Source organism: Mesorhizobium sp. WSM4808 (assembly GCF_055811675.1).
This window is the reverse complement of record NZ_JBVVQX010000007.1, coordinates 133,392-191,062: the sequence shown is the minus strand read 5'-3', so window position 1 is coordinate 191,062 and position 57,671 is coordinate 133,392. Positions and strand designations below refer to the sequence as shown.

Sequence of the window (57,671 nt, the reverse complement as noted above, 5' to 3'; positions counted from 1 at the left end):
AGCACCTGAGCGGTGCTAGGCAAGGCGCGGCCGGACGCATGTCGTGGATAAGATAATTTTCGTCGCGTCTCAAGGGGTGACGCGATTCAAGGATTTACGCGTTGCAAATCGGCTTAGGCTGGCCAAAGTGCATCAACGTTCGCCGAAGGACTCGAAAAAATCCTTCATGCGGGCAAAAAAGCCGCTCGATTGGGGCGAATTGTCCTGCGAGGAGAGCTGTTCGAACTCCTCCAGCAGCTCACGCTGGCGGCGGGTCAGGTTCTGCGGCGTCTCGACCGCGGTCTGGATGTAGAGGTCGCCGACATTGGGCTGACGCAGCACAGGCATGCCCTTGCCCTTGAGACGGAACTGGCGCCCGTTCTGCGTGCCCTCGGTCACCTTGACCTTTGTCTGCGTGCCGTCCAGCGTCGTCACCTCGAAGGAGCCGCCAAGGGCTGCCGTCGTCATCGAGATCGGCACCTTGCAATACAGGTCGGCGCCGTCGCGTTGGAAGAACTCGTGCGGTTTGACCGCCAGGAAAATATAGAGGTCGCCCGATGGCCCGCCGCGCAGGCCGGCTTCGCCCTCATTGGCAAGGCGGATGCGGGTGCCGTCCTCGATGCCGGCCGGGATGTTGACCGACAGCGAACGCTCCTCGGTGACGCGGCCCTGGCCGGCGCATTTCGGGCACGGATCCTTGATCGTCTGGCCGCGGCCCTGGCATTGCGGGCAGGTCCGTTCGATCGAGAAGAAACCTTGCGTGGCGCGCACCTTACCGTGGCCGTTGCACATCGAGCAGGTGACGGGCTGGGTGCCGGGCTTGGCGCCGCTGCCCGAACATTCAGAGCAGGAGATCGACGCCGGCACCCGGATCTGCGCGGTCTTGCCGGCAAAAGCCTCTTCCAGGGTGATTTCCATGTTGTAGCGCAGGTCGGCGCCGCGTTCGCGGCCGCCCGACGAACGGCGCTGGCGCCCGCCCATCATGTCGCCGAAAATGTCCTCGAAGATATCGGCGAAACCGCCGGCGCCAAAACCTTGCGCGCCGCCATTCATGCCGCCCTGTTCGAAGGCGGCGTGGCCAAAGCGGTCGTAGGCCGCGCGCTTCTGCGGGTCTTTCAGCGTCTCGTAGGCTTCGTTGATTTCCTTGAACTTGTGCTCGCAGGAATGATCGCCGGGGTTGCGATCGGGATGGAACTGCATGGCAAGCTTGCGGAAAGCGCTCTTGAGCTCCTTCTCGTCGGCGCCTTTTTGGACGCCCAGCGTCTCGTAGAAATCAGCTTTCATTTTTTCCCGCTGTCCGGATGCTCAACGTCTTGAAGCATTGTTGCGTCTCTTGCCGGCACTGACGTTTCGATTTAGGTGCGATGGAAGGGGGATGCCAGTGTCGACGCGGCTTTGCCTGCATTTTTTCAGCAAGGCCCGCTGTTTTTCTGCAAGGGGTTGCAAAAAAGCCCGGCCTTCGCCGGGCTTTTCGCTTATCTTGCCGTCAAACGGTTCAGGCCGACTTCTTCTTGTCGTCGTCCTCGTCGATTTCCTCGAAATCGGCGTCGACAACGTCACTGTCCTTGGCGGCGTCCGCCTTGGCGTCGGCTTCCGCCGCTTCCTTCTGCGAAGCCTCGTACATGGCCTGGCCAAGCTTCATCGAAGCCTCGGCAAGCGCCTGGCTCTTGGCTTCGATGTCGGCCGGGTGGTCGCCTTCGGTCGCGGTCTTAAGCGCCGCGATCGCGTCGGAGATCGCCGTGCGCTCGCCTTCCGAAACCTTGTCGCCATATTCCTTCAGTGACTTCTCCGAGGAATGCAGCAGCGCTTCGGCCTGGTTGCGGGCCTCGACCAGCGCCCGCCGCTTCTTGTCGGTCTCGGCATTGGCCTCGGCGTCCTTGACCATCTTCTCGATGTCGGCGTCCGAAAGACCGCCCGATGCCTGGATGCGGATCTGGTGCTCCTTGCCGGTGCCCTTGTCCTTGGCCGAAACGTTGACGATGCCGTTGGCGTCGATGTCGAAGGTGACCTCGATCTGCGGCACGCCGCGCGGCGCCGGCGGAATGCCGACCAGGTCGAACTGGCCAAGCGCCTTGTTGTCGGCGGCCATTTCGCGCTCACCCTGGAAGACCCGGATGGTCACGGCCGACTGTGAGTCCTCGGCCGTCGAGAACACCTGGCTCTTCTTGGTCGGGATCGTCGTGTTGCGCTCGATCAGGCGGGTGAACACGCCACCCAGCGTCTCGATGCCGAGCGACAGCGGCGTCACGTCGAGCAACAGCACGTCCTTGACGTCGCCCTGCAGCACGCCGGCCTGGATGGCGGCGCCGAGAGCAACGACTTCATCCGGATTGACGCCCTTGTGCGGCTCCTTGCCGAAGAACTGCTTCACGATCTCCTGGATCTTGGGCATGCGGGTCATGCCGCCGACCAGGACGACTTCGTCGATCTCGCCGGCCTTCAGGCCGGCATCCTTCAATGCAGCCTTGCAAGGGGCAATCGTGCGCTGGACCAGGTCGTCGACCAGCTGCTCGAACTTGGCGCGCGTCAGCTTCAGCGTCAGGTGCTTCGGCCCGGTCGCGTCGGCGGTGATAAAGGGCAGGTTGATTTCGGTCTGGGTGGTCGACGACAGCTCGATCTTGGCCTTTTCAGCCGCCTCCTTGAGGCGCTGCAGGGCAAGCTTGTCGTTCTTCAGGTCGATGCCCTGTTCCTTCTTGAACTCGGCCGCCAGGTATTCGACCAGGCGCATGTCGAAATCCTCGCCGCCGAGGAAAGTGTCGCCATTGGTCGACTTGACCTCGAACACGCCGTCGCCGATTTCGAGCACCGAAATGTCGAACGTGCCGCCGCCAAGGTCATAGACGGCAATGGTCTTGCCTTCCTTCTTGTCGAGGCCATAGGCAAGCGCTGCCGCGGTCGGCTCGTTGATGATGCGCAGCACTTCAAGGCCGGCGATCTTGCCGGCGTCCTTGGTCGCCTGGCGCTGGGCGTCGTTGAAATAGGCTGGAACGGTGATGACCGCCTTCTCGACCTTCTCGCCGAGATAGGCTTCCGCCGTCTCCTTCATCTTCTGCAGGATCATGGCCGAGATCTGCGAGGGCGACTGCTTCCTGCCGCCGGCTTCGACCCAGGCATCGCCATTGTCGCCCTTGACGATCTTGTAGGGGACAAGCTTCTTGTCCTTCTCCGTCACCGGATCGTCATAGCGGCGGCCGATCAGGCGCTTGACCGCGAAGATGGTGTTTTCAGGATTGGTGACCGCCTGGCGCTTGGCCGGCTGGCCGACCAGACGTTCGTCGTCGCCCGAAATGGCGACGATGGAAGGCGTCGTGCGCGCGCCTTCCGCATTCTCGATCACCTTGGGCTCCTTGCCATCCATGATGGCGATACACGAGTTGGTGGTGCCGAGGTCGATACCGATTACTTTTGCCATTTTTCTAGTCTCTCCGCTAAGCAGGCTATCAGGACCCGTACAGGCGTTCCGACGAAAGCCCCTGTTCACAAGAAATCCCGTTCCGGCAACCGGCATTCCGGCGCCGAACGGCTTGGCGCGTATATAAGAACAGGCGGCATCGCGCGCAAGCATTCTGCGCAAGGCTTCCATGAACCTTTCCACCTCCGCCCGCGACTGATCTCCAGGTGCCGCATGGTGCGGCCCGGAAAGGAAGCCCCCATGACCAATAACCCAGAGACTCCCAGGTCTCCGGGAACAACAGGAGCTCGGCGCGACCACCGCCTTCGGGACGAGGTCGATGCGCTGGGCTTTCTGTTGATTCCGTTGACCCTGCGTAAGAGCAGGCGTATCGTCATCTTGAGGAAAGCAGACAATTCGATCAGGGAAGAACGAGCCGGACCGCCGCGCCTTGCCCTGATTTGCGCGGCCAGACCCGACGTTCTCCCGTCGACTACGGGGGGTAGTGTCATGTCTCGCATCCGCGGCTCGTTTGTGTCGTCTCTTGCTGGCGGCTTGCGCCGCGCTGTGCATCCAGGCGGGTTGCTGGCACTCGGCCTGTGGCTGGGCGCCGCACAGGCGCAGGAAACCCGGATCATTTATCCCGGTTCGATGGCGGTGACCGGATTTTCCGGCACCATCATTCCCAATTTCGACCCCCCTGATTCCGAAAAAGAGGGACTGCCGCCCGGCGTCGATCCGGTCGACGAAACCTTCATCGACACCACGCGCGCCACCTTGCGCGTCTTCGACGTCTCGCAACTGGGCGGACCAGCCACCGGCCAGCTCGTCAACACGCCACCGCCCTTCGAGGTGACGGCGGAGCAGGTCGGCCAGGTGTTCGGCGTCACCTACGATGACGGCGTGCGCGACGGCGTTCCGACGGGCATTCCCAATCTCTATGCCGGCGCCACCTCGCTGCACGGCATCCGTATCGTCACCCCGGACGCCGACGATGACGGCCGCCCCGAGCGGCAGCGCCGCGGCGCTGCCGGCGCCATCTTCATGGATGGCCAGTTCGGCACCGAAAACGGCGGCGGGCCGGGCACCGTCTGGAAGATCGACGGCATCACCGGCCAGGTATCCAAATTCGCCGACATCGACACCAACAGCGGTCCCGGCATTGGCAATCTCACTTTCGACGCCACTCATCGCGAGTTCTTCGCGTCCGATCTCGATACCGGCCTGATCCATCGCATCGATGCCGAAGGCAGGCTGATCGACAGCTTCGATCACGGCGTTGCCGGCCGTCCCGCGCATGGGCTTGCTCCAGTCGCCGACGACGGTTCGGTGATGGACATAAAGGGAGCGACCTTCGACAGCGAAGACCCCGACAGCTGGGGCTACACGCAGGACGAGCGCCGCGTCTGGGGCGTCTCCTACCATGGCGGCCGGCTCTACTACTCGGTCGGCGAAAAGTCGGAAATCTGGTCGGTGGGCATCGCCCGCGACGGCAGTTTTGTCGGCGACCCGCGCTGGGAACTGACGGTCAAGGCCGACAAGGACTACGCCGTCACCGACATCGGCTTCGACAATAGCGGCTTCATGTACCTGGCCCAGCGCGGCCCAGTCGAGAACCGCTACGATTACAGCCAATTCGCCGATTCCGGCAAAGGCGAGGTCATCCGCTACTTCCGAGAGAACCCGGACGATCCGGAGACGGAATCGGTCTGGGTCGAAGTGCCGCAGGAATATGCGGTCGGTTTCCCGCAGGGCAACCGGCAGGCCGCCGGCGGTCTCGACCTGCAATATGGTTATGATTCCGACGGCAATCTCGACACATCGGTCTGCACGCAGACGCTGGTCAACACTGGCGACAAGCTGCGCGACAATCCTTCACTCGCCGAACGGCTCGCCGCCGGCGGGCCGCTGGCCGTGCATGGCGTCCAGATCACGCCGAAAGAGCTGGTCAAGCCGGCCAACGTGCCGCCCTTCGGCTCCTGGTTCGTCGACTTCGACGGTTATTTTGAAGATCCGGAGGTCGAGGGCCATGTCGGTGACGTTGCCGTCTGGCATCCTTGCGAGGGCCGCGCCGGCTATTACGAGGAAATCCCGGGCGGCTACCTGCCCCCCTTCTACCCGCCGGATTTCCCGCCACCCGGCAACCTGCCTCCGTGCATCGATGTCGAGGATATCAGGTATTACTGTACGCCTCGCGGCCTCCAGGCCGATCTCTATCTCCATGACCACGCCGGCTTCGGCGGCGATTCGATCAAGGCCCAACCTTCGAATGAGACAAAGTCCAGGACGCCAGGCGTCGGGGTGACATCATCCCAGTCGCATGCGCCCGGCAAGCCTTACACGGTCGACATCACCGGCCACTATCCGGGCGACAGAGTGGATGTTGGACTTTGCTTCTACAGGAAGTCCGACAAGGACAAGGGTGGCTACTACCCTTGCTGCAAGATGATCTTGCCGCTCCGAACCCCAGCCGTCAGCTGCGAACGTTGAGGAGGGGAAGATGAAAAATCTCGCACTCTCCCCGCTCACGACGAGCTCGCAATCCACAGTCATGGAGACGATCATGAAACCCCTGTCATACGCCAGGCGCGGCGCGCGCTGGCTGATGGCGGCCGGTATCGCGGTCGCCATGTTCACCCCTGTGGCAAGCCACGCGGAAGACGCCGCCCCGATCACCCCGGAACTGAGGCTCGATCTCGACAATTCGAAGATCGTCAATCCGAGGCCGGAGCGGGCGGTGCCCTTCTTCACCAAGAAAGGCACCCAGCGGAGCTGCGACTATGTCGTCTACTCCCTGAGCTTTGGCCTGCGCGGCGATGCGCAAGCCTTCGCCGACCTGACAGCCTTGCTGAAAACGCTCAAGATCGAGTTCAAGGACCAGCTTCCACACGGCCTTTCGATCGTCAGCGCGAATGTGTCGGGCGACGGCACGGACGCTTCGGGCGGACCATTGCCCGGCGTTTCGATCAGCACCTCGGCCGGTCCGAACGACACGGCAACGGTGTCCAATTTCCGGCTCTCCGCCGCTGATCTCGACGGCGCCGGTGCCGCCAATGAACGCGTCATCAACTTCCAGATCACGGCCAGGATCGACCATGCGGCGTTTCCTTCGCCGACCGTGATCGACAACCAGGGTGTGATCAAGGTCAGCAACGGAGCCGGCCCCGGGACCATTATCCCGTCGCAGGATCCGGGCAAGCCCGACGATGGCGACTACAAGACCGGGGCCAAGACCTCGATCAAGATCGACCTCACCAACTGTGATAAGCGGCCACCGCCTCCCGACCGGGAATGCTTCAAGGTGGAACGCGGCACGGTGGACTGCGTGCCCGGCGGCGGCGCCTTCATCTACCACATGCCGGTCGGCCCGGAGATGGGCGGCAAGTGGGTGCAGGTGTCGACGACCACATCAGGCGTCACCATCATCCCCGACACCCAGTTGGTGCCGGCGGGCGGCGGTGTGCTCAACTGGAAGATCGTCGGCGCATCGCCCGGCGACGTCATCCACCTCATCGTCACCGGCATCGAAACCTATGCCGGTTCGAAGGAAGGCTGGGGCCTTTGCTGCACGCAGACGATCGACATCGTCATCCCGCGTGACCAGAGGTGCCCGCCCAAGGACAAGGAGCCGGACCTCAAGGTCGAGAAACGCGCCGACGTGACGCGTTGCACGATGGGTGGCGGCTGCGACTTCACCATCAGGGTCACCAATGTCGGCACCGGTGCCTACCACGGCAAGATCGTGCTCGACGAGGTGACGCTGCCGGCCGGATCGACGCTCGATTCAGGACCCAATCCGCCCTGGGTCTGCGTACCCGGCGCCACCCCGATGATTTGCACCTACCCAGTAACCACGCTCAATCCGGGGGCCTCCGTCAACCTCAAGCTCGGCTTCAAGCCGGCCGGAGGCTGGCAAGGCAGCGTCTTGCGTAACTGCGCCACCTATAATTACGGCGCCAGCGGCAAGCCGCTGTTCGGCAGCCAGTCGAACGATCGCGGCTGCGCCTCGATCCCGATCTGCCGGCGTGGCGATCGTGACCGCGACTGCCGGCCGCCGGTCGAGAAGAAGGTCGACCTGATCCTGAAGAAGCGTGCCCGCGTCCCGGTCTGCACGGCCGACGGCATCTGCCACTTCGTGATCGACATCATCAACAACGGCACATCGACTTATAACGGGCCGCTGACGGTGATCGATAGCTACCCGGCCGGCGCGCCGGCCTCCTCGACCTTCGGCCCAAGCCCGCCATGGACCTGCGTACCGACAGGTCCCGGCCTGTTCCGCTGCGACCATGCGGGGATCTCGCTGCCTCCGGGCGGCTCGACGCCGATCGTCGTCAAGGCGGTCATGCCGGCCGGCTATCAGTCGGACATTGTCGAGAATTGCGCGACGGTGAAGCCCATCCCCGGCGAAAACGACCTCACCAACAACAAGGCCTGCGCCAAGGAACGCTTCCGCCATCCCAATGGCGGCAAGCCGACCCTGCGCATCACCAAGGTCTGCAACGGCTCGCTCGCCGGTGCCGCGCTGATCTCTTGCCGCATCACCGTCATCAGCCTTGGCACCGCTGCCCCCACCGGTCCGGTGCGGGTCAACGATGCCGCCACGCTGGTGGCCGGCGGCGCGCCTGTCCAGATCCAGACCGTCACCCCTGACGGCGCGGAATGGGCGTGCGGACCGGTTCCGGCCAACGCGCTGTCGTGCCAGATTCCCGGTGCCGTCATGACACCTGGAACCAGTCGCCACTTCGACGTGACGGTTTCGGCCAATGGCGCGTTCGAAAACTGCGCGCGGGGCTCCTATGGGCCGGCACCGGGCGACGACGTCGTCTATCCCTTTGGCCAGGCCTGCGCCAAGGGCGGCGGCGCCTCGACCATCCGTGTCGAAAAGACCGGCGACCGCGAATGCACGCTCGGCCAACCCTGCTCGTTCGAGATCACCGTCACCAATGACGGAGCGACCGCCTTCTCCGGGCCGGTCCGCATTGGCGATGCGATCGGCGTGGAGGGTCTCGGCAGGCTGGAAGGCGTTGAGATCACGTCGATCGATCCGCCCTTCGGCTGCTCGCCGGAACCGGCAACCTTGCCTGCGTCCTGCATTGCCAATTTGTCGCTCGGCGCCGGCGAAAGCCGGGTGCATCATGTCACCGTGGTCATTCCCGACGACGGTCGTCTGGCCAATCTGCAGGGCAATGTCAGCGGCCAGAACTGCGTCGGCGTGCTCTCTCCCGACACACGGGTGCAAGGCGGTGGCGACGTGCTTGGCGGCGATCAGGCCAATGTGCAGGGCGATCGCGGCAAGGCCTATGCCTGCCATCCCTTCACCATCAGCCAGGAGACGAAGAAGGAATGCTCGCAAGGCTTCGTCATGAACGGTGCCGGCCGCTGCGTCTGCCCGGAAGGCACCACCTACCGCAACGGCCAGTGCTCGCCGGGCGGCGGTATCGTGCCGAAGCCGGAACAGCCGAAGCGCTGTGTGCTGCTCGAAGGCCAGATCCGCACCGAGGACGGACGTTGCGTCTGCCCACGCGGAACCGGGCTTGAGAACGGCAGATGTGTCAGGACCGACAAGCCCGAGCAGTGCACCATCCGTGGCCAGGTCCACAATGCGGATGGCGATTGTGTCTGCCCGAGAGGGACCGAGGTGCGCAATGGCGCCTGCCGTCCGATGCGGCCAAAGCCCGAGCAGTGCACGATCCGTGGTCAGGTTCACGACGCCGACGGCGATTGTGTCTGCCCAAGGGGTACCGAGGTCAGAAACGGAGCCTGCCGCCCGATCCGGCCGAAGCCTGAGCAATGCACGATCCGTGGCCAGGTCCATGACGCAAAGGGCAATTGTGTCTGCCCGAGGGGTACCGAGGTGCGGGGCAATGCCTGCCGGCGCAAGCAGCCGACGCAGGAGCAATGCGACATACGCGGCCAGGTCCACAACAAGCGTGGCGAGTGTGTCTGTCCGCGTGGGACGCAGGTGATCAACGGCGCATGCCGCAAGCCCAGGCAAGAGGTGGAATGCGCACCGGGCTCGCAGATGATCAACGGCCAGTGCCAGCCGATCATCAGGCGGCGCTGCCCGGAAGGTACGATCGGACGCTATCCGAACTGCCGGCCGCTCCGCGGGCAACCGTCGCTGGAGCTCAACCCCGGCCTGCTGCTGCAGCAGGTACTGCCACGGCGCAGGCCGCAGGTCGAACAGCAGCAGGATCCGGTTCCAGACAGAATCCTGAAACTCCAGCAGCAATAACGATCTGCTCGACGCCAGACCAGAAACCCGCCGGAGCAATCCGGCGGGTTTTCTTATGGCTCCGAGGCAAGCGGAAATTGGCTGCAACAGGATCGCGGACGCCGCAACGCCACCTCCGCCCGTGCAGCCGCCGCGCCCGTGCCCTCGACAAGTCGGCTGGAGCGCATTAGGCAGTCGATAGAGCGGCCGAACGAGAAGGGCACTCGGAAAGGCCGCATCCATGAGCAGAAAGACCCTGATTGCACCGTCGGTGCTGGCGTCGGATTTTTCCAAACTCGGCGATGAGGTCGAAGCGGTGGCGGCGGCCGGCGCCGACTGGATCCATCTCGATGTGATGGACGGGCATTTCGTGCCCAACATCACCTTTGGCCCGCCGGTGATCAAGGCGATCCGCAATCGCACCGAGGCCTTCTTCGACTGCCATCTGATGATTGCCCCGGCCGACCCCTATCTGGCCGCTTTCGCCGAGGCCGGCTGCGATGGTTTGACCGTCCATGCCGAAGCCGGCCCGCATCTTGACCGCTCGCTGCAGACCATCAGGAATCTCGGCAAGAAGGCCGGTGTGTCGCTCAATCCGGCGACGCCGGAAAGCGTGGTCGAATATGTGCTCGACCGGCTCGACCTGATCCTGATCATGACCGTCAATCCGGGCTTCGGCGGCCAGGCCTTCATCCCGGCGATCGTCGACAAGGTGAAGCGGGTCAAGGCCCTCATCGGCGGCCGGCCGATCCGCATCGAGATCGACGGCGGTGTTTCAGCCGAAACCGCGCCGCTGGTCACCGCCGCCGGCGCCGACGTGCTGGTGGCGGGCGCCGCCATCTTCAAAGGCGGCAGCGTCGAGGCTTACCGTCAGAACATCCAGGCGATCAGGACGGCAGCCGACCACGCAGCCGGCTAACCAGCGCTTTTCCCGCGTTCAGCCCGGCATGCCGGCCAAGGTTCTGGTACCGGCCGAGGCTTGTGATGGTCTGATGCGCAACGGTATCGGATCTGGAGCGGCTGCCTGATTCGGCCTCAAGGGTCCTCACAGCAGACAGTTGATCCCGCGCGCATACAAAAGAACAGAAAGAACAGATTCTCCTGCGTGCATACAAAACATGTTAAGTTCCCGCAGGTTGTGAAAATGAGCGGAATTACAGCATTGAGCTCCAGATGCCGCATATTCCTTCGTGCTAAAGTACAATAACGTGATCTTGTGCTTGAGCAGGCGAATGCCCGCACTCTATGGTACAAGTACGAGAAGGCGAATGCTTTCGGACTCGAATCGCCCAAGACAAGTCTTGGGGACAAGGAGTCGCTATGACATACGGAGCTGCCAATCTGAACGACGACGCTGCGGGACCGAAGAGTACGCTTGCCAGTACGGTCTATCAGCAATTGCGGGACGATCTTCTCGGTGGTGTTCTTGAGGCCGAGAGCAAGCTGCGGGTCGAATGGGTGGTCTCCAAATATGGAGCCGGCGCCTCGCCTGTCCGCGAAGCTCTCAATCGCCTCGCCTCGGAAGGACTTCTCGGCCGGCACGATCAGCGCGGCTTCTTCATCATGCCGGTCAGTGCGTCGGAACTCGAGGAGCTGACGCGCACCCGCTGCTGGCTCGAGGAGCGGGCGCTTCGCGAATCCATCGCCCACCGCACCGCCGAATGGGAAGAACAGCTCGTGCTGGCGCTGCATCGCCTGGGACGCGCGTCACGCCTGTCTCCGCAGGATCTCTTTTCGCTCAATCCCGATTGGGAGAGGCTGCATCGTATCTTCCACAGGGTGCTGATTTCGGCCTGCCGGTCGCAATGGCTGGTGGGATTTTGCGACCAGCTCTCCGATCACGCGTATCGCTACCGGCAAATGGCCATTGATGGCGAAGGCGTCCAGCGCGACGATTTCGGCGAGCATCGCCTGATCGCCGAATGTGCCCTGGACGGCAATGCCGACGGTGCCGTCGAGGCACTGCTCAATCACTACCAGTTGACTGCCGCCATGTGCATGAAGCGCTTCGAGCAGGACGACGAAACGAAGGAACTCGCCCGCAAACGCGCTCGGCGATAGCAGTCGTGTCCTGGCGGGCTCTTGCGCTCGTTTCTTGCTCGCAATCCGCGCCGAGCGCGGCTGGCGTGAACCGCTGTCGGCGGGCTTGACGGCGTGGCCAAGAACCGCGAACTCTCGCCGCCGAGGCATGCCGCGACAGGCGCATGCTCGGCGCCGCCGCACCCAGGGAAGTCTTCATGAGCAATCATCTGTTCGATGCGTTCCGGTCCCGGATGCCGGCGCCAGCGCGCTTGCTGATGGAAACCGATGATGGCCGCTCGCTCACCTATGGCGATATGCTGGCCCGCTCGGCGCAGCTTGCGCATGCGCTCCTGCAACTCGATGTCGAACCCGGTGACCGCGTTGCCGTGCAGGTCGAGAAGAGCCCGGAAGCGGTCATGCTCTATCTCGCCTGCCTGCGAGCCGGCGCCGTCTTCCTGCCGCTCAACGCCGCCTACACGCTGGCCGAGCTGGAGTATTTCTTCGGCGACGCAGAACCACGCCTGGTCGTCTGCGATCCGGCAAGAGCGGCCGACATCGGCGCGCTGGCGGAAAAGTCGGGCGCCGTCACCGTCACGCTCGGCCGGGACGGCCAGGGATCGCTGCCCGATCAGGCCTCGCGGCTGCCGATGGATTTTCATGACGTAGCGCGTGGGCCGGATGACCTCGCGGCGATCCTCTACACGTCGGGAACCACGGGCCGTTCGAAAGGCGCCATGCTCAGCCACGAGAATCTTGCTTCGAACGCGCGCGTGCTGGTCGAGCACTGGCTTTTCACTGGAGACGACGTGCTGATCCACGCATTGCCGATCTTCCACACGCACGGCCTGTTCGTCGCCACCAATGTCGTCCTGATGGCCGGCGCCTCGATGCTGTTCGAGCAGAAGTTCGATCCGGCCCGCATCGTCTCGCTGCTGCCGCGTGCCACGGCCCTGATGGGCGTTCCGACCTTCTACGTGCGCCTGCTGCAGCAGGATGGGCTGGACCATGAGGCGGCAAAAAACATCCGTGTGTTCATTTCCGGGTCGGCGCCGCTGCTGGCCGAGACGCACAAGTCCTGGCGCGAGCGCACCGGCCACGCGATCCTCGAACGCTACGGCATGACCGAGACCAACATGAACACCTCGAACCCCTATGAGGGCGAGCGGCGCGCCGGTACCGTCGGTTTCCCTTTGCCCGGCGTCACGCTTCGCATCGCCGATCCAGACAGCGGCGCAGCGCTTGCGCAGGGCGAGTTCGGCATGATCGAGGTGAAGGGCCCAAACGTCTTCGGCGGCTATTGGCGCATGCCGGAGAAGACCAAGGCGGAATTCCGAGCCGACGGTTTTTTCATCACGGGCGATCTCGGTATGATCGACGCCGACGGCTACGTCCACATCGTCGGCCGCGGCAAGGACCTTATCATATCGGGCGGCTACAACATCTATCCGAAGGAACTCGAAAGCGAGATCGACGCGCTCGACGGGGTTAGCGAAAGCGCCGTCATCGGCGTTGCCCATCCGGATTTCGGCGAAGGTGTCACCGCTGTCGTCGTGCGTGCGCCGTCATCACGGATCACCGGTGCCGAAATTCTCGGCGCCATCGCCGGGCGGGTGGCGAAATACAAGCACCCGAAGCGGGTGATCTTCGTCGATGAACTGCCGCGAAACACCATGGGCAAAGTACAGAAAAACGTGCTGCGCGATACCTACAAGGACATATACGCACCATAGTTGGGCGGTGCCTGGGGCAGGGCGCCTTACTCCTTGCGCGGCCTTTCGGCCCGGCTGCCGGAACCCCACAAGGCACGCTTCAGCAGGTTGCGCTTGCGTGGGGCGAGGTTGATGTCGCTGACAAGCTTGGCGCCGCCCTCGCGCCGTTCCAGGGTGATCTTGCGGCTGTGGAAGGCTTCCAGCTCGGCCCGGTGCGCCACGCTGATGATGGTGACATCAGGCAATTCGCGGATCACCGTCGCCATCATGGTGTCCTGGCTCTTCTCGTCGAGCGCCGAGGTTGCTTCATCCAGCACGACGATATCGGGGCGGTGCAGCAGCAGGCGCGCGAAGGCGAGACGCTGCTTTTCGCCGCCCGACAGCGTCTGGTCCCATGGCGCTTCTTCCTTGATCCTTTCGGCAAGGTAGGCGAGGCCCACCTTGTCGAGGGCGGCCTTGATCTGTTTGATCGTCCACTTGTCCGCCGCCGCGGGATAGGCGACCGCGCGGCGAAGCGTGCCCGAGGGGATGTAGGGGCGTTGCGGCAGCATGAACAGTCGCCTGTCGGCGTGGAAATTGACGCTGCCGCCGCCCCACGGCCACAGGCCCGCGACGGCCCGCACCAGCGTCGACTTGCCCGAGCCGGATTCGCCGGCCACCAGCACCCGCTCACCGGGTTCGATCGCAACCTCGGTCTCCTTGACCACGGCGGTGCCGTCGTCGAGCGTCACGGAGAGATCGTCGAGGCTGAGCATGGCACCGTCGTCGGTTTCGCCGTGCTGGATGCGTCCAAGCGCATCGCTCTGCTCCGCACGCTCGAGCCCGTCGAGCGACATCATCAGCGAAGCTACGCGCCGCGCGGAGGCGTTCCAGTCGGCAAGACGCGGGTAGTTGTCGACCAGCCATCCGAACGCGCCTTGCACGATGCCAAAGGCGGACGCTGCCTGCATCACCTCGCCAAGCGTCATTGAGCCTTCGAGGAATTTTGGCGCGCACAGCAGGATCGGCACGACCGGCGCAAACAGGCTCGATCCCTGCGACACCGCCGCCGTGCGCATGTGCTGGCCCGTCAGCAGCGCCCATTGCCTCAGCACATGGCCGAAATTCCTGTCGATGCCGCTGCGCTCCTCTTCCTCGCCGCCCAGCAAGGCGATGCTCTCGCCGTTTTCGCGCACGCGCGTCAGCGTGTAGCGCAGTTCGGCCTCCGCCTGGTTCTTCCGCTCGGAGAGCTGGACGAAATTGCGGCCGATGACCACCATCGCGGTCGAGGTGATGGCGGCATAGATCATCGCGGTGATGACCAGGAAGCCGGGAATGGTGATGCTCTCGCCGCCGATCGGCAAAGTGAGCGCGCCGCCGATGGTCCACAGCACGACGATGAAGGTCGAGGCAGACAGGAACGCGTTGAGGACGCCGGCGATGAAATCGACCGGCGACTCGGTGGCGATGCGCAGATCCTCGGTCATGCGGGCCTCGGGGTTCTGGTGGTCGCCGCCGACGAGATTCAGTTGGTAGTAGCGGCCGCCTGCCAGCCAGCGCGCGATGACCGCGGTGGTCAGCCAGGAACGCCAGCGGCGCTGGATCGTCATGCGCAGGTAGACCTGCGCGACGACAAGGCTGCCGCTGCAGATTACCAGCGGCACGAAGACGGCGCTGAGGAAATAGACGCTGCGGGCGTTGCGCTGCTCGAGGGCATCGAACATCGAACGGTTCCAGACATTGATGCCATACTGGAAGCCGATATTGATGCAGATCAGCAGCAGCACCCCGATCGTCAATGGCCAGGCAAGCCGGTCGCCGCGCCGGCTCCAGTAACCGCGCGCGCTGATCCAGAAACGCCGCAGCAGATATTTCTTGCGCTCCTGCTCGGCCCCTTCGGGCGTCAGTTGCGGATCGGGCTCGACAGCATCCGGTGGTGGCCCCGGCTGGCCGTCGACCTCCGGGGCAGCTTCGGCACTCGACAGCTTTTTTTCGCGCAGCTCCTCGTGGCGTGGCCTTTGGTCACGCGGCGCTTTCTGTGGCGGCTTCAAGGCACCGCGCGGTTTGATGCCGTCGGCCTGTTTCAATTTGGGTTTCGCCTCGGACATACGCTCCGACAACGACCTCAAAATCAAAAGGTTTCATGACGTCAGCCGACTTGACCTGATATCAACGCACAGTGTCGGAGCCGGCCGCAAAAACCTTTTCGCCGCCGATCCAGACGCCCTTCGTGTCGAGATCGTCCGACAGAGCGACAATATCCGCAGCCGTGCCGTTGGCGAATCGGCCAAGCCGGTGCGACTGACCGATTGCTTGCGCCGGATAGAGTGAGGCCATGCGCAAAGCTTCGGAAAGCTCGACCCCGACGACGCGGTGGATGAAACGAACGGCCGAGATCATGTCGAGATCGGCGCCCGCCAGCGTTCCGTCGGCGAGCCTCAGGCTGCCGTCCCTTCGATAGATGGTGCGGCCGTTGAGCGTGAACGACGTCATCTCGGTGCCGATTGTCGCCATGGCGTCGGTGACCAGCACGATCCTGGCCGGCCCCTGCTTGGCGCGCAGCGCGATCTTGATGGTGGCCGGGTCGACATGGATGCCGTCGGCGATGAGACCGGCCGACAAGGTGCCGATGTCGATGGCCGCGCCCGCCAGGCCAGGCTCTCGGTTGCCGATCTGGCTCATCGCGTTGAACAGATGGGTGATCATCGAGGCGCCGGCCTCGGCAAAGGCGCTGGCGGCGGCATAGCCGGTATCGGAGTGGCCAAGGCTGACGATGATGCCCGCTTTGGCGAGCACCGCGACGCGCGCCGGCTCGACGGATTCAGGGGCAATGGTGGTGAGCAGCACCGGTAGTTTTTGCCGCGCGGCGATCAGCATCGCCTGATCGGCATCCGTCATCGGCCGGATCAGCACCGGATCATGCGCGCCCTTGCGGGCGACCGACAGATGCGGGCCTTCGAGATGCAGTCCGAGAAACCCAGGCACCTTCTGGCGCGCCGCTGCCTCGCCGGCGGCGACAGCGGCGGCCGTGATTGCAGGCGTGTCGGTGATCAGCGTCGGCAGCAGCGCCGTCGTGCCGAAGGGCGCGTGCGCGCGGCAGATGGTCTCGATTGAAGCGACATCGGGGTGGTCGTTGAGCATGACGCCGCCGCCGCCGTTGACCTGCAGGTCGACGAACCCCGGCGCCAGAAGGCCGCCACCGGTGTCGACGACGCGGATATCCGAGGGGATGGCACCAGTGGGCAGAATGGCCTCGACGAGACCGTCGCGCACGACAAGTGCGTGGCCTTCATGCCAGTCGTCGCCGTCGAAAATCCGGGCGCCAGTCAGGGCAAAGCGATCGCTCATACTGTCTCCGTCACCTTGCGAAGATTGCGCGGCGTGTCCGGATCGAGACCGCGATGGCGGGCAAAGGCCTCGACGAACATGTAGAAGGAGACGATCAGCGTCAGCGGATCGGTCAGCGGATGGCCGGTGGCAACATGCGGCAGGCGCACGGCGCGTTTGGCAAGCGCGGAGGTGACGAACACCGGCGCGCCCTTGGCCGCCAGGCTGTCGGCGGCCTCGGCAATGGACGGTTCGGAGGCGTCGCGCGCAGCCAGCGCCAGCACCGGAAAATCGGGGCCGATCAGCGCCAGCGGGCCGTGCATGACTTCGGCCGCGCTATAGGCCTCGGCATGCATGCCGCAGGTCTCCTTGAATTTCAGCGCCGCCTCATTGGCCATCGCCGCCGACGGTCCGCGGCCGAGGATGAACAGCGACTTCTGCTTCTCGATCGTCTCAGACAGCACGCTCATCCAGTCGCAGGCGATCGCCTTGCTGAAATGTTCCGGCAGGCGGGCAAGTGCGGCCAACAGCGCATCGTCGCCGGTGGCATGCGCCATCAAGGCAAGACCAGCCACAGTGGAATTGATGAAGGTCTTGGTGGCCGCCACGCTGCGCTCGGGGCCGGCCAGGATATCGATCGCATAGTCCGATGCGCGCGCCAGTGGCGAATCGGCGGTGTTGGTGATGGCGATGGTCAGCGCGCCCCCCGCCCGCGCGGTTTCGGCCATAGCGACGATATCGGGGCTCTTGCCCGACTGCGAGATCGCCAGGCAGGCCGAGCCGGCGAGCCTGAGCTTGCGGCCGTAGATCGAGGCGATCGATGGGCCGACCGATGCGACGGCCAGGCCGGCGGTCAGCTCGACGGCGTATTTCATGAAGGTGGCGGCATGGTCGGACGAGCCGCGCGCCACGGTGACGACGAACTGCGGGTCGCGTTCGCGGATGCCGCGCCCGGCCTCGGTCAGCACGGCGCCGGAGCCGTCGAGCAGGCGGGCGACCGCTTGCGGGACCTCCTCGATCTCGCGCCGCATATGGGTCATTTCTGCCGACATGGTCGGCTCTGTCGTGCTCATGGTCGGCCCTCTTCGCTCGGCCCTGTCAGCCGCAGTTCGGCGACGAAATCATAGGCGTCGCCCCGGTAGATGGAGCGGGTGAATTCGATCACCTTGCCGCTCGCCAGATAGGAGATGCGTTCGATGTGCAGGCCGGCGATGCCTGGCGGCACTTCGAGCAGGCGCGCGTCGCTGTCGCCGAGATTGGCGGCGGAAATGCGCTGCACCGCCCGCACCGGCCGGTTGCCGGTCAATTCCAGCGCCGCATAGAGCGAGGAGCCTATATCAGCCGGATCGGGCAACACGCTGGCCGACAGCGAGGCGCGCTCGATCGCCAGCGGCGTGTCGTTGGCGATGCGCAGGCGCGCCACGCGCGCCACCAGTTCGCTCGAGGACAGGCCGAGCACCATCATCTCGTCGGGCGAAGGTGCGTAAAGGCCGCGGTCGAGCCATGCCGAACGCACAGCCATGCCGCGCCGCGCCATGTCCTCGGTGAACGAGGTCAGCCGCGACAGCGACTGTTCGACACGCTCCATGCGCGGCGCCACGAAAGTGCCGGAGCCGTGGCGCTGCACCAGGATGCCGCCCTTGACCAGATCCTGCACCGCCTTGCGCACGGTGACCCGCGAAATATCGGCCTTGGTGGCGATGTCGCGCTCGGAAGGCAGCGCGTCGCCCGGCCCGATCAGGCCGCGATTGACCGCGTCCTCGATGCTCTTGCGAAGCTGCAGATAAAGCGGCGCGCCGCTTTGCGCCTGATGTTTGAGCGTGGCGAAGATCTGGTCGGCGGCCTCGCTCATCGAGTTGCCTCCGCGTGTCCGGCGAAAAGGCGAACCGCCATCTGCACCGCGCCGCCCAGCGCGTCGTCGAGCGGCGGCTTCAGCAGTGCCTGGTAGCGGTCAGACAGGCGCGGCGCGTAGAGCGGCGCCAGCCCGCCGAGCAGGCAGAGCGGCGCGTCGTCAGCAAGGTCGAGCGCGCCGAGCGAGGCTTCGACATCGGCGACCACCCTGTCGAGGATCCAGTTGGCGACGCTGTCGCCCTTCTCGGCATGCTCGAACACCTTGGGTGCGAAGCCGCCGAAGTCGCCCGGCTTGGCATTGGTGGTGAATTCGACGACGTCCTCCGGGTTGTTGCGGAAGACGGCCAGCATGCTCTGCGTCAACGGCGAACCGGCGCGAACGCCGTCATAGGCAAGCAGTGTCTGTTCGAGCAGGTCGCGGCCGATGCGGGCGCCGCTGCCCTGGTCGCCAACCTGGAAACCCCAGCCGCCGATGGCGCGCGATTTGCCTTGTCTGCGCGCCATATAGGCGGTGCCGGTGCCGAGGATCGCCATGGCGCCGTCACCCGAGCCGACAGCGCCCTCCAGCGCGATCTCGGCGTCGGTCTCGACGCGGCTGATGCTGAACGGCAGGATCGCTTCGAGCTGCTGCCGATAGGTGCCGACATTGGCGCCGGCCAGCCCGAGAATGGCCGGCGTCTGCGGGATCAGTTCCGGATCCTGCCCGGCGGCGAGAAACGCCTGCCGCGCGGCCTCGACGATGTTCGAGCGGGCGCCGGTCAGGTCGGTGCGGATGTTGGCGGCGCCGCTTTTGGCGCGGCCGATCACCGTGCCGTCCGCCGTTGCCAGGGCGGCCCTGCAGCTGGTGCCGCCGCCATCGATTCCGAGCACGAAATTCACGTGATTTCTCCTCCGGGCGGATAATACCAATAAAATACCAATAGCCAAGGGTTAATTTCCGTTTCAAAAAGATTAAGCCGTACTTCAATAAGAAATCTACGTATTTTGTCGACTCAACGATTTCCGACCGACGAATTCGTTAATGCGTGTGGACAAGTGGTATTTTTTTGGTATTGTTCTGGTATTGGAGGAACCGGGATGGCCGAAACGCGCACCGAAGCGCTTCACAAAAATGCCGAGGGGCTGGATATCCAGGCCCCGGACACCGTCCTTTCCTATTTGGCCGATGCGCAGATCGAAGCCGCCAAGGTCGTGCGCCATGCCATTCCATCCATCGCCAGGGCCGCCGAGATCATTGCCGTCAGGCTGAAGAGCGGCGGCAAGCTCGCCTACGCCGCTGCCGGCAGCTCAGGCCTGATGGCGCTGGCCGATGCGCTGGAGCTGCCGGGCACCTTCGGCATTCACCGCGACCGCATCGCTATCCTGATCGCCGGCGGCGACGACGCTTTCCGCACGCTGGCCGGAGGGCCGGAAGACGATACCGAGGAGGCTGCGGCAGCGGTCGCCGGGGCCGGCCTCGGCAAGGGCGACTGCCTGATCGCCATTTCCGCCAGCGGCACGACGCCCTATGCCGTGCGGGCCATCGAGGAGGCTGCCCGCCGCGGCGCTGCCACCATCGGCATCGCCAACAACAGGGATTCTGCGCTGCTGCGCCAGGCACAAACCGCCATCCTGCTCGAAACGCCGCCGGAACTGATCGCCGGCTCCACGCGCATGGGCGCCGGCACCGCCCAGAAGATCGCGCTCAACATGCTGTCGACGCTGACCGCCATCCATCTCGGCCATGTGCATGACGGTTACATGGTCAATCTCATGGCCGACAACATCAAGCTGCGCGACCGCGCGGCGCGCATCGTCGCCGCCGTCAGCGGGCGCGGCACGGACGAGGCGGCCCGCCTGCTCGAGAAGAGCGGCGGCGCGGTCAAGACCGCCATTCTGCTCGCCGCCGGCGCCGACAGCACTGACGCGGCGCAGAAGATACTGGAAGAGGCCGGCCAGAAGCTGCGGCCGGCCCTTTCCGCGATCGAGGGGAGCAAAGGGCGCGCTGCCTCCGTTCTCATCAAAACCGAACCTGAAAAAGGTCAACAGGGAGACTGAGCATGACAACGAAACTATTGACGGCACTGCTTTTGGGCACCAGCATTCTCGGCTCGGCCGGGGTTGCCTATGCCGAAGACGTAACGCTCAACATCGAAAGCTGGCGCGGCGACGACCTTGCCATCTGGAAGGACAAGCTGATCCCGGCTTTCGAAGCCAAGAACCCAGGCATCAAGGTGGTGTTCGCGCCATCGGCTCCGACCGAATATGACGCAGCGCTCGGCGCCAAGCTCGCCGCCGGCTCGGCGGGCGACCTGATCACCTGCCGCCCGTTCGACAAGTCGCTCGAGCTGTTCAAGAAGGGCAACCTTGCTGATCTCTCGGCGCTGCCCGGCATGGAGAACTTCTCGCCGGTGGCCAAGTCCGCCTGGCAGACCGACGACGGCAAGGCGAGCTTCTGCGTGCCGATGGCATCGGTCATCCACGGCTTCATCTACAACAAGGATGCCTTCGACAAGCTCGGCATCAAGGTGCCGGAGACCCGCGACGAGTTCTTCGCCGCACTCGACAAGATCAAGGCCGACGGCACCTACATCCCGATGGCGATGGGCACCAAGGATCTCTGGGAAGCCGCGACCATGGGCTACCAGAACATCGGCCCGAACTACTGGAAGGGCGAGGACGGCCGCGCAGCACTGATCAAGGGCGAGCAGAAGCTCACCGACAAGGACTGGGTCGCGCCGTATGAGGAACTGGCCAAGTGGAAGCCTTACCTCGGCGATGGCTTCGAGGCGCAGACCTATCCGGACAGCCAGAACCTGTTCACGCTCGGCCGCGCCGCCATCTACCCGGCCGGCTCGTGGGAAATCGGCCTGTTCAACACCCAGGCGCAGTTCAAGATGGGCGCCTTCCCGCCGCCGGTCGAGAAGGCCGGCGACACCTGCTACATATCAGACCATACCGATATCGGCATGGGCCTGAATGCGGCTTCGAAGAACGCCGATGCGGCCAAGACCTTCCTGTCCTGGGTCGCCTCGCCTGATTTCGCCACCATCTACGCCAACGCGCTGCCGGGCTTCTTCAGCCTGAACTCCGCGCCGGTGAAGATGGAAGACCCGCTGGCGCAGGAATTCGTCTCCTGGCGCGGCAAGTGCAAGTCGACCATCCGCTCGACCTACCAGATCCTGTCGCGCGGCACGCCGAACCTCGAGAACGAGACCTGGGTTGAATCGGCCAACGTCATCAACGGCACCGATACGCCGGAAGCCGCGGCCAAGAAGCTGCAGACCGGTCTCGACAGCTGGTACAAGCCGGCGAAGTAAGAGCTCAGGCAACGGAACCGGCCGGGCGCAGGCCTGGCCGGTTCCGGACTACCTCGTTCAGAGTGCGCTTATTCAGATAGCGATTGTCGGCACCGCCTCCCGGCCTTACCCTCTCATCGGGGAAGGCTAGCTGATCAGTCGCAGGCCTTTGTTCTTGCCGCATCGGGCAGGAATGTTCGGGCCGTGCATCGAGGCATCATCTAGATCGATACCCTTTGGAACCGAGAGACGGCGGGGACCGAACTCATGGCCGCAGATATCAGACCGAAAAGACCGTTCCGCTGGCACATCGGCATCTTCCTGGCGCCGGCCGTGCTCGTCTACACGGCGATCATGATCCTGCCGCTCGCCGGCACGCTGCAGCTGTCGCTGTTCCGCAACATCGAGCAGCACCAGGTCTTCGTCGGGCTGGAAAACTTCCGCACGCTGTTCGGCGACCCCAACTGGTCGGTGGGTTTCTGGAACGCGCTGAGAAACAATGTCTGGTTCTTCATCATCCACATGATCGTGCAGAACCCGATCGGCGTCATGCTGGCGGCGCTGCTGTCCAGCCCGAAACTGAGATTCGCGGCTTTCTACCGCACGGCGATCTTCGTGCCGACCATCCTGTCCTTCGTTATCGTCGGTTTCGCCTGGAAGCTGATCCTGTCGCCGTTGTGGGGCGTGGCGCCGCATCTGATGGATATCGTCGGCCTGAAAAGCCTGTTCACGCCGTGGCTCGGCAAGGAGCAATATGCACTGACCGCACTCAGCCTGATCTCGGTGTGGCAGTTCGTCGGCATCCCGATGATGCTGATCTATGCCGCCCTGCTGTCGATCCCCGAAGAGGTGATCGAGGCCGCCGAATGCGACGGGATTACCGGCCTTTCACAGTTCTGGAAGATCAAGCTGCCGCTGATCCTGCCGTCGATCGGCATCATCTCGATCCTCACCTTCGTTGGCAATTTCAACGCTTTCGACCTGATCTACACCGCGCAAGGCGCGCTCGCCGGGCCAAACTATTCGACCGACATTCTCGGCACCTTCCTCTACCGCGCCTTCTTCGGCTTCCAGCTCCAGGTCGGCGACCCCAATATGGGCGCGGCGATCGCCACGATGATGTTCCTGATTATCCTCGGCGGCGTCTGCGTCTACCTCTTCCTCGTCCAGACGCGCCTGCGTCGCTATCAGTTCTGAGGGGCCGAGAGATGAGCACCGCCACCCGTTCCGTGCCCCGCACCATCGGCGCCCACGCGATCCTGCTGACCTACACGGTGATCGCTCTGTTTCCGGTGATCCTCGTCATCATGAACTCGTTCAAGTCCCGCGCCGGCATCTTCGGCGCGCCTTTGACGCCCCCGACGCCAAAAACCTTCGACCTGATCGGCTACACGACCGTCATCGGCCAGGGCGACTTCATCCACTATTTCCAGAACAGCCTCGTCGTCACCGTCGCCTCGCTGTTCTTCGTGCTGTTGTTCGGCGCCATGGCGGCGTTCGCCCTGTCGGAATACCGCTTCCGCGGCAACTCGCTGATGGGGCTCTATCTGGCGCTCGGCATCATGATCCCGATCCGGCTGGGCACCGTCGCCATCCTGCAATTGATGGTGGCGAGCGGGCTGGTCAACACGCTGACGGCGCTGATCCTGGTCTATACCGCGCAAGGCCTGCCGCTTGCCGTTTTCATCCTGTCGGAGTTCATGAAGCAGGTGTCCGACGATCTGAAGAACGCCGGCCGCATCGACGGCCTGTCGGAATACACCATCTTCTTCCGCCTGGTGCTGCCGCTGGTCAGGCCCTCGATGGCGACCGTCGCCGTCTTCACCATGATCCCGATCTGGAACGACCTATGGTTCCCGCTGATCCTGGCGCCGTCGGAAGAAACCAAGACGGTGACGCTCGGCGCCCAGCTGTTCCTCGGCCAGTTCGTCACCAACTGGAACGCCATTCTCGCTGCCCTGTCGCTGGCGATCATGCCGGTGCTGATCCTCTACGTCATCTTCTCGCGGCAGCTGATCCGCGGCATCACGTCCGGAGCCGTCAAGTGAACTCTGAAACACCCCTTCGTGTCGTTGTCGCCGGCCTCGGCAATATGGGCCGCAGCCATGCGCTGGCTTATCATACCAATCCCGGTTTCCAGATCGCGGCGCTGATCAATCGCTCCGACGTGCCGCTGCCGGACGGGCTGTCGGATTACGGCATCAGGCGCTCCTTCGATGACGCCCTGCGTGACGAAAAGCCCGATGTCGCCTGCATCGCCACCTATTCCGACAGCCATGCCGACTATGCGGTGAAGGCCTTCGAGGCCGGTTGCCACGTCTTCGTCGAGAAGCCGTTGGCAACGACGGTGGCCGACGCCAGGCGTGTCGTCGCCGCGGCCAAGGCCAACGGCAAGAAACTGGTGATCGGCTACATCCTGCGCCATCACCCGTCCTGGATCAGGCTGATCGCCGAAGCCCGCAAGCTCGGCGGCCCCTATGTCTTCCGCATGAACCTCAACCAGCAATCCTCGGGCCACACCTGGGAGACGCACAAGCAGTTGATGCAGACGACGTCGCCGATCGTCGACTGCGGCGTGCACTATCTCGACGTGATGCTGCAGATCACCGATGCCAAGCCGATCGAGGTGCGTGGCATGGGCGTGCGGCTGTCCGACGAGGTGGCGCAGTCGATGTACAATTACGGCCATTTGCAGGTGCTGTTCGACGACGGTTCGGTCGGCTGGTACGAAGCCGGCTGGGGTCCGATGATTTCGGAAACCGCCTTCTTCGTGAAGGACGTGATCTCGCCCAATGGCTGCGTGTCGATCGTCATGAAGGAGGGCGTCAAGTCCGACGACATCGACACCCACACCAAGACCTCGACCATCCGCCTGCACAGTGCGGCGACCGGCGCGGACGGCAAGTTTCTCAAGGCCGACGAGATGCTGTCGATGGAGGGCGAACCCGGCCATCAGGATCTCTGCGACCTCGAACAGGCCTTCGTGCTGAAGGCGATCCGCGAGGATCTCGATCTCACCAAACATATGGACGACGCGGTCAAATCGCTCGCCGTCTGCCTTGCAGCCGACGAGAGCGTGCGCAGTGGCACCGCCGTCAAACTCTAGAACAGGGACGAAGCCGTGGGCTCGCTGAACATCGAGAACGTGAAGAAGGCCTTTGGGCCGGTCGAGGTGCTGAAGGGCATCAACCTCGAAGTGAACGACGGCGAGTTCGTTGTCTTCGTCGGCCCCTCCGGCTGCGGTAAGTCGACCTTGCTCAGGGTCATTGCCGGACTGGAGGATTCGACTTCGGGCCGCGTCGTCATCGATGGCGCGGATGTCTCGGCCACGCCGCCGGCCAAGCGTGGCATCGCCATGGTGTTCCAGACCTATGCGCTCTACCCGCATCTGACGGTGAAGAACAATATGGGCCTTGGCCTCAAGCAGGCCGGTACGCCCGCCCCGGAGATCGAGCGCCGCATCGGCATCGCCTCGTCGATGCTGTCGCTGGAGCCGTATCTCGAAAGGCGGCCGGCCGAACTCTCCGGCGGCCAGCGCCAGCGTGTCGCCATCGGCCGCGCCGTGGTGCGCGAACCCAAGCTCTTTCTCTTCGACGAGCCGCTTTCGAACCTCGATGCAGCACTGCGCGTCAACACGCGGCTGGAGATCGCGCAGCTGCATCGCCGGCTGAAGGCGACGATGATCTACGTCACCCACGACCAGGTCGAGGCGATGACGCTGGCCGACAAGATCGTGGTGCTCAACGCAGGGAAAATCGAGCAGATCGGTGGCCCGATGGAGCTCTACAATTCGCCGGCAAATGAGTTCGTCGCCGGCTTCATCGGCTCACCAAAGATGAATTTCGTCGACGGCGCCAGGCTCGGCGAAACCGCCAAGACCATCGGCGTGCGGCCGGAACATTTGACCGTCGATCCGAAATCCGGCGCCTGGAAGGGAACGGTCGTTCACGCCGAACATCTCGGCGCCGACACCAACCTCTATCTCGATTGCGAGAAGGCCGGTCTGATTACCGTGCGGATTTTTGGTGTTTATGATGCCGAGCCGGGTGCCACGCTGTATGCGACGCCGGATCCGGCGAAGACCTATCGGTTTGGGGCCGATGGGAAGGTGCTGAAGTAGCGCGGCGGCGCAGCCCCCTCACCCAGCCTCCGCTTCGCTCGGCTGACCTCTCCCCGAGGGGAGAGGAGATTGTCAGCGCCGCCGCTTACCTCTTCTCCCCATCGGGGAGAAGGTGGCCGCGAAGCGGCCGGATGAGGGGGCAGCGCTGACCCCGAAATGTAGTGCCTAAACGTCCGCCTTGAACGTCTGCTTCTGCTGGCCCAGGCCCTCGATGCCGAGCTCAACCACATCGCCGGCCTTCAAGAACACCGGCGGCTTCATGCCCAGCCCGACGCCGGGCGGCGTGCCGGTGGAGATGATGTCGCCGGGGTGCAGCGACATGAACTGGCTGAGATAGGAAACCAGATACTTGACGCCATAGACCATGGTCTTGGTCGAGCCGTTCTGCATCGTCTTGCCGTTGACCGTCAGCCACATTTTGAGGTTCTGCGGATCGGCCACTTCGTCCTTGGTTACCAGCCATGGGCCGGTCGGGCCGAACGTGTCGCAGCTCTTGCCCTTGGTCCACTGGCCCTGCCGCTCGGCCTGGAAGGCGCGTTCGGAGACGTCGTGGGCAACGCTATAGCCGGCGACATAGTCGAGCGCGTCGGCCTCGCTGACATATTTGGCGGTTTTGCCGATGACCACGGCCAGCTCGACTTCCCAGTCGGTCTTCTCCGAGCCGCGCGGGATCAGCACGTCATCATCCGGCCCGACGATGGCCGAGCTTGCCTTCATGAAGATGATCGGCTCCGGCGGCACGGTGGCGCCGGTCTCGGCGGCGTGGTCGGAATAGTTGAGGCCGATGCAGATGAACTTGCCGGTGCCTGCAACGCAGGCGCCGAGGCGCGGGCTGCCGGAAACCGCCGGCAGCGACTTGGGATCGAGCTTGGCCAGTGCCGCCAGCGATGCCGGGTCGAGCGTCTTGCCGCCGATATCGGTGACGTGAGCGGAGAGATCACGGATCGTTCCATCCGCATCGAGCAGGCCGGGACGTTCGCTTCCCACCTCGCCATAGCGCAGCAGTTTCATCTAAATCCTTCTCCTGATTGCGGCCTCGTGGCCTTTTGCAAACTTTCCGCCAAGGCGATTGCGCCTTCAAGGAACCGGCGGACCGTACCCATCGACCTGACTAGGGACAAGCGCGATCGCCATGCGAGATAGCCGGCGCGCGGGATTTTCAGACTCTTCGATCCCCTGTCAAACGCCGGGAAAGGGCCGGATCGTCCGGCTCGCGCAAGATTTCCGCAGTCAGATCGACCAGCCGCCGTCGATATTGTAGGCCTGCCCTGACGTATAGGTGGCGCCGGCCAGATAAACGGCGAGATCCGCTATCTCCTCCGGCGTGCCGAGCCGGCCCATCGGCTGGCGGGCGATGAAGGCGGCGCGGGCGGCATCGTAGTCGCCTTGCGCGTGCATGCGGTCCTGCAGCGACGGGCTCTCGACCGTGCCGGGGCAGATGGCGTTGCAGCGTATCCCCTTGCCGACATAGTCGGCGGCGATCGCCTTGGTCAGGCCGATGACCGCGGCCTTGGTCAGGCCATAGACGAAGCGGTTGGGCACGCCCTTGGTGGAACTGGCCAGCGAGGCCATGTTGATGATCGATCCATCGCCGCGTTCCAGCATGCCGGGCAGCACGGCACGGCTGGTGCGGATCATGGCGCGAACATTGAGGTTCAGCGCGAAATCGAGATCGGCGTCCTTCATCTCCAGGATCGAGCCCGAATGGACGAAACCGGCGCAATTGAACAGCACATCGACGACACCGATCTCGGCAAAGGCGGCGTTGACGGCCTCGTCGTTGAGCACGTCCAGCTTGCGGGTCTTGATCCCCGGCGTCCTGGCGAGTTCCGCCAGTAGTGTCTCGTTGATGTCGGTGGCGTGGACGATGGCGCCAGCTTTTGCGAACGCCAGTGCGCTCGCCTTGCCGATGCCTTGCGCCGCTGCCGTGACGACAACGACCTTGCCTGCCAGATCCGCCATGCTGTTCTCCTCGTCCGCTGGGATAGTCCGGGTCTACCTGCGGCTGGCCAAGGCGTCATGTGCCAGTCACGCGTGATCGTGCAGCCTGCGCCGCTGACCGTTCACTGATAAAGATGTTTTTTCTCGTTAAAGAACATCTGTCCGTGCGTCAACCCCGAACCGTCTCAACGGCGCGGCGGGACATCAATCGCCGTAAGGCACCCAGACATTCTTGACCTCGACGGCGCGGCGCAGGAAGGCGTCGCCGGCGGCTTCGTCGGATGCCCAGTCGAGGCTGCGGCCATTGCCGCTCCAGACGCGCTTGAGGTTGCCGATGGACTCTGCCTCCGCCTTGGCGCAGGTCTCTGCGTCGGCGAACACCCAGAGCCCGTCGACATCGTCATGCTTGGCCAGCACGCCGGCGAGTTCGGCGCTGCGACCGGTGACGATGTTGATGGCGCCTGAGGGAATGTCGGAATATTCGATGACCTGGTAGAGATCGGTCGCCAGCAGCGGGTAGCGCTCCGACGGCACCGCGACCACGGTGTTGCCCATGGCCAGAGCCGGTGCGACCAGCGATATCAGGCCGAGCAGCGGCGAGCTATCGGGGGCGACGATGCCGACGACGCCGACCGGTTCATGAAGCGCCAGCGTCACGGCACGCGCCGGCGGCTGGTGCACGCGGCCCTCGAACTTGTCGGCCAGACCGGCATAGAGGAACAGCCGTTCGATGGATTGTTCCACCTCTTCCCGCGCGGCCTTGGGCGTAGCGCCGGTCAATTCGGTGAGACGGGCGGCGAACTCGCCGGCACGGCCGGAAAGATTCTCGCCCAGATAATAGAGCACCTGGGACCTGTTATAGGCGGTCGCCTCCGGCCAGGCCTTGGCACCGCGGGCGGCAGAGACGGCATCGCGGATATCCTTGCGGCTGCCGAGCCCAACCTCGCCGGCAAGCTTGCCCTTGGCGGTGGCGATGGCGAGCGAATAATTGCCATCCGGCCGTACCTGCTTGCCGCCGATGAACAGCTTTGCCGTGCGGTCGATCGTGTCGCCGTCCGGCTGCTCGACTGGCTGTGCGGAGGTCGTCGCCGGCTTGATGACCGGGCCGAGCGGCAGCTTTGCCGTGAGATATTCGAACATGCCCTCGCGCCCGCCCTCGCGGCCGAAACCGCTCTCGCGGTAGCCGCCGAAGCCGCAGGCGGCGTCGAACATGTTGGTGCCGTTGACCCAGACCACGCCGGCCTTCAATTGCGGCGCGACGTGCAAAGCAAGGTTGACGTTCTCGCTCCACACCGAGGCGGCGAGCCCGTAGCGCGTGTTGTTGGCTAGCTCGATCGCTTCCTCGGTGTTGCGGAAGGTCATGGTCGCCAGAACAGGGCCGAACACCTCTTCTTGTGCCAATATGTTAGCCGGCGAAACACCTGTGGCGAGCGTCGGCAGATGGTAGTAGCCGGAAGACGGCAGCGCCGCATCCGGCTGCCAGCAGACGGCGCCCTGCCTGGCACCTTCGGCAACCAGGCCCTTGACGCGGTCAAGCTGGGTCAAGTCGACCAGCGGGCCGATATCGGTGTTCTTGTCGAGCGGGCTGCCGACGCGTAGCCGGCGCATACGCGTCTTGACCTTGGCGATCAGGGCGTCGGCGATGCCTTCCTGCACCAGCAGCCGCGAGCCGGCGCAGCAGACCTGGCCCTGGTTGAACCAGATACCATCGACCAGGCCTTCGACGGCGCTGTCGAGATCGGCGTCTTCGAAGACGATGAAGGCCGATTTGCCGCCGAGCTCCAGCGACAGTTTTTTCCCTGACCCGGCGGTAGCCTTGCGGATGATCTTGCCGACCTCGGAAGAGCCGGTGAAGGCGATCTTCTGGATGCCGGGATGGTTGACGATTGCCGCGCCCGCTTCCGGCCCACCCTGGACGATGTTGACGACGCCTTTCGGCACGCCGGCGCGTTCGCAAATCTCGGCAAACAGGATAGCGGTCAGCGGCGTGAACTCGGCCGGCTTCAGCACCACGGTGCAGCCGGCGGCGAGCGCCGGCGCGATCTTCCAGGCCAGCATCAGCAGCGGAAAGTTCCACGGGATGATCTGGCCGACCACGCCGACACCCCTGTGGCCGGGGAAATCCTTGTCCAGCGCCTGCGCCCAACCGGCATGGTGGATGAAATGGCGGATCGCCAGCGGCACGTCGATGTCGCGGCTTTCACGGATCGGCTTGCCATTGTCGATTGTCTCAAGCACCGCGAACAGGCGCTGGTGGCGCTGCATGGCGCGGCCGATGGCATAGAGCACCTTGGCCCTGACATAGCCTGAGGCTGCCGACCACTTCGGCAGCGCCTTGGCGGCGGCCGCAACCGCCGCGTCGATATCGGCGGCATTGGCGTCCGAGACGTTGGCCAGCAGCTTGCCGGAAGACGGCTCGCTGGTCTTGAAGGTCTTGCCGCCGGACGCGGCTTTCCAGTCGCCGCCGATGAACAGCGCCTTGCCGAAATCGCGCGCGGCAAGCCAGGCGTCGGCCTCGTTGCGGGCTTCCGGCGCCGGGCCGTATTCCATGGCGTGGTAGCGGTCGAGAATGTTCATTGGGCGCCTCCTTCACCCCTCCCACTTGTGGGAGGGTCGATCGGCTTGCCGATCGGGGTGGGGGTAAATCTCTCAAGCCATCGCGTGGCGATGATTGGCCGAATAGTGTCCCGTCAGATGGTGCTCGAGCTGGCGCTCGATGTCGGTCAAGAGGCTCGACGCGCCGAAGCGGAACAGGTCTGGCTCCAGCCATGGCCGGCCGAGCTCTTCCTTCATCAGCACCAGCCAGTCGAGCGAGGCCTTGGCCGTGGATATGCCGCCGGCCGGCTTGAAGCCGATGAGATAGCCGGTTTCCTCGAAATAGGCCCTGATGGCGCGGACCATGGCGAGGCCGACGGGCAGCGTCGCATTGACGCTTTCCTTGCCGGTCGAGGTCTTGATGAAGTCGGCGCCTGCCATCATCGCCACCATCGAGGCCAGCATGACGTTGCGCAGCGTGGCGAGGTCGCCGGTGCCGAGGATGACCTTCAGATGCGCGTCACCGCAAGCGGCGCGCATCGAGACGATCTCGTTGTAAAGCTCCCGCCACTTGGCCCCGAACACCAGGCCGCGCGGGATGACGACGTCGATCTCGTCGGCGCCGTCGCGGACCGAGGCCTCGATCTCCTGCAGGCGGGTCGACAGCGGCGTAAGGCCATGCGGGAAGGCGGTGGAAACGGCGGCGACATGGATGCCGGTGCCGCGCACCGCATCGACGGCGGTGGCAACGAAGGGATGGTAGACGCAGACGGCGGCCGGGCGGATGGTTTCACCCGATATGCCAAGGCCCTCGACGATGTCGCGGCGGAACGGATTGATCGCCTTGGCGCAGAGCCGGCGCACGCGCTCCTCGGTATCGTTGGAATTCAGCGTCGTCAAATCCATGCAGGCGACGGCGCGCAGCAGCCAGGCCGCCTGGTTGTCGGCCTTTATAGAGCGCCGCTTGGTCAAGCTGGCGACGCGCCGTTCCAGCGCCGAGCGGTTGACGCTTCGCACCGATTCCATGAAGCCGAGATCGAGCTTCATGCCGGGATTGCGCGCAATGCGATGGTCCGGTGGAACGGCTGTGTTGGCGGCGGCACGCGCCGGCAGTGGCGTCACCTTGGACGAGCCAACATCGGCTTCGCGGATTGTGCTGCTCATCTCCTGCCCTTTCATTCAGCGACGTGTGCCGAAGATAGCCCGTGAAGTCGTACTTCACGAGTCCTGCAGACGGTGATATCCGAAAAAGGCGGCGAAAGCAGCAGTTTTTGACCGTATGGTCAAAAACGCAGACTTCGAGATTTCAGGTGCGGCTCAGCCGACGAAAGCGCGCTCGACCACGAAAGTCGCCGGGTGGCTCAGCGAACCTTCCTCGAAGCCGAGGCTTTCGGCCAGTTCCTTGACGTCCTTCAGCATATGCATCGAGCCGCAGATCATGATGCGGTCGGTTTCCGGGCTGAGCTTGTCGATGCCGAGATCGCTGTAGAACTTGCCGGAGCCGATCAGCGCGGTGATGCGGCCCATGCGCGCTGAGTCCTCGCGGGTCGTCGAATTGTAGAGCGTGACGCGTCCAGTGGTCAGTTCGCCGATCAGCGGGTCGCTTTCCAACGCCGCGACCAGCTCCTGGCCGTAGGTGAGTTCCGCATTGTCGCGGCAGGTATGGGTCAGGATCAGCTGATCGAACTTGTCGTAGGTGTCGGGGTCGCGCAGCAGGCTGGCGAAAGGCGCGATGCCGGTGCCGGTCGAGATCATGAACAGCCGCTTGGCCGGCGTCAGCGCGTCGACCACCAGCGTGCCGGTCGACTTCTGGCGCATGATAACCGTATCGCCGACCTGGATCTTCTGCAGTTCGGAGGTCAGCGGACCGTCCGGCACCTTGATCGAGAAGAATTCCAGCTCCTCGTCCCAGGCCGGGCTCGCCACCGAATAGGCGCGGTACACCGGCTTCTCGGCATTGGGCAGGCCGATCATGACGAACTCGCCGGAGCGGAAGCGCAGCGACTGCGGACGGGTGATGCGGAACGAGAACAGCCGATCGGTATAGTGCTTCACCGAGACGACGGTTTCGGCATAGACGTTGGCCGGAATCGGGAACTGCAGCGGTCGGGCGCCGGCGGTGTTGAGAGCGGATGTGGTGTTCATCAAATCCAACCTTCTGGCCCAACCGTGGACGCGGGCGCCAAACTTTCACCTGCACGCCCGGACCATTCAGATCCCGGCGGGCTGTTCGCACACTGCAAAGCGGCAAGCTCTTGTGTCCAGAATTTATTAGTATACAAACGATATTTGCGTCAAGATGCTCCCTTAAAACAGCTTTCCAAACTGGCGCATATCCGTAGTCCGCGCATTTCGGGTTTCGACGATGGAAGAGAATATTTCGGCGCAAGCGCGCAATTCCCGGGGAAATGTCGTCGCCGGTATCGATGTCGGCGGCACCTTCACCGACCTGCTCCTGATCGACGGAAGCGACGGCGGCCGGGTGTATCTGGCCAAGACGCCGACCACGGTGGACAACCAGGCTTTCGGTGTGGTTTCGGCACTCGGCGCCACCGGATTTGCCATCGATAGCATCGACCTCATCGTGCATGGCACGACCACCACCACCAATGCGGTGCTCGAACGCCGGCTGGCGAAAACCGGCATGATCACCACGCGCGGTTTTCGCGACGTGATCGAACTGGGCCGGCGCACGCGGCCGCAGGCCTATGGCATGACCGGCAGCTTCGTGCCGATCATTCCGCGCAATCTCAGGCTCGAAGTCTCGGAGCGCGTCGAAGCATCGGGCGCGGTGCGCACGCCGCTCGACGAGACCGAGATGCGCGACGCAGTGCAGACGCTGATAGCGGCCGGTTGCGAATCCCTGGTCATCCATTTCCTGCATTCCTACGCCAACCCGGCACATGAGCGGCGCGCCGTCGAAATCGCCACCGAACTCTGGCCGAACGGCTACATCACGGCAGGCCATGCGCTGCTGTCGGAAGCGCGCGAATTCGAACGCGGCGTGACCGCTTCGGTCAACGCCTCAGTGCAGCCGATCCTCGAGCGCTATGTCGAGCGGCTGCGCAAGGAATTGGCCGCCAAAGGCTATGCCCGCGACTTCCTGATCATGAACGGCAATGGCGGCATGATCTCGGCCCGCTTCGTCACACGTGAATCGGCCAAGACGGTCATGTCCGGCCCGGCCTCGGGCGTCATCGCCGCCGCCTATACGGGAAAACGCGCCGGCTTCGAAAACCTCGTCACCTATGACATGGGCGGCACCTCGACCGACGTGGCGTTGATCCGCAATGCCGAGCCGGCAGTGTCGAACGAGATCGAGATCGAATATGCGATGCCGATCCATGTGCCGATGGTGGCGGTGCACACGGTCGGCGCCGGCGGCGGCTCGATCGCCCGCGTCGATGCGGCCGGCCTGATCCAGATCGGTCCGGAAAGTGCCGGCGCCAATCCCGGCCCGATCTGCTACGGACGCGGCGGTCTCGAGCCGACCATCACCGACGCCAATCTGGTGCTCGGCCGGCTGGCGCCGAAGAAGCTGCTGGCGGTCCAAAATCCCGTCACATCAGAGCGCGTCACCGGCATTTTCGAAGACAAGATAGGCAAGGCGACCGGCCTGTCCGGCGTCGAGGCGGCGGGCGCGGTGCTGCGGCTCGGCAACATGAAGATGGCGGGCGCCATCCGCATGGTCTCGGTATCGCGCGGCCATGACCCTCGTGATTTCGCGCTGTTCGCCTTTGGCGGCGCCGGCCCGCTGCACGCAACGGCCCTGGCGCGCGAACTCGGCCTGCCCAAGGTGCTGGTACCGGCGCGTCCGGGCATCACCAACGCACTCGGCTGCGTCGTCGCTGACCTGCGCCATGATTTCGTCAACACCGTCAACCAGCCGGTGGCGGTGCTCGACGAAACACAGCTTCGCACCGTATTGGAACGGCACCGGAACGAAGGCGAAGAGCTGATCGGCAAGGAAGCGGTGAAGCCGGAGACGATCCGCGTCACGCACTCCGCCGACATGCAGTTCGTCGGCCAGACCCACATCATCAACGTGCCGCTGCCGTCCTCATCGGTGACGCGGGCAACGCTGCAGCAGCTTTTCGAAAAGGCCTATTTTGCCCGCTTCAAGGTCGAACTGCCGGAAATCCGCGCCAACCTTGTCAATCTCAACACCTCGGTGACGGGCGTCCGCCCGTCGATAGACCTGTCGCGCCTGATCGACCCGGCTGGGCGCGCAACAACGCTCGACGAGGCGCGGCGCGAGATCCGGCCGGTCTGGTACGCCGGCCAATGGCACGACACGCCGGTATACGCGCGTGAAAAGCTGCCGCTTGACGCTGAAATCGAAGGGCCGGCGATCCTCGAACAGATGGATGCCACCACCGTGCTCGAGCCCGGCGACCGCGCACGCAGCGACGCCGACGGCAACATCATCATCGACATTGGCGAGGCCTGAGATGCCAAATCTTGATAGGGCAAAGCTCGACGCCATCACCCTTTCGGTCCTGCAGGCGGCACTGCAGCAGGTCTGCGACGAGATGGACCTGACCTTCTCGCGCGCCGCCTTCTCGCCTGTCATCGCCGAGGCCAATGACCGCTCCGACGGCATCTATTCGGCCGTCGATGGTTCGCTGATCGCGCAAGGCAGCCAGGGCCTGCCGGTGTTCGTCGGCGTCATGCAATATTCGACCAGGACGGTGATCGAGATGATCGCCGATGGCCGGTGCTTGGCCCCGGAGCCGGGCGACATCTACATCGTCAACGACCCCTATCTCGGCGGCACCCATCTGATGGATGTGCGCTTCGCCATGCCGGTCTACCGGGACGGCAAGATTTTCTGCTGGCTGTCCAACACCGGCCATTGGCCCGACATTGGCGGTTCGGTGCCGGGCGGTTTTTCGGCCTCGGCGACCGCAGTCGAGCAGGAAGGCCTGCGACTGCCGCCGGTCAAACTGTTCAAGAAGGGCGTGCTCGATCCGGAAATCTACGCCATCATCTGCTCCAACATCCGCGTTGCCGACCAGCGCATCGGCGACATCCGCGCCCAGGCTGCGGCACTGCTGATCGGCCAGGACCGGCTCAATGGGATCCTGGATCGTTACGGTGATGAAACGGTTGTCGAGGCGATCGCCGAACTGCGCCGCCGCGCGGCCGAGCAGATGCGCGCCAACATCTCAGCCATTCCCGACGGCATCTACCATTCCAAGGCGTTTGTCGATTCCGACGGGGTGGTTAACGAGCCGCTGACCATCGCGCTCGCCGTCGAGAAAAAAGGCAATACGCTGACCTTCGATTTCACCGGCTCGTCAAAGCCCTGCGCCGGGCCGATGAACAGTGTGCTGGCGACGACCTTGTCCTCGGTCTATCTCGCCATGCGCCACATTTTCCCTGATGTGCCGATCAGCGCCGGTGCCTTCGAACCGCTTGAAGTCAAGCGGCCGGAAGGCACGTTCCTCGATGCCAGATATCCGCGCCCCGTATCGGGCTGCGCGGCCGAAGTGTCGCAGCGCATCGCGGAAGCGGTGTTCGCGGCGATGGTGCAGGCGTTGCCGGACAAGGTGACGGCGGCGCCCGCCGGCTCCAGCGGCAATTTCGCGCTCGGCGGCAACGATCCGGCGCGCGGCCGCGACTACGTCATGTACCAGATCTCCGGCGGCGGCTATGGCGGCAATTCAGGCCATGACGGGCTGACCAATGGCTGCTCGACCATCGGCATTTCCAAATCGCCGCCGGTCGAGATCATGGAGCAGGCCTTTCCTGTGCTCTACCGCCATTATGCCCTGCGCGAAGGTTCGGGTGGCGCCGGCAAGCATCGCGGCGGATTCGGGCTCGCCTATGAGGTCGAAATCCTGCGCGGTGACGCCCGTGCTTCTTTCGTCATGGATCACGGCCGTTTCGGCCCCCAAGGCGCACTCGGCGGCAGGGATGGCGCGGTCAACATGGTGACCGTCTTCCGCAACGGCGAGGAACATGTACCACCGCATTTGTCCAAGGAGCAGGACATCGCGCTCAAGGCCGGCGACCGCGTGCGTGTCGGCACGCCGGGCGGTGGCGGCTACGGCGATCCGCTGCAGCGCGATCCGGATCTGGTGCTGCGCGACGTGGCGTTGGGTTACTATACGGTCGAGGAAGCCAACGAAAAATTTGGCGTTGTCCTCTCGGCAGGCGAACTCGGCATCGACCGGACAGCGACGAACAAGCAGCGCGCCGGCTAACGCACGACCAATCGTGAGGGCTTGGTCCGCTCGCCGCGCCGCGATCGCCGCAGCGCATGTCGTTTCCGTCTCCGCCGGGATCATGAAAGCCCGTAGACTTCCCGCTTTCAACGGGGAACTCGAACATGCGTCTTTTCGGTCGTTCCGTGCTTGCCGCTTCCGTCGCTCTCACCCTTGCCACGGGCGCCGCCTCCGCCCAGGACAAAAAACTCAGGATCGGCACCGAGGGCGCCTATCCGCCCTTCAATTACGCCAGTGCCGACGGCACGCTGGGCGGCTTCGACATCGACTTGGGGAAGGCGCTGTGCGCCGAGATGAAGGCCGAGTGCGAGTTCAGCGTGCAGGATTTCGATGGTTCCATACCGGCGCTGCAGGCCGGCAAGTTCGACGCCATCATCAACATCACCATCACGCCCGAGCGGGCCGAGAAGATCGAGTTCACCCACAAATACTACCAGACGCCGCCGGCCATCGCCGTACCGAAGGATTCGACCATATCAGGCACCTCGCCGGACGATCTGAAAGGCAAGGCGCTCGGCGTGCAGACCGCGACCATACACCAGAAATTCGCCGACCAGAAATATGCAGGCTCGACGGTCAAGGCCTATCCGACGGGCGACGATGCCCGCACCGACATGGCCAATGGCCGCCTCGACGCGATGATGGACGGCTCGATCATCCTGACCGAGTGGTTGAAGAAGCCAGACGGCGCCTGCTGCAAGCTGCTCGGCACGCTGACGGCCGATCCGGCCATACACGGCCCCGGCGTCGGCATCGCCCTGCAGAAGGGCAACAAGGAGTTGGCCGACAAGCTCAATGCGGCCATCGACGCGCTGCGCGCCAATGGCAAGTACAAGGAAATCAACGACAAATACTTTTCCTTCGACGTCTACGGCAGCTGAGAACGACAACAAATGCCTTCCGGCAGCGCTGCCTGGCGCTGCCGTTTTTCATGAACGATGGAGATTTCCTTGGCTGAGCGGCGCTCCCCTTTCTACAGCAGCATCGTCGGGCTGGGCGCGACCATGGGTCGTGTCGGGGGCGATTTCATCTCGGCCAAAACTTATTCCGGCATTGCCGACGAGCACCTGAACACCCGCAGGAATGTCGGCGTGCAGGATCTCAGCACGATGGGCAAGATGGATATCAAGGGGCCGGAGGCCGAGGCGCTGGTCAACCATGTCATCGTCAGTAATGCCGCTGCCATGAAACCGGGCCAGGTCCGCTATTCCACGGTCTGCCGCGAGGATGGCGGCATCATGGACGACCTCACCGTGTTTCGGTTGGGCCCGGAGCACTTCATGCTGGTGACCGGCTCGGTCAACCGCCTGAAGATGCTGCCCTGGCTGCAGCATCACGCTCAGGGCCGCAAGGCCTATGTCACCGACATCACGGCGGCCATCGCCTTCCCGACCATCCAGGGTCCGCGCTCGCGCGAACTGCTGAAAGCGTTGATCGCGGATGCCGATCTGGATGGACTGAAGCGCTGGTCGTTCACGTCGGGCCATATCAACGGCACGAGAGTACTGATCTCGCGCACCGGCGTCACCGGCGAACTCGGCTTCGAACTGTTCGTGCCGGCCGACGAGGCGGCCTCTCTCTGGGACGCGCTGATGCGCACCGGCCGTGACTTTGGCCTGAAACCCTATGGCGTGCTGGCGATGTTCACGCTGGGCCTGGAAAAGGCCTATCCGGCGCACGGCATCGACATGGACGAGACCCGCACCCCGTTCCATGTCGGCCTCGACCGCTGGATCAAGTTCGACAAGGGCGATTTCATCGGCCGCGAAGCTTTGCTCAAGGTTCGCGACAAGGGCCTCGACGAGCAATGGGTCGGACTGATCCTCGACGGCGACAAGCCGGCCGCGGCCGATGCCAGGATTCTGGCCGATGGCGAGGACGCCGGCATCGTCACCTACAGCGACCACGGCTATTCCCTCGGCAAGGTGCTGGCCACCGCGCATCTGCGGCTGCCCTTCACGGCTGTCGGCACCGAATTGAGCATTGATATCGGTGGTAAGCCGACGCGTGCGGTCGCGGCGCCGATACCGTTCTTCGATCCGGAAGGGGCGAGGTTGCGAGGTTAGCTGACCCCCATCGGGTGTTTCGGCCATTTTCAAGGTATGCGGGCCGTCAACCAAGCGACCGTCGAAACCTCTGCGGTAGCCGGAACGATCAGCTCTCGCCGTCGATCAGCGTCTCCAGCAGATCGAGCAACTGCTCGAGCTTTTCGTGGCCGAAGCGCTGTTCGATGTCGTCATAAATGACGCGACGCTCCGGCGACAGGGCGTCGATCAGGGCGGAACCGGCGGGCGCAATGGTTAGAACGACGCGTCGGCCGTCGCCTTCGGCCTTGTTGCGGGTGATGAATTTGCGGCCCTCGAGCGCCTTGATGATGCGCGTCAGGCTGGGCGGCAAAACCGAGGCGCGGTCGGCGAGTTCCGTCGCCTCGACCGGGCCGGCTTCGCTCAGCACGCGCAGCACGCGCCATTGCTGTTCGGTCACGTCATGCGCCGCAAGCATCGGCCGAAACCGCGCCATCACCGCTTCGCGGGCATGAAGCAGCGCCATTGGCAGAGAACGACGGGTGTTTTCAGGCAGCAAGAAAAAGAGCCTCCCACGCTTGCGATCGAAAACAGGCCTTCCCTCAGCCGAATCCGCCTGCCAGGGCCCGTTCCTGCCATCCCGTATCGTTGCGCCAAGGCCGATGCAAGACTTGACTTCGTCGGCGTTGCATGTAATTAACGCGTTAACTACAACAAAAGCAATAGACCAGGGAAACGCCGTGCCTCACTTCTCCATCGAGTATTCAGCCAATCTCGATGCCAAGGTCGACATGGGCGAATTGTGCGCGCTGGTGTTGCGCACCGTGCTGGACACCGGGCTGTTCGAGACCGGCGCCGTGCGGGTGCGGGCCTTTCGCGCCGAGGCTTACGCGATGGCCGACAGTCTGCCGGAAAACGCTTTTCTCGACATGTCGTTTCGCATCGGCACCGGCCGCAGCCCTGATGAGAAGAAGCGGACCGGCGAAGCCGTCTTCGCGGCGGTGAGCGAATATCTCGCCGGGCTGTTCGAGACCCCGCATTTCGCCCTGTCGCTCGAAATCCGGGAAATCGACCCGGAGCTGAGTTGGAAGAGAAACGCAATCCACCCGCGACTGCGCGGCAAGTGACGGAACCCGACATGTCCGACCTGCAAGGCAATCTGAACAAGGCCGAGGCCTATCTGGCCCGCTTCAGGCGCGACGGCGTGTTGAACCAGATCGGCGGCGAGGCGGTGCCGGCGCTCGACGGCACGACGTTCGAAACGCTGTCGCCGGTGGACCTGAAGCCGCTGGCAAGTGTCGCGCGCGGCGGGGCTGCCGATATCGACCGCGCCGCCAGGGCGGCGAAGGCGGCGTTTCCGGCCTGGGCCGCCATGCCGGGCGAAGCGCGCAAGAAGCTGCTGCACAGAATCGCCGACGCGATCGAGGCGCGTGCCGAGGAGATAGCCTTCGTCGAATGCATGGATACCGGCCAGGCGCTGAAGTTCATGGCCAAGGCGGCGTTGCGGGGTGCCGAGAATTTCCGCTTCTTCGCCGACCGTGCACCCGAAGCCCGAGACGGCGAGACGCTGCGGACGTCCGGCCAGGTCAACATCACGACGCGCGTTCCGATCGGCCCGATCGGCATCATCACGCCGTGGAACACGCCGTTCATGCTGTCGACCTGGAAGATCGCGCCGGCGCTGGCGGCCGGCTGCACCGTGGTTCATAAGCCGGCTGAATTTTCGCCGCTGACCGCCCGCCTGCTGGTCGAGATCGCCGAGGAGGCCGGTCTGCCGAAGGGTGTGTGGAACCTGGTCAACGGCCTGGGTGAAGATGCCGGCAAGGCGTTGACCGAGCATCCCGACATCAAGGCGATCGGCTTTGTCGGCGAGAGCCGTACCGGCTCGATGATCATGAAACAAGGCGCCGACACGCTGAAGCGCGTGCATTTCGAGCTTGGCGGCAAGAACCCGGTGATCGTCTTTGCCGACGCCGATCTCGAACGCGCCGCCGACGCCGCCGTATTCATGATCTATTCGCTGAATGGCGAACGCTGCACCTCGTCGTCGCGACTGCTGGTCGAAGCTTCGATCTATGAAAGCTTCACCGCCAAAATCGCGGAGAGGGCGAAGCGCATCGTCGTCGGCCATCCGCTCGATCCGAAAACGGTGGTCGGCCCGCTCATCCATCCGGTGCATGAGAAGAAGGTGCTGTCCTATATCGACATCGGCAGGTCGGAGGGGGCCACGCTCGCCGTCGGCGGCGGCAAGGTCGATGGGCCGGGCGGCGGCTGTTATGTCGGCCCGACCCTGTTCACCAACGTCACCAACGGCATGCGCATTGCGCAGGAGGAGATTTTCGGGCCGGTGCTGAGCGCCATTCCCTTCAACGACGAGGCCGAGGCGCTTGTGCTGGCCAACGACACGCAATACGGCCTGACCGGCTATCTCTGGACCTCGGACGTCACCCGCGCCTTCCGCTTCACAGACGCGCTCGATGCCGGCATGATCTGGGTCAATTCCGAGAATGTGCGCCATTTGCCGACACCGTTCGGCGGCGTCAAGAATTCCGGCATCGGCCGCGACGGCGGGGACCATTCCTTCGACTTCTACATGGAGACGAAGAACATAGCCTTTGCGACGACGGCGCACGCGATCCAGAAACTCGGCGGCTGACCGGAGGAAATCAGATGCCCTTGCCCAAGCCCAATCTCTACCCCGCCTTCAACATCGTGCGCCTCAGCCATGTCGAGCTGGCCGTCACCGACCTCGCCAAATCCCGCGCCTTCTATGTCGATACGCTCGGCCTGCAGGTCACCGACGAGACATCGGACACCATCTATCTCAGGGCGCTGGAGGAGCGTGGGCACCATTGCATCGTGCTGAAGAAGGCGGCCACGGCAGAAGCGCGCGACCTTGGCTTCAAGGTCTTCTCGGATGAAGACCTCGACAAGGCAGTGCATTTCTTCGAGGACAAGGGCCTGCCGGTGGAATGGGTCGAGCGGCCTTACCAGTCGCGCACCTTCCGCACCCGCGATCCGCACGGCATTCCGCTTGAATTCTACGCGGAGATGGAGCGGCTGCCGCCGATCCACCAGAAGTATGCGCTCTACAAGGGCGTCAAGCCGCTGCGCATCGACCACTTCAACTGCTTCTCGCCCAATGTCGACGAGTCCGTCGCCTTCTACAACGAGCTCGGCTTCCGGGTGACCGAGTATACCGAGGACGCCAGCAGCGGAAAGCTGTGGGCGGCGTGGACGCACCGCAAGGGCGGCGTGCACGACATCGCCTTCACCAACGGCATCGGGCCGCGCCTGCACCATGTCGCCTTCTGGGTGCCGACGCCGCTCAACATCATCGACCTGCTCGATCTGATGGCAACGACGGGCTATCTGCCGAACATCGAACGCGGCCCCGGCCGGCACGGCATTTCCAACGCATTCTTCCTCTATGTCAGAGACCCGGACAATCACCGCATCGAGATCTACTGTTCGGATTACCAGACGGTCGATCCGGACCTCGAGCCGATCAAATGGGACCTCAAGGACCCGCAGCGCCAGACGCTGTGGGGCGCGCCGGCGCCGAAAAGCTGGTTCGAGGAGGGCAGTGCGTTTGCCGGAGCGAAGGCACGCCAGCCGGATTTGACGGCGTCGCCGATCATAGCGCCGTAGTGGGATTCTAATCAATGTCAGCGTTCCGTCACGCCCCCTCGCCCACCACCATCGCCGGAGCCGCAGCATGAATCCCGCACGGCTCACCACCTTCACCGTCGGCGGCAAGGCGCGCTATGGCGCGATCACGAGCAAGGGCGTTATCGACCTGTCGGCTCGTTACGGCCAGTGGCCGACGCTGCGTGAAGTGATCGAGGCCGGCGCCTTGCGGCGGCTGGCGGAAGCGGCCGAGGCCTTCGCCCCAGATTTCCCGCTCGACGCCATCGCCTATGAAATCCCGATCCCGTCACCGGAAAAGATCATCTGCGTCGGCGTCAACTATCCGGACCGCAACGAGGAGTACAAGGACGGCCAGGCAGCGCCCTCCAACCCGTCACTGTTCATCCGCTTCCCCCGATCTTTCGTCGGCCATGGCGCGCCGCTGGTGCGGCCGCCGGAATCACCGCAGCTCGACTATGAGGGCGAGATCGTCATCGTCATCGGCAAGGCCGGCCGGCGCATTGCCGAGGCCGACGCGCTCGGCCATATCGCGGCGCTGTCGCTGTGCAATGAAGGCACCATCCGCGACTGGGTGCGGCATGCCAAGTTCAACGTCACGCAAGGCAAGAATTTCGACCGCAGCGGCTCGATCGGCCCATGGCTGGTGCCGTTCAGCGAAGAGGCGCAGATCGCCGATATCGCGCTGACCACCCGCGTCAATGGCGAGTTGCGCCAGCAGGACCGCACCAGCCGGATGATTTTTTCCTTCCGCAAGATCATCAACTACATCTCGACCTTCACCACGCTGGTGCCGGGCGATATCATCGTCACCGGCACGCCGGCCGGCGCCGGCGCCCGCTTCGAGCCGCCGATCTGGCTGAAGCCCGGCGACGTGATCGAGGTGGAGGCCGAAGGCATCGGCGTGCTCAGAAACGGTGTCGTCGACGAGGCAGCGCAATGACCCCGGAACAGGTGGAGGACGCCGCGGCACGGCTGTTCGAGGCCGAGCGGTCGCGCCGCCAGATCCGTCTGCTCAGCCTCGATTTTCCCGATGCGACGATGGAAGACGCCTATCGCGTGCAAGCGGCGCTGGTGGCGCGCAAGATCGATGCCGGGCTGAAGCCGAAGGGCTGGAAGATCGGGCTGACATCGAAGGCAATGCAGTACGCGCTTGCCATCGACACGCCGGATTCGGGCGTGCTGTTCGACGACATGTTCTTCAATGACGGCGCGACGGTGCCGGCCGGCCGCTTCATCCAGCCTCGCGTCGAGGCCGAGATCGCCTTCGTCATGAAGGCGTCGCTGAAAGGCCCCGGCGTGACCATCTCCGACGTGCTTAACGCCACCGACTACATCACGCCGGCGCTGGAAATCCTCGATACGCGCATCGAGCGCGTCAATGCCGAGACGAAGAAGGTGCGCACCTTCTTCGATACGATTTCCGACAATGCCGCCAATGCCGGCATCGTCATCGGCGGCCGGCGGCAACGTCCTGATGAGGCCGACATGCGCTGGATCGGTGCCATCGTCTCGCGCAACGCCGAGGTCGAGGAAACCGGGCTCGGCGCCGGCGTGCTCAACCACCCGGCCATGGGCATCGCCTGGCTGGCGGACAGGCTCGCCCGCTACGGCATGTCGATCGCGGCTGGCGAGGTGGTGCTCTCGGGATCGTTCGTGCGCCCGGTCGAGGCGCGGCCCGGCGACACGATCGTCGCCGATTTCGGCAGTTCGGGCACGGTCAGCATCCATTTCGCGAAGGGCTGACGACCCGCCAGTTCTTATCGATCGGCCCTATTCGCCACGCAGATAGGCAATCACCACATCGGCTGCGATGGCCGACATACGCTGGCCGACATCCCTGGTGATGTCGCCTTCGACGCGGCTCTGCACCCAACCGAGGAAAGCAAAGGCGCGCAAGGCCGAAAACAGTGGTAGCGCGGCGATGTCGCGCGCGGTCAGTGCCCGCTCCTGCCGATAGCCGTCGAGCAAAGCGGCCTCGATCAGCGGATAGATCGCCTCATCGCGGTTCTGGTAGAGCGCGACGGCAAGGTCGTACATGTGCCAGCCATGGCCGCAATCGTCGAAGTCGATGATGCGGATCGCGCCGTCATGGACGAGCACATTCTCGCGCACCAGATCGGCGTGGATGATGCCGAAATTGCGGGCGCTGCGTTCATGCTCCGACAGCACCTTCACGGCCTTTTCCCGCGCCTGGAAAACCAGCTCGCGATGAGGGCCGTCGAGGAAGGGCGAGGTCTCGAAGCGGCCCCAATTCGGGTTCGCGCCGAAGAAGCCATCGAAATCCCAGGCATGGCGGGCAAAGCCGGCGGGCGGCGTCCAGGCAGACGTGACATTGTGCATGTGGGCGATGGTTCGGCCCATCGCGGTAAAGACCTGTCTAGCCTGCTCGGGCGTAAAATCCAGCGGCACGCCTCGCGCGCCGACGGCGCGGCCTTCCAGCCAGCTCAGGCAATCGACTTGCCGGGGTTGCATTGAGGCGTTCGCGCTGGCAAGCACGAACAGATCGCCGGCCGGCGTGGCGACCGCAGATGGCGTGGCGATGCCGGCCGATTGCAGAAAGCCCATCCATTGCAGTTCCGAGCGCAGGGCGGCATCCGTGTGATAGCCAAGCCGATGAATGCGCATGGCGGCCGGCTGGCCTGTTGGCAAGATGACGCGAAACACCGCGTTCTCGCGGAATTTCAGCAGCTCCGGCTCACCCTCACGAATACCCCAATGGGCGAGCGCACGCCTGGCAAGCTCGGTGACATCGGCTGCCGTCTCGGGCTCGGATTGCGTGGAAACAGCGTTCACGCCTTCACTCCGCCGACTTCACCCAGCACCTCGTCGAGGACGCCGATCAGGACGTCGGCATTGTCGCGCGAGAACGGCATGGGCGGGCGGATCTTCAGCACATTGCCGTGGATGCCGGTCTTGCCCATGAGCACACCGCGGTGGCGCATGCGGTTGGCGACCTGCTCGGCAATGTCGGGCGCCGGCTCGCGCGTCTCGCGGTCGTGGACCAGCTCGGCGCCGAAGAACAGGCCGGCGCACCTGACCTCGCCGATGCATTCATGCCGATCCGCCAGCGGGCGCAGCAGCCCGAGCGCATAGGCGCCGACGTCACGTGCGTTGGCGACGAGATCTTCCTGCTCGATGACGTCGAGGACGGCATTGGCCACCGCGCAGGAAACCGGATTGCCGCCAAAGGTGTTGAAGTAACGGAAAGCGTTGCGGAAGGTCGCCAATGTGTCCTTGGTGGTGACCACCGCGGCGACCGGATGGCCGTTGCCCATCGGCTTGCCCATGGTGACGATGTCGGGCACGAAGCCAGCGCGCTGGTGGCCCCAGAAATGGCTGCCGGTACGGCCGAAACCAGGTTGCACCTCATCTGCGATGACCAGTCCGCCGGCGTCACGCACCGCGCGCATCGCGTGGTCGAAAAATCCGGATGGGAGCGTCGGAAAGCCTTCATTGGCGAGCAGCGGACACAGGATGATGCCGGACAGGCCGATGCCATCCTGCTCCAGCGAGGCGATGGCTTCGCGCACCGCGTCGCCAAAGGCTTTGCCGTTGGCCATCGCATCCTGATGGCGATAGCTGTCAGGCGCCGGCACCAGCCTGACATTGCGGGCGCGGCCACCGACCGGCGGCATGCGGGTGCTGAGCTGCGAAACCGCCGTGGTGTTGCCATGGTAGGTGGCGTCGGTGGCGATGACGCCCATGCGGCCGGTGGCGGCCTGCGCCATGCGCAGCGCGATGTCGTTGGCCTCACTGCCGGTGCAGGTCAGGATGGCGGACGACAGGCTGGCATCGAAGGTCGCGGTCAGCCGCTCGACATAATCAAGGATGGCGGTGTGCAGATAGCGCGTGTGGGTGTTGAGCAGGCTGGCCTGCCGGCACAGGGCTTCGACCACATGCGGGTGGCAGTGGCCGACATGTGCGACATTGTTGTAGGCGTCGAGATATTTCCGACCATCGGCATCGTAGAGCCAGACGCCTTCGCCGCGAACCAGATGCACGGGCTCGTCGTAGAACAATTGCGATTTCGCGCCGAGCAGGCGGGAACGCCGGCTAACCAGTGCTTCTTGCGATTGGCTCATTGCGTCTTGAAACTCCGTTGTGTCCAGCTAACCCGTCAGGCCTTCGACAGGCCCGCATCCAATGCTTCGCCGATCTTCGTCACATCGGCAGCGCTGATGATGAGCGGCGGCGACAGGATGATGGCGTTGCCCGACACGCGCAGCATGACGCCGGCCTCATAGGCGGCCTCCGAAACCACGGCCATGGTCTTCTTGTCGGCAGGCTTTTTCGTCGTGCGGTCCGAGACCAGCTCCAGCGCCGCCATCAGGCCCTTGTACCTGACATCGCCGACGATCGCATGCCTGGCCTTCAGCCCCTCCAGCGTGGCCGCGAGTTCGACGCCCCGTGCCGCAGCGTTCTCGTTCAGGCGAAGCCGTTTGGTCTCGGCAAGCGCCGCCAGACCCGCCGCGCAGCCGACCGGGTGGCCGGAATAGGTATAGCCGTGGCCGATCGCACCAAAACTGGTCTTGTCGGCCTCGAAGACATCGGCGACTTTTCCGCCGATCAAGGTCGCGCCGAGCGGGAAATAGCCTGACGTGATCGCCTTGGCGATGGTCATGAAATCCGGCTTCACGCCGGACAGACGCGAGCCCGACCATGCGCCGGTGCGGCCGAAGCCCGTCACCACCTCGTCGGCGATCAGCAGGATCTCGTGGCGGTCGCAGATCTCACGCACCAGTGGCATGAAGCTCTCATGCGGAACGATGACGCCGCCGGCGCCGAGAACCGGCTCCATGATGAAAGCGGCGATGGTGTCGCCGCCCTGGAAGGCGATTTCGTCCTCCAGCGCCTTGGCGCACAGTTTCGCCAGCCGCGCTGGGTTGGTCTCATCGAACGGGTTGCGGAAGGTCCAGGGCGCGGGAATGTGGAAGACGCCGGGCAGCAGCGGCTCGTAGTTGCGACGGAAATTGGCGTTGCCGTTAACCGACGCGCCGCCAAAATGCGTGCCGTGATAGCCCTTCTTCAGGGCGAGGAATTTTGTCCGGTCGGCCTGGCCGCGGATCTTCCAGTATTGCCTGGCCAGCCGAAGTGCCGTTTCGACCGAATCCGAGCCTCCCGAGGTGAAGAAGGTCCGCACCATGCCTTCCGGCTCGAACCATTCGCAGAGTTCGTAGGCGAGTTCGATCGACGGTCCTGTCGAGGTGCCGCGAAAACCGGAATAATAGGGCAGCGCCGAAAGCTGGTCGGCGATCGCCTGCTTGATCGGGTCGCAGCTGTAGCCGAGATTGACGTTCCACAGGCCGCCGACGGCGTCGAGCACAGTGTTGCCGGCGATGTCGGTGACCATCACACCCTCGCCTTTCATGATCACCTTTGGCGGGTTGGCCCGCATCTCGGCTGGATGCGCCATCGGGTGCCAGATTGGCTTGGCGTTGGTTTCGGTGAGAAAATTGATGTCGCGCATAGAAGGCTCCGCAAAAAAATCTCAGACAACTGGGACGAGGCCGAAATGACCGAGGGCTTCGGCATAGGAATGAGCCGGGCGAGCGACGTCGAAATGGACCGTGCGCATGCCGGCAGCACAGCCGCCATCGACATTGCGCCGCTGGTCGTCGACGAAGACGCAAGCGCCGGCAGGCAGGCCGAGCGCCTCGGTGACGAAGGCATAGGCGCGTGGATCGGGCTTGAGGATGCCGGTATAGGTGGCGTCGACGATGAGGTCGAACAGGCCGAGCAACGGCAGCCGCCGGCGGAAATCGGCGCCGTAGAACAGGTCGAGTTCGTTTGACAGGATCGCCAGCCGAAAACCCGCCGCATGCACCGTGCGAATGGCGCTGTCGGCCTCGGGCCGCACCACCTTTTCCGGCTCGGCGCTGCGCGCTCGTTGGACGAAGGTCTCCATCGCCTGCCAGTCCTCGCCGATGAGCTGACCGACCTCACTGGTGCGGGAGCGCCAGTAGTCGCGCTCGCTGATCTCGTCGGCCTGCATGGCGCGCCACAGCGGATCGCTGCCCGGATCGAACGGCCCGCGCCATTGCAGCGTCCCCGGCGCGAGGCCGAGCGCCTGTTCGGTCAAGGCATGCGTCTCGAACAGCGTCCGGGTGACGACGCCGCCGAAATCGAGGACCAGTGCCTGGGCCGGAACAGCGCTCACGCTGCCACTCCCTCGGCCGGCTTGCCGCGCGGGATGATGCCTTCCTCGACCCAGCGGTCGAAGATCTCGAGCGCCTTGTCGACGAAGTCGTCGCTGTTGATATGGGCGTCGATCTCGTGGAACTCGACCCCGGCGGGAATAGCCCTGCGCATTTCATCGGCGAAGGCAGCCAGGGCTTCGGGGTCATAAAGCGGCTCACCCTGCGTATCCCATTCCTGGATGCCGCCGGTAGGCAGGATGAAGGCGGAGCGGCCTTTCGCGGCACCCAGTTTGGCGGCGATGGTCCTGGCGACCTGGCGGCGATCGTCGGCATCGACGGTGATCGACGCGATCAGCCTGTTGTGGGCATGAAACGGCCGCGTCGAGAATTTAGCCGGCAAATCCTGCCAGGTCGGCAGATCGACCATGTCGACCGCCCCGGGTGCGGCGATCTGCGGAATGCCGCGAGCGCCAGCATTCTCCAACCGGTCGGTGCCGGAACTGACGACAGAGCCCGCAAGATGATTGGTGATTTCCTGCAGGCTGAAGTCGAACACCGCGCAAAAGTGGTCCTGACCGGCAATCGATTCGAAGGCGCGGCCGCCCATTCCGGTGGTGTGGAAGACGGCAACGTCATAGCCGCGCCGTTCCAGCGCCGGCTTCAGCGTCTTCATGTAGCGCAGGCAGCTGCTGCCGAGCGAGGTCATGCCGATGGTCGGCCCGATGGCCGGTGCCGAGGCGCGGTCCTCAAGCACGATCCTGGCCGCGCCGACGACCGCGCCGCAGGCCTGCGACAGGACCAGCCTGCAGATCGAGTTGAGGCCGTACAGTCCGCCCGCCCAGAGGATCATCATCAGGTCGGGCGCGACGCGCTCGGGCGGGATGAGGTGCGAATAGGCGATGGTCGAGACGACGAATTTCGGCACGCCGAGCGGCAGGCAAAGCGCCACGTCGAGCGCCAGATCGGTTCCCATCGAGCCGCCGATGGCGATGAAGGCGTCGATCTCGCCGTTTTGATAGAGCTTGCGAACCAGTTGGACGGCGCCGCCGGCCATCAGCGTCATGGCGGTGTTCTCATCACCGCTCGAAACGATCTCGGCGATCGTCACATCCACCGCCCGCGCCACGGCGTGCTTGTCGTGGTCCGGGCTGTAGGGCGGGTCGCCGAGCACGCTGACATCCATCATCACGGCGCGGCCGCCCGATGCCTCGATGCATTGTTTCATGAACAACAGCTCTTCGGCCTTTGTGTCGCCCGTGCCGATGACCAGGATGCGGGCCGCAGTCTCCGAGGGCATCAGGCCTGCCTCCTCAAGATTTGCAGGTTTTCGCCGTTGAGGCGCATGGAAATCTCCCGTGCCGCCTCCCTCACGGCAAGTCCCCGCTCCGTGATCGCGGCTGCCGTCGTTCTGGCCTTTGGCGCCGCCACCGCGATGGTGCCGAGCGCAAAGCCATCCGCCGCGCGGATTGCCGCCGCGACGCTGATCACGCCTTCCTCATAGCCCTGGTCGCAGATCGAATAGCCGCGCTCGCGCGCCTCGCCCATGGATCTTGAGATGGCCGCTGCCTCGATCAGCGTATGGGCCGTGAAGGCGTCGAGCGAACCCGTCAGGCACGCCTTGACGGTCTCGTCGCGGGCGAAGGCCAGATAGGCGATACCCGACGCGGTCGAATGCAGGGGCAGCAATTGACCGATGTCGATGTTGACCCGGTTCGCCCATGCCGGATGCTCGACATGGACGGTGACCAGCTTGTCGACGCCGAATTCCGACAAATGCACGGTCTCGGCCGTCGATGCCGCAAGCTCCCGCACCAGCGGAACAGCTGTCTGCAGGAAGGGAAAGCGCGCCTCGCGGAGGCGCGCCAGCCGCGACAGGCCGGCGCCGAGGCGATAGTGCCGCGTGCCGATATCCTGCTCGACAAAACCATGGCCGGCCAGCGCAACCAGCAGCCGCCGTGTCGTCGCCTTGTCGAAGCCCGAGCGGCGCGCCAGATCGGACAGGCCGAGCTCGGGCTCGTCGACGCTGAAGAGCTCCAGAAGCGAGATCGCTTTTCCGACCGTACTCAAATTTGCCTCCCGGTTCGGGACAATCATTTAACGTGTGAATTAACTTGACAGGCATCGGCATTGTTTGCAAGTCTATATTCAAAATAACGGTTCAAATAACGAACCAACCGCCAGAGTGCATGGGACAGGCCATTCGGCCGGCGAGCCTGAGGGTTTGCAAACAGGAGGGATCGATGACAGCAGTTGCAGAACAGGCGCCGGCCAACAGGCTGCGCAAGAACAGTCTTGGCGTCGGCGCCATCACCTTCATGGTGATTTCGGCGGCCGCCCCGCTCACGGCCGTCGCCGGCGGCACGCCGCTCGGCATGCTGATGGGCAATGGCGCCGGCTTTGCCGGCACCTATCTGATCGTCACCATCCTGCTGCTTTTGTTCGCGGTCGGCTATGTCGCCATGTCACGCCATGTCGGCAATGCCGGCGCCTTCTATGCCTATGCCGCGCGCGGCCTCGGCAGCATGGCCGGCGGCGCCACGGCGCTGATCGCCATCCTGTCCTACAATGCCATGCAGATCGGGGTCATGGGCCTGCTCGGCTCCGCGACGTCAGGCCTGTTCGCCGGCTGGGGCATCAACCTGCCCTGGTGGGTGTGGAGTTTCATCGCCATCGCGCTGGTCGCCGTGCTCGGCTATCGGCAGGTCGACCTCTCCGCCAAGATCCTGACGGTGCTGGTGCTGTGCGAATATCTTGTGGTGCTGGTCCTCGACATCGCCATCCTCAAGACCGGCGGCGATAGCGGCCTGTCGGCGGCGCCGTTCAGCTGGAGCCAGATCACATCGGGCTCGCCGGCCATCGCCATTCTGTTCTGCTTTGCCGCCTTCATCGGTTTCGAGGCGACGACGATCTATGCCGAGGAAGCTCGCGATCCAAAGATCACCATTCCGCGCGCCACCTATTTTTCGGTCGTGCTGATCGGCGTCTTCTACATGCTCACGGCATGGCTGATGGCGGTCGGCGCCGGTATCGACAAGCTGCTGCCGACGCTGCAAGGCCTGCAGGATCCGACGACCTTCCTGTTCGGCCTGTCCGACCGCTACGCCGGAACGATGCTGTCGCAGGCGATGAGCATCCTGTTCGTGTCGAGCCTGTTTGCCGGCGTGCTGGCGTTCCACAATGCGGTTGCGCGCTATATCTATGTCTCGGGCCGCGAAAAACTGTTGCCGCAGACGATTGGCGTGACGCATGCGGTGCACCAGAGCCCGCATGTCGCTTCCGTCATCCAGAGTGTGCTCGCTGCGGTCGTCGTCGGCCTGTTCGCCGTGCTCGGCCTCGATCCGGTGCTGGCGCTGTTTTCGTGGCTGACCAATGTCGCGACGCTCGGCGTCATCGTGATGATGGCGGTGGCCTCGCTGGCCGTGGTGATGTTCTTCCGCGCCAACCCGGCAGCCCAGGAGAACGCGCTGAAGACCACCATCCTGCCCGGGCTGACCTTCATCGCTTTCGTCATCATCATCTACCTGATCGTCATCAATTTCGGCAGCCTGTCCGGGGCGGGCGGCTTTCTTGGCGTGTTCCTGCCGGGGCTGGTGCTGATCGCCGCGATCGTCGGCCTGCTGCTGGCCAGCGCGCTGAAGAGCCGCGATCCCATAGCCTTCGAAAACCTCGGCCAGCCGCTGAAAGATTGAGAAAAGCAAAGGGGCGGCGTGCCACGCCGCCCTTACACCACAAGGGGAGTGGCGGATTTGAGCTTTGCCGAAAATATCACCGTCGAGGCTTTGGAAGCCGATCCCTATCCGATCTATGCAGAGCTCAGGCGCAGTGCGCCTGTTGCTTTCGTGCCCGCGGTCAACCTGTGGTTCGTCACCCGCTGGAAGGATGTCGAGAGCGTCGCCAAGTCGCCCGACATCTTCTCCGCCGTCGTCGGCTCGTCGCCGGTCGAGCGCTCCTTCGGCAAGCCCACCATCCTGACCACCGATGGCGAGACGCACAAACAACTGCGCCAAGGCGTCGATCCGAAATACCGGCCGCGCACCGTCGCCGCCTATGCCGGCGACCTCGTGCGGTCGATTGCCGAACCTTTTCTCGACCGGATCGCCAACCAAGGCTCCGCCGAGCTGATGGCCGATTTTTTCGAACCGGTGTCGACGCTCAGCCTGGCACGCTCGCTCGGCCTTGCCGACATCGACATGCCGACGCTGCGCCGCTGGTTCTATGGCCTTGCCCAGGGTGCCATCAATTTCGAGAACGACCCGAAGCGGCAGGAGATCGCCGACGCGATCAGTGCCGAGGTCGGCGACGCCATCTTTCCGACGCTGGAAAGGCTTGTCCACGCGCCGGATGATTCCGCGCTGTCGCATATGCTACATGACGGCATGCCGGAGGGCACGACGCGGCCGATCGATTTTTTGATGCCAAGCATCAAGGTCATCCTGCTTGGCGGCATGCAGGAGCCCGGACATGGCGCCGGCTCGATCCTGGCCGGTCTGCTGGCCCATCCGGAGCAGATGCGGCAGGTGCTCGCCGATCCCGACACCTTCGTGCCGAAGGCGGTTGACGAGGGCTTGCGCTGGGTGGCGCCGATCGGCACCCAGACGCGGCAGACGACGCGGGTGGTGGAGCTTGGCGGCGTGACGATCCCGGCGGGTGCCGCGGTCGCCGCACTTGTCTCCTCGGCAAGCCGTGACGAGAGCCGCTTTGCCGATCCAGACCGCTTCGACATCAACCGCGACGAAGGCAACCATGCCGCTTTCGGCTTCGGCATCATTTCTGTTCGGGCCGGTTTTTCGCACGCGAGCAGATGTGCCTTGCGGTAAGGCTGTTGCTCCTGCGCTTCCCCGATCTCAGCCTTGTGCCTGGCAAGGAGCCGGTGTTTCGCGGCTGGGAATTCCGCGCGCCAACCACATTGCATGTTTCCCTGGGAGTCCGTCACCCATGATCAGTCAGAATGCCATCGACACGCTGCGCAGGACGGAGATCGGCGCACGGGGCCTGTTCATCGATGGCGTGCAGATCGAGGCAACAAGCGGCGCAAGCCTGCCGGTGACGTCGCCGATCGACGGCCGACCTTTCGCCAGCATCGCCGACGGCAACGCCGCCGATATCGACCGCGCCGTGAAGTCGGCGCGCAAGGCGTTCGAGAAGGGCTCGTGGTCGCGATCAGCGCCGGCCTTTCGCAAGAAGGTGCTGACGAAATTCGCCGAGCTGGTCGAAAAGCATGCCGACGAGCTCGCCGTGCTCGGCGTGCGCGACAATGGCACCGAGATCGGCATGGCCTACAAGGCCGAACCGCTCTCGGCCGCCGGCACCATCCGCTACTATGCCGAGGCGATCGACAAGGTCTACGGCGAGATCGCGCCAACGGCCGACAATGTGCTCGGACTAATCCACAAGGAGCCGCTCGGCGTCGTCGGCGTCATCGTGCCGTGGAACTTTCCGCTGATGATCGGTGCCTGGAAGATCGCGCCCGCACTTGCCGCCGGCAATTGCGTGGTGGTCAAGCCGCCGGAGATCGCTTCGCTGACGCTGCTGCGGCTGGCCGAATTGGCAAGCGAGGCCGGACTTCCCGCCGGTGTGCTCAATGTCGTCACCGGCCGTGGCGCGGTCACCGGCGAAGCGCTCGGCCTGCATATGGATGTCGACGCCATCGCCTTCACCGGCTCGGGGCCGGTCGGCCGACGGCTGCTCGAATATTCCGCTCGCTCCAATCTGAAGCGCGTCTTCCTCGAACTCGGCGGCAAGTCGCCCAACATCGTCTTTGCCGATGCTCCCGACCTGAAACAGGCGGCGGTCGTCTCGGCCAACGGCATTTTTCGCAATTCCGGCCAGGTCTGCGTCGCCGGCTCGCGCCTGCTCGTCCAGGCGTCGGTCTATGACCGTTTCATGGACGAGCTTCTCTTGGCAACGACCCGGCTGAAAGTCGGCGACCCGCTCGATCTCTCCAGCGACATCGGCGCGGTATCGAGCGCCGAACAGCTGGACAAGAATCTCGGTTTCGTCGCCAGGGTGACGAAAGAAGGTGCCCGTCTCGTCACCGGCGGCAAGCGGATTCTCACCGAGACCGGCGGCAGCTACATGGCGCCGACGATCTTCGAGAATGTCACGCAAGACATGCAGGTTGCCCGCGAGGAGGTGTTCGGGCCGGTGCTCGGCGTCATGCGCTTCGAGACCGAGGAGGAGGCGGTGCGGCTTGCCAATTCGACCGTCTACGGGCTCGCCTCGGCGGTGTGGACCGCCAACCTCTCCACAGCACACCGCATGGTGCGCGCCATCAATGCCGGCGTCGTCCACGTCAACACCTACGGCGGCGCCGACATCACCGTGCCGCTCGGCGGCGTCAAGCAGTCCGGTTTCGGCCGCGACAAGTCGCTTCACGCGCTGGAGAAATATTTGGAACTGAAGACGGCGTGGATCGCGCTTTGACGGCACGCCGGGCTCTCTGAGAATCTGACGACCTCCAGAGGCGCGCAAGATCGCGCCGCGACCCGCTGCGGCCGGTCAAGCGGCGGCTTTTGCTCGCGCTCTTGAAAATTTTGAGAGAATATTCCCGGCTTTGGCGAGAACGGCGAAACCCGTTCTTTGATATAAACGATAGAATTTCTGAGGATGTGACCAAGGCTAGGCAATCCGCCTCGCTGCCATGACTTCACAACCACAGAGATCAATCATGTCCGACTTCAAGAACACTTTGCCATCTTCCCCGGGGTCAACCGTCAACCGGCGCAGTGGCCTTGCTCTGCTGTTCGCCTCGGCCGTGGCGATCGGCAGCCTGATGGCGCCCGGCGCATCGTTCGCCGAGGACAAGAAGGCGATCAAGGTGGGTATCATCAGCGGTGAGGACGAGGATGTCTGGCGAGTCGTCGTCGCCCAGGCCGCCGAAAAGGGCCTCTCCATCGAAACCGTGGTGTTCAACGACTACACCCAGCCCAATGAGGCGCTGGAGCGCGGCGAAATCGACGCCAACGCCTTCCAGCACCAGCCCTATCTCGACAACCAGATCAAGACTCAAGGGTATCATATCGTGCGCGTCGGCTATACCGGCGTGTGGCCGATCGGCCTCTACTCGAAGAAGTACAAAGCAGTCGCCGACCTGCCCGAGGGCGCGGTCGTCGGCGTGCCGAACGATCCATCCAATGAAGGCCGGGCGCTGCGCGTGCTGCAGAACGAGGGCGTGATCAAGTTGAAGGACGGCACCGGCATTCTCGCCACCACCGTCGACATCGCCGAGAACGCGAAGAAGGTGGTGATCAAGGAACTCGACGCCGGCATTGTCGGCCGCTCGGTCGAGGATCTCGACGCGGCCGTGGTCAACACCGACTGGGCGCTGAAAAGCGGCCTGACGCCGGAAAACCGCATCGCGCAGGAGCCGATCGCCGACAATCCCTACCGCAACTTCATCGCGGTGAAGGCCGGTAACGAGAACGAGGCCTGGGTGAAGACGCTGGTCGCCTCCTATCAGAACGAGGCGGTGAAGGCCGAGTTCGACAAGGTCTACAAGGGCACCGGCCTCAGCGCCTATTGATCCGATCGTCGACCGGAAGCCCGGTTCGAGAGCAACAGCGGTCCGCGCTCAGGCGCGGGCCGCGATTGCGTTTTCGGGAACAGGAACAATCATGAACCAGCATATCACGGCATCCGGAGAAACCGCCGATCCGACCCATGGCCGGCCCGACGCGTCTCAGGACGTCGTGCGCCTCGTCGAGCTGAAGCGCCGCTTCGGTGTGACAGCGGCGCTCGACGGCATCTCGCTGACCGTGCGCAAGGGCGAGATCCTCGGTATCATCGGCCGCAGCGGCGCCGGCAAGTCGACGCTGATCCGCTGCCTGAACGGGCTGGAACGGCCTGACTCCGGCGAGGTGTTCATCGAAGGCCGAGAGATCAGCCGGCTTGGCGAGCGCGAGCTGCAGCCGCTGCGGCGGCGCATCGGCATGATCTTCCAGCATTTCAACCTGCTGTCGGCCAAGACCGTCGAAGACAATGTGGCGCTGCCGCTGAAGATCGAGGGCCGCTCGAAGGCCGAGCGACTGAAGCGCGCCGCCGAACTGCTCGACCTCGTCGGCCTGTCCGAGAAGGCAAAAGCCTATCCGGCGTCACTGTCGGGCGGCCAGAAGCAGCGTGTCGGCATCGCCCGGGCGCTGGCAGCACGCCCGGCGCTGCTCTTGTCGGACGAAGCCACCTCGGCGCTCGATCCGGAAACAACGCGCTCCATCCTCGCCCTTCTCAAGGACATCAACCGGCAGCTTGGGCTGACCATCCTTCTGATCACCCATGAGATGGAGGTGGTCCGCTCGATCGCCGACCGCGTTGCGGTGATCGACGCCGGGCGCATCGTCGAGCAAGGGCCGGTCTGGTCGGTGTTTGCCGACCCACAATCAGACATCACCAAAAGCCTGCTCGGCGCCATCCGGCCGCAGCTGCCAGCCGAACTGGCGGCCCGGCTGCTGCCGGCGGCCGGCGCGGAGACGATCCTGCGCGTCGACGTGGCCGGCGATGCGGCACGCGGCCCGTTGCTGTCCGACCTTGCCACGGCTGTTCCAGGCGCCTTCCGCCTCATCCACGGCGGCATCGACCATATCCAGCAACAGCCCGTCGGCACGCTGTTCCTGTCTGTTCCCGGCAGCGATGCAAATCATCTCGCTGACATCATCACATTCCTGAAGACCCGCCAGGCGCGGGTGGAGGTGCTTGGCCATGTCGCCGATCCTGTTTGAACTTCTGCTGCGTTCGATCTGGGAAACCGTCCTGATGACAGCCGCCTCCGGCCTCATCTCGCTGGTCTTCGGCCTGCCGCTCGGCCTGGCACTGATCGCCACCGAACGCGGCGGGATTGCCGAAAGCCTGTGGGTGAACCGGGCGCTCGGCGCCGTCATCAACGGCTTCCGTTCGGTGCCCTTCATCATCCTTCTGGTGGCACTGATCCCGGTGACGCGGCTGATCGTCGGCACCTCGATCGGCACATGGGCAGCCATCGTGCCGCTGTCGATCGCCGCCACACCCTATTACGCGCGCATTGCCGAAGTGTCGTTGCGTGAGGTCGACCGTGGCTTGATCGAGGCGGCGCGCGCCATGGGCGGCAACCGCTGGACGATCATCCGCGAGGTGCTGGTGCCGGAAGCCCTGCCCGGCATCGTCGCCGGCTTCACGGTGACGCTGGTGACGCTGATCGGTGGCGCGGCCAAGGCCCGCCCCAAAGGCGCCCGCGGCCACCCCGCCCACCCCAAACACAAAGGCTATAAAACAATTTATTACTGCCGAAAGATAGCGGTGGTGTAAGGGGTGG

At 64.2% G+C, this 57,671-nt stretch carries 44 protein-coding genes and 1 pseudogene; 26 read left to right on the top strand and 19 right to left on the bottom strand.

Features of this window, described 5'->3' with window-relative positions:
* Positions 1–132: 132 nt before the first annotated feature.
* On the bottom strand, positions 133–1,263 hold the full coding sequence (dnaJ, locus tag AC0L2U_RS15050; RefSeq protein WP_013528587.1) for a molecular chaperone DnaJ: 1,131 nt from the start codon (positions 1,261–1,263) through the stop codon (positions 133–135).
* 211 nt (positions 1,264–1,474) lie between these two features.
* Positions 1,475–3,391 carry a molecular chaperone DnaK gene (dnaK, locus tag AC0L2U_RS15045; RefSeq protein ID WP_473602122.1) on the bottom strand — a complete coding sequence of 639 codons (1,917 nt, stop codon included), beginning with the start codon at positions 3,389–3,391 and terminating at the stop codon, positions 1,475–1,477.
* A 213-nt stretch (positions 3,392–3,604) separates the two neighbouring features.
* On the opposite strand from dnaK, the gene AC0L2U_RS15040 reads away from it, so the two are divergent.
* The 5 genes from AC0L2U_RS15040 to AC0L2U_RS15020 all read left to right on the top strand — a co-directional run bounded on the left by AC0L2U_RS15040 (position 3,605) and on the right by AC0L2U_RS15020 (position 13,339).
* Entirely contained in the window at positions 3,605–5,860 is a 2,256-nt protein-coding gene (locus AC0L2U_RS15040) for a hypothetical protein (RefSeq protein WP_473602121.1), read from the top strand.
* Between the two features lie 10 nt (positions 5,861–5,870).
* The gene (locus AC0L2U_RS15035) at positions 5,871–9,608 is read left to right on the top strand and encodes a DUF7929 domain-containing protein (protein WP_473602120.1); all 3,738 of its coding nucleotides are present in this window, start codon (positions 5,871–5,873) and stop codon (positions 9,606–9,608) included.
* A 220-nt stretch (positions 9,609–9,828) separates the two neighbouring features.
* A complete protein-coding gene (gene rpe / locus AC0L2U_RS15030; protein WP_127271687.1) occupies positions 9,829–10,506 on the top strand; it encodes a ribulose-phosphate 3-epimerase in 678 nt (225 codons plus the stop codon).
* Positions 10,507–10,907: 401 nt separating this feature from the next.
* Positions 10,908–11,648: a GntR family transcriptional regulator gene (locus AC0L2U_RS15025; RefSeq protein WP_473602119.1), complete on the top strand. Its 741-nt coding sequence runs from the start codon at positions 10,908–10,910 to the stop codon at positions 11,646–11,648.
* A gap of 176 nt (positions 11,649–11,824) precedes the next feature.
* Positions 11,825–13,339 (top strand): malonate--CoA ligase, encoded by a 1,515-nt coding sequence (locus tag AC0L2U_RS15020; protein ID WP_473602118.1) that lies wholly within the window; start codon positions 11,825–11,827, stop codon positions 13,337–13,339.
* A gap of 26 nt (positions 13,340–13,365) precedes the next feature.
* Here the strand turns inward: AC0L2U_RS15020 and AC0L2U_RS15015 are convergent, their stop codons facing one another.
* The 5 genes from AC0L2U_RS15015 to AC0L2U_RS14995 form a co-directional block, all read right to left on the bottom strand.
* On the bottom strand, positions 13,366–15,405 hold the full coding sequence (locus AC0L2U_RS15015) for an ABC transporter ATP-binding protein/permease (protein ID WP_127808426.1): 2,040 nt from the start codon (positions 15,403–15,405) through the stop codon (positions 13,366–13,368).
* Positions 15,406–15,466: 61 nt separating this feature from the next.
* Positions 15,467–16,645, bottom strand: coding sequence for an N-acetylglucosamine-6-phosphate deacetylase (gene nagA / locus AC0L2U_RS15010; RefSeq protein WP_127396759.1), 1,179 nt, complete (start codon positions 16,643–16,645; stop codon positions 15,467–15,469).
* Positions 16,642–17,676 (bottom strand): SIS domain-containing protein, encoded by a 1,035-nt coding sequence (locus AC0L2U_RS15005; protein WP_292138070.1) that lies wholly within the window; start codon positions 17,674–17,676, stop codon positions 16,642–16,644. The genes nagA and AC0L2U_RS15005 overlap by 4 nt, the downstream gene beginning before the upstream one ends.
* Positions 17,677–17,693: 17 nt before the next feature.
* Positions 17,694–18,476 carry a GntR family transcriptional regulator gene (locus tag AC0L2U_RS15000; protein ID WP_027040192.1) on the bottom strand — a complete coding sequence of 261 codons (783 nt, stop codon included), beginning with the start codon at positions 18,474–18,476 and terminating at the stop codon, positions 17,694–17,696.
* Positions 18,473–19,354, bottom strand: coding sequence for a glucosamine kinase nucleotide-binding domain-containing protein (locus AC0L2U_RS14995; RefSeq protein ID WP_292658049.1), 882 nt, complete (start codon positions 19,352–19,354; stop codon positions 18,473–18,475). Before AC0L2U_RS14995 ends, AC0L2U_RS15000 begins: the two co-directional genes overlap by 4 nt.
* A gap of 198 nt (positions 19,355–19,552) precedes the next feature.
* Here AC0L2U_RS14995 and AC0L2U_RS14990 point away from each other — a divergent pair, with 198 nt between their 5' ends.
* The 6 genes from AC0L2U_RS14990 to AC0L2U_RS14965 all read left to right on the top strand — a co-directional run bounded on the left by AC0L2U_RS14990 (position 19,553) and on the right by AC0L2U_RS14965 (position 25,873).
* On the top strand, positions 19,553–20,512 hold the full coding sequence (locus AC0L2U_RS14990; RefSeq protein WP_473602117.1) for an N-acetylmuramic acid 6-phosphate etherase: 960 nt from the start codon (positions 19,553–19,555) through the stop codon (positions 20,510–20,512).
* A 2-nt stretch (positions 20,513–20,514) separates the two neighbouring features.
* The gene (locus AC0L2U_RS14985; protein ID WP_127321312.1) at positions 20,515–21,774 is read left to right on the top strand and encodes an ABC transporter substrate-binding protein; all 1,260 of its coding nucleotides are present in this window, start codon (positions 20,515–20,517) and stop codon (positions 21,772–21,774) included.
* 246 nt (positions 21,775–22,020) lie between these two features.
* Positions 22,021–22,950 carry a carbohydrate ABC transporter permease gene (locus AC0L2U_RS14980; RefSeq protein ID WP_473602116.1) on the top strand — a complete coding sequence of 310 codons (930 nt, stop codon included), beginning with the start codon at positions 22,021–22,023 and terminating at the stop codon, positions 22,948–22,950.
* A gap of 11 nt (positions 22,951–22,961) precedes the next feature.
* Positions 22,962–23,801, top strand: a complete 840-nt coding sequence (locus AC0L2U_RS14975; RefSeq protein ID WP_127265686.1) for a carbohydrate ABC transporter permease — start codon at positions 22,962–22,964, stop codon at positions 23,799–23,801.
* Positions 23,798–24,859: a Gfo/Idh/MocA family protein gene (locus AC0L2U_RS14970; protein WP_473602115.1), complete on the top strand. Its 1,062-nt coding sequence runs from the start codon at positions 23,798–23,800 to the stop codon at positions 24,857–24,859. The genes AC0L2U_RS14975 and AC0L2U_RS14970 overlap by 4 nt, the downstream gene beginning before the upstream one ends.
* A gap of 15 nt (positions 24,860–24,874) precedes the next feature.
* Entirely contained in the window at positions 24,875–25,873 is a 999-nt protein-coding gene (locus tag AC0L2U_RS14965; protein ID WP_128364118.1) for an ABC transporter ATP-binding protein, read from the top strand.
* A 165-nt stretch (positions 25,874–26,038) separates the two neighbouring features.
* Here AC0L2U_RS14965 and AC0L2U_RS14960 read toward each other — a convergent pair whose 3' ends face one another.
* The 5 genes from AC0L2U_RS14960 to AC0L2U_RS14940 form a co-directional block, all read right to left on the bottom strand.
* Positions 26,039–26,884, bottom strand: coding sequence for a fumarylacetoacetate hydrolase family protein (locus AC0L2U_RS14960; protein ID WP_127294714.1), 846 nt, complete (start codon positions 26,882–26,884; stop codon positions 26,039–26,041).
* Between the two features lie 219 nt (positions 26,885–27,103).
* On the bottom strand, positions 27,104–27,835 hold the full coding sequence (locus tag AC0L2U_RS14955) for an SDR family oxidoreductase (RefSeq protein ID WP_473602114.1): 732 nt from the start codon (positions 27,833–27,835) through the stop codon (positions 27,104–27,106).
* Between the two features lie 183 nt (positions 27,836–28,018).
* On the bottom strand, positions 28,019–30,391 hold the full coding sequence (locus AC0L2U_RS14950; protein ID WP_473602113.1) for an aldehyde dehydrogenase family protein: 2,373 nt from the start codon (positions 30,389–30,391) through the stop codon (positions 28,019–28,021).
* Positions 30,392–30,463: 72 nt separating this feature from the next.
* Entirely contained in the window at positions 30,464–31,513 is a 1,050-nt protein-coding gene (deoC, locus tag AC0L2U_RS14945) for a deoxyribose-phosphate aldolase (RefSeq protein WP_127380899.1), read from the bottom strand.
* A 153-nt stretch (positions 31,514–31,666) separates the two neighbouring features.
* Positions 31,667–32,494, bottom strand: coding sequence for a ferredoxin--NADP reductase (locus AC0L2U_RS14940; RefSeq protein ID WP_127320870.1), 828 nt, complete (start codon positions 32,492–32,494; stop codon positions 31,667–31,669).
* A gap of 220 nt (positions 32,495–32,714) precedes the next feature.
* Here AC0L2U_RS14940 and AC0L2U_RS14935 point away from each other — a divergent pair, with 220 nt between their 5' ends.
* The 4 genes from AC0L2U_RS14935 (at position 32,715) to AC0L2U_RS14920 (ending at position 38,645) form a co-directional block, all read left to right on the top strand.
* Positions 32,715–34,799 (top strand): hydantoinase/oxoprolinase family protein, encoded by a 2,085-nt coding sequence (locus AC0L2U_RS14935; protein WP_473602112.1) that lies wholly within the window; start codon positions 32,715–32,717, stop codon positions 34,797–34,799.
* 1 nt (position 34,800) lies between these two features.
* Positions 34,801–36,558, top strand: coding sequence for a hydantoinase B/oxoprolinase family protein (locus tag AC0L2U_RS14930; RefSeq protein WP_127397400.1), 1,758 nt, complete (start codon positions 34,801–34,803; stop codon positions 36,556–36,558).
* A gap of 125 nt (positions 36,559–36,683) precedes the next feature.
* The gene (locus AC0L2U_RS14925) at positions 36,684–37,460 is read left to right on the top strand and encodes an ABC transporter substrate-binding protein (RefSeq protein ID WP_292632994.1); all 777 of its coding nucleotides are present in this window, start codon (positions 36,684–36,686) and stop codon (positions 37,458–37,460) included.
* A gap of 69 nt (positions 37,461–37,529) precedes the next feature.
* Positions 37,530–38,645 (top strand): aminomethyl transferase family protein, encoded by a 1,116-nt coding sequence (locus AC0L2U_RS14920; protein ID WP_473602111.1) that lies wholly within the window; start codon positions 37,530–37,532, stop codon positions 38,643–38,645.
* Between the two features lie 88 nt (positions 38,646–38,733).
* Here the strand turns inward: AC0L2U_RS14920 and hpaR are convergent, their stop codons facing one another.
* Positions 38,734–39,129 carry a homoprotocatechuate degradation operon regulator HpaR gene (hpaR, locus tag AC0L2U_RS14915; protein WP_127276380.1) on the bottom strand — a complete coding sequence of 132 codons (396 nt, stop codon included), beginning with the start codon at positions 39,127–39,129 and terminating at the stop codon, positions 38,734–38,736.
* 214 nt (positions 39,130–39,343) lie between these two features.
* On the opposite strand from hpaR, the gene AC0L2U_RS14910 reads away from it, so the two are divergent.
* The 5 genes from AC0L2U_RS14910 to hpaH all read left to right on the top strand — a co-directional run bounded on the left by AC0L2U_RS14910 (position 39,344) and on the right by hpaH (position 43,997).
* The gene (locus AC0L2U_RS14910; protein WP_127266759.1) at positions 39,344–39,730 is read left to right on the top strand and encodes a 5-carboxymethyl-2-hydroxymuconate Delta-isomerase; all 387 of its coding nucleotides are present in this window, start codon (positions 39,344–39,346) and stop codon (positions 39,728–39,730) included.
* Between the two features lie 11 nt (positions 39,731–39,741).
* Positions 39,742–41,259, top strand: coding sequence for a 5-carboxymethyl-2-hydroxymuconate semialdehyde dehydrogenase (gene hpaE, locus AC0L2U_RS14905; RefSeq protein ID WP_473602110.1), 1,518 nt, complete (start codon positions 39,742–39,744; stop codon positions 41,257–41,259).
* A gap of 14 nt (positions 41,260–41,273) precedes the next feature.
* The gene (gene hpaD / locus AC0L2U_RS14900) at positions 41,274–42,254 is read left to right on the top strand and encodes a 3,4-dihydroxyphenylacetate 2,3-dioxygenase (protein WP_473602109.1); all 981 of its coding nucleotides are present in this window, start codon (positions 41,274–41,276) and stop codon (positions 42,252–42,254) included.
* A 67-nt stretch (positions 42,255–42,321) separates the two neighbouring features.
* Positions 42,322–43,194: a fumarylacetoacetate hydrolase family protein gene (locus tag AC0L2U_RS14895; protein ID WP_128287743.1), complete on the top strand. Its 873-nt coding sequence runs from the start codon at positions 42,322–42,324 to the stop codon at positions 43,192–43,194.
* Positions 43,191–43,997 carry a 2-oxo-hept-4-ene-1,7-dioate hydratase gene (gene hpaH / locus AC0L2U_RS14890; RefSeq protein ID WP_292658020.1) on the top strand — a complete coding sequence of 269 codons (807 nt, stop codon included), beginning with the start codon at positions 43,191–43,193 and terminating at the stop codon, positions 43,995–43,997. The genes AC0L2U_RS14895 and hpaH overlap by 4 nt, the downstream gene beginning before the upstream one ends.
* Positions 43,998–44,024: 27 nt before the next feature.
* Here hpaH and AC0L2U_RS14885 read toward each other — a convergent pair whose 3' ends face one another.
* From AC0L2U_RS14885 to AC0L2U_RS14860, 6 genes are read right to left on the bottom strand one after another with little or no spacing between them, the layout of a single operon-like run.
* Positions 44,025–45,047 (bottom strand): phosphotransferase enzyme family protein, encoded by a 1,023-nt coding sequence (locus AC0L2U_RS14885; RefSeq protein WP_127808411.1) that lies wholly within the window; start codon positions 45,045–45,047, stop codon positions 44,025–44,027.
* A complete protein-coding gene (locus AC0L2U_RS14880) occupies positions 45,044–46,336 on the bottom strand; it encodes an aminotransferase class III-fold pyridoxal phosphate-dependent enzyme (RefSeq protein WP_473602108.1) in 1,293 nt (430 codons plus the stop codon). The genes AC0L2U_RS14885 and AC0L2U_RS14880 overlap by 4 nt, the downstream gene beginning before the upstream one ends.
* Positions 46,337–46,371: 35 nt before the next feature.
* The gene (locus AC0L2U_RS14875; protein ID WP_292138314.1) at positions 46,372–47,721 is read right to left on the bottom strand and encodes an aminotransferase class III-fold pyridoxal phosphate-dependent enzyme; all 1,350 of its coding nucleotides are present in this window, start codon (positions 47,719–47,721) and stop codon (positions 46,372–46,374) included.
* 21 nt (positions 47,722–47,742) lie between these two features.
* A complete protein-coding gene (locus AC0L2U_RS14870) occupies positions 47,743–48,411 on the bottom strand; it encodes an HAD family hydrolase (protein ID WP_473602107.1) in 669 nt (222 codons plus the stop codon).
* Positions 48,408–49,688: a Tm-1-like ATP-binding domain-containing protein gene (locus AC0L2U_RS14865; protein ID WP_292703009.1), complete on the bottom strand. Its 1,281-nt coding sequence runs from the start codon at positions 49,686–49,688 to the stop codon at positions 48,408–48,410. Before AC0L2U_RS14865 ends, AC0L2U_RS14870 begins: the two co-directional genes overlap by 4 nt.
* Positions 49,688–50,458: an IclR family transcriptional regulator gene (locus AC0L2U_RS14860; protein WP_127396253.1), complete on the bottom strand. Its 771-nt coding sequence runs from the start codon at positions 50,456–50,458 to the stop codon at positions 49,688–49,690. Before AC0L2U_RS14860 ends, AC0L2U_RS14865 begins: the two co-directional genes overlap by 1 nt.
* Before the next feature lie 173 nt (positions 50,459–50,631).
* On the opposite strand from AC0L2U_RS14860, the gene AC0L2U_RS14855 reads away from it, so the two are divergent.
* From AC0L2U_RS14855 to AC0L2U_RS14830, 6 genes and pseudogenes are all read left to right on the top strand, one after another.
* On the top strand, positions 50,632–52,080 hold the full coding sequence (locus tag AC0L2U_RS14855; protein WP_128287738.1) for an APC family permease: 1,449 nt from the start codon (positions 50,632–50,634) through the stop codon (positions 52,078–52,080).
* Between the two features lie 57 nt (positions 52,081–52,137).
* The gene (locus tag AC0L2U_RS14850) at positions 52,138–53,208 is read left to right on the top strand and encodes a cytochrome P450 (protein ID WP_473602106.1); all 1,071 of its coding nucleotides are present in this window, start codon (positions 52,138–52,140) and stop codon (positions 53,206–53,208) included.
* A gap of 118 nt (positions 53,209–53,326) precedes the next feature.
* Entirely contained in the window at positions 53,327–54,814 is a 1,488-nt protein-coding gene (locus tag AC0L2U_RS14845; protein ID WP_473602105.1) for an aldehyde dehydrogenase, read from the top strand.
* Between the two features lie 244 nt (positions 54,815–55,058).
* Complete coding sequence (locus AC0L2U_RS14840; protein ID WP_127396249.1) at positions 55,059–55,913, top strand: MetQ/NlpA family lipoprotein; 855 nt, start codon at positions 55,059–55,061, stop codon at positions 55,911–55,913.
* Between the two features lie 91 nt (positions 55,914–56,004).
* Entirely contained in the window at positions 56,005–57,102 is a 1,098-nt protein-coding gene (locus tag AC0L2U_RS14835; RefSeq protein ID WP_128287735.1) for a methionine ABC transporter ATP-binding protein, read from the top strand.
* Positions 57,083–57,574: pseudogene (locus tag AC0L2U_RS14830) on the top strand (methionine ABC transporter permease); the annotation flags it as partial. The gene AC0L2U_RS14835 and the pseudogene AC0L2U_RS14830, both read left to right, overlap by 20 nt.
* Positions 57,575–57,671 lie beyond the last annotated feature (97 nt).

Coding starts and splice junctions, on each gene's coding strand:
- dnaJ (WP_013528587.1), bottom strand. CDS start 1,263: ATGAAAGCTGATTTCTACGAGACGCTGGGCGTCCAAAAAGGCGCCGAC.
- dnaK (WP_473602122.1), bottom strand. CDS start 3,391: ATGGCAAAAGTAATCGGTATCGACCTCGGCACCACCAACTCGTGTATC.
- AC0L2U_RS15040 (WP_473602121.1), top strand. CDS start 3,605: ATGGTGCGGCCCGGAAAGGAAGCCCCCATGACCAATAACCCAGAGACT.
- AC0L2U_RS15035 (WP_473602120.1), top strand. CDS start 5,871: ATGAAAAATCTCGCACTCTCCCCGCTCACGACGAGCTCGCAATCCACA.
- rpe (WP_127271687.1), top strand. CDS start 9,829: ATGAGCAGAAAGACCCTGATTGCACCGTCGGTGCTGGCGTCGGATTTT.
- AC0L2U_RS15025 (WP_473602119.1), top strand. CDS start 10,908: ATGACATACGGAGCTGCCAATCTGAACGACGACGCTGCGGGACCGAAG.
- AC0L2U_RS15020 (WP_473602118.1), top strand. CDS start 11,825: ATGAGCAATCATCTGTTCGATGCGTTCCGGTCCCGGATGCCGGCGCCA.
- AC0L2U_RS15015 (WP_127808426.1), bottom strand. CDS start 15,405: ATGTCCGAGGCGAAACCCAAATTGAAACAGGCCGACGGCATCAAACCG.
- nagA (WP_127396759.1), bottom strand. CDS start 16,645: ATGAGCGATCGCTTTGCCCTGACTGGCGCCCGGATTTTCGACGGCGAC.
- AC0L2U_RS15005 (WP_292138070.1), bottom strand. CDS start 17,676: ATGTCGGCAGAAATGACCCATATGCGGCGCGAGATCGAGGAGGTCCCG.
- AC0L2U_RS15000 (WP_027040192.1), bottom strand. CDS start 18,476: ATGAGCGAGGCCGCCGACCAGATCTTCGCCACGCTCAAACATCAGGCG.
- AC0L2U_RS14990 (WP_473602117.1), top strand. CDS start 19,553: ATGGCCGAAACGCGCACCGAAGCGCTTCACAAAAATGCCGAGGGGCTG.
- AC0L2U_RS14985 (WP_127321312.1), top strand. CDS start 20,515: ATGACAACGAAACTATTGACGGCACTGCTTTTGGGCACCAGCATTCTC.
- AC0L2U_RS14980 (WP_473602116.1), top strand. CDS start 22,021: ATGGCCGCAGATATCAGACCGAAAAGACCGTTCCGCTGGCACATCGGC.
- AC0L2U_RS14975 (WP_127265686.1), top strand. CDS start 22,962: ATGAGCACCGCCACCCGTTCCGTGCCCCGCACCATCGGCGCCCACGCG.
- AC0L2U_RS14960 (WP_127294714.1), bottom strand. CDS start 26,884: ATGAAACTGCTGCGCTATGGCGAGGTGGGAAGCGAACGTCCCGGCCTG.
- AC0L2U_RS14955 (WP_473602114.1), bottom strand. CDS start 27,835: ATGGCGGATCTGGCAGGCAAGGTCGTTGTCGTCACGGCAGCGGCGCAA.
- AC0L2U_RS14950 (WP_473602113.1), bottom strand. CDS start 30,391: ATGAACATTCTCGACCGCTACCACGCCATGGAATACGGCCCGGCGCCG.
- deoC (WP_127380899.1), bottom strand. CDS start 31,513: ATGAGCAGCACAATCCGCGAAGCCGATGTTGGCTCGTCCAAGGTGACG.
- AC0L2U_RS14940 (WP_127320870.1), bottom strand. CDS start 32,494: ATGAACACCACATCCGCTCTCAACACCGCCGGCGCCCGACCGCTGCAG.
- AC0L2U_RS14935 (WP_473602112.1), top strand. CDS start 32,715: ATGGAAGAGAATATTTCGGCGCAAGCGCGCAATTCCCGGGGAAATGTC.
- AC0L2U_RS14930 (WP_127397400.1), top strand. CDS start 34,801: ATGCCAAATCTTGATAGGGCAAAGCTCGACGCCATCACCCTTTCGGTC.
- AC0L2U_RS14925 (WP_292632994.1), top strand. CDS start 36,684: ATGCGTCTTTTCGGTCGTTCCGTGCTTGCCGCTTCCGTCGCTCTCACC.
- hpaR (WP_127276380.1), bottom strand. CDS start 39,129: ATGGCGCTGCTTCATGCCCGCGAAGCGGTGATGGCGCGGTTTCGGCCG.
- hpaE (WP_473602110.1), top strand. CDS start 39,742: ATGTCCGACCTGCAAGGCAATCTGAACAAGGCCGAGGCCTATCTGGCC.
- hpaD (WP_473602109.1), top strand. CDS start 41,274: ATGCCCTTGCCCAAGCCCAATCTCTACCCCGCCTTCAACATCGTGCGC.
- AC0L2U_RS14895 (WP_128287743.1), top strand. CDS start 42,322: ATGAATCCCGCACGGCTCACCACCTTCACCGTCGGCGGCAAGGCGCGC.
- hpaH (WP_292658020.1), top strand. CDS start 43,191: ATGACCCCGGAACAGGTGGAGGACGCCGCGGCACGGCTGTTCGAGGCC.
- AC0L2U_RS14880 (WP_473602108.1), bottom strand. CDS start 46,336: ATGAGCCAATCGCAAGAAGCACTGGTTAGCCGGCGTTCCCGCCTGCTC.
- AC0L2U_RS14875 (WP_292138314.1), bottom strand. CDS start 47,721: ATGCGCGACATCAATTTTCTCACCGAAACCAACGCCAAGCCAATCTGG.
- AC0L2U_RS14865 (WP_292703009.1), bottom strand. CDS start 49,688: ATGCCCTCGGAGACTGCGGCCCGCATCCTGGTCATCGGCACGGGCGAC.
- AC0L2U_RS14855 (WP_128287738.1), top strand. CDS start 50,632: ATGACAGCAGTTGCAGAACAGGCGCCGGCCAACAGGCTGCGCAAGAAC.
- AC0L2U_RS14845 (WP_473602105.1), top strand. CDS start 53,327: ATGATCAGTCAGAATGCCATCGACACGCTGCGCAGGACGGAGATCGGC.
- AC0L2U_RS14840 (WP_127396249.1), top strand. CDS start 55,059: ATGTCCGACTTCAAGAACACTTTGCCATCTTCCCCGGGGTCAACCGTC.
- AC0L2U_RS14835 (WP_128287735.1), top strand. CDS start 56,005: ATGAACCAGCATATCACGGCATCCGGAGAAACCGCCGATCCGACCCAT.